The sequence below is a fragment of the Pseudomonas sp. NPDC087336 genome (assembly GCF_044744285.1).
Lineage (GTDB): Bacteria > Pseudomonadota > Gammaproteobacteria > Pseudomonadales > Pseudomonadaceae > Aquipseudomonas.
Map to the genome: position 1 here is coordinate 55,832 of NZ_JBIUYA010000021.1, position 55,614 is coordinate 111,445.

Genomic DNA, 55,614 nt, shown 5'->3' on the forward strand with positions numbered 1-55,614 from the left:
TGACCTTTTGCATGCGCAAACCGAAGGCGACGTTCTGCTCGACGGTCATGTTGGGAAACAGCGCATAACTCTGGAATACCATGCCGATTCCGCGTTTCTGCGGGCTCAACGGCACGATATCGACGCCATCGAGCAGGATCTTGCCGCCATCCACCGAAGTCAGGCCGGCAATGCAGCGCAGCAGGGTGGATTTACCGCAACCGGACGGGCCGAGCAGGGTGACGAACTCACCTTTCTGGATTTCGCAGTTGATGTCGCTGAAGACTGTGGTGCCAGAGTAATTCTTTTGCAGATGTTGGACGCTGACATAGCTCATTCGCTTTTGTCCTTGTTCAAGATATTGGCCGCCCAGGTCAGAACCAGCACGAAGAAGAAGTAGGAAATCACCAGCGCACTGGTGAAGTGGCCGCTGCTGTTGCGCATGTTGTTGAGGTAGACCTGCAGGGTTTCGTAACGGGTGCCGACCAGGATGTTGGCGAACACGAACTCGCCGAACAGGAACGAGAACGACAGCAGCAACGCCACCATCAAGCCCTTGCGCAGGTTCGGCAGCACCACCAGGATCGCCGCCTGGAAAGTGCTGGCGCCGAGCAGTTGGGCCGCGTCCATCAGGTCACGCAGGTTGATCGCCTGCAGGTTGTTGGTGATCGCCCGGTACATGAACGGCAGGGCCACGGTGAAGTAGCAACCGATCAGGATCCACGGCGTGCCGACCATGGCGAACGGCCCGGAACCGTAGAGCTGCAGCAGCCCCACCGAGGACACCACCGGCGGCACGGCGAAGGGCAGCAGGATCAGGATGTTCATCAGCGCATCGAGTTTCGGGAAGTGGTAATGCACCACGAACAGCAGCGGCAGGATCAGCACCACCGAGAGAATCAGCGCGCCGACGCAGACCAGCAGCGACTGGCCGAAAGCACTCAGGAAGCGCGGGTCGCTCCACAGCTGCACGTACCATTTGATGCTGAAACCGCTGGGCAGGATGGTGGCCGACCAACTGCTGGAAATCGAATAGATGAAGGTGCCGAGCAGCGGCAGCAACAGGATGGCGAACAGCAGGTAGACCACAATCCGATGGTAGATACCGACAGGGCCCAATTCAGCGCGAGACATGGTAGCTCCTCTTCAACAGCAGCTGATGCACGATGGTCACCAGGGTCATCAACGCCACCAGCACCACAGCCAGGGCACTGGCCAGGTTCGGATCGAGGGAAATATCGCCCGAGACCATCGCCGCGATGCGGATTGGCATCACGTTGAAGTTGCCGGTGGTCAGGGCGTACACCGTGGCGTAGGCACCGAGGGCGTTGGCCAGCAGGATCACGAAGGTGCCAAGCAGCGCCGGGGTCAGCACCGGCAGGCCGATATGGCGCCAGAACTGCCAGCCGTTGGCGCCGAGCAGCGCGGCAGACTCGCGCCAGTCTTCGCGCAAGGCGTCGAAGGCCGGGTAGAGCAGCAACACGCCAAGGGGGATCTGGAAGTAGGTGTAGAGAATGATCACCCCGGTTTTCGAATACAGGTTGAAGTCCTGAATGATGCCGGCCTGCTTGAGCAGGATGGTGAAGCTGCCGTTGAAACCCAGCAGGATGATGAACGCAAAAGCCAGGGGTACGCCGGAGAAGTTGCTGGTCATGTTGGCGAAGGCGTTGACGAAGTTGCGCAGCTTCGAGTCGACCCGGCGCAGGGAATAGGCGCCCAGCACGGCGATGATGATGCCGAACACGCTGGACCAGAAACTGATCTCCAGGCTGTACTGGATCGCCTGCAGATAAAACTTGGAATTGAAGATCCTGGTGAAGTTGGCCAGGCCCCAGCCGAATTCTTCCGATTCCAGGCTATTGATCATCACCCACACCAGCGGGGCGATTTCGAACACGATAAAGAACAGCGTGAAAGGCACCAGGCACAGGGCTGCCAGCCATTTGCCGCGAGTCATGGAGGTCACTTGAGCAGCTCCCTGCACACGGGTTTGTCGTGGGGCACGCCCAGCAGTTCACAGATGGTGCCGCAAATTTCGGTCTGTTTCGGCGCGGCATCGGCATTGAAACTGAAGGCATCGCCGAACACGAACAGCGGCACTTCGCGTTCTTCGGGCAGCAGCCCGTTATGGGAGCGGTCGTTGTTCATGCCGTGGTCGGCGGTCACCAGCACCTGGTAGCCAGCGTCGAGCCAGCCTTGCAGGTAGTCGGCGATGATGATGTCCACCGAGCGCGCGCTGTTGCGGTACTGCGGGGTGTCGAGGCCGTGCTTGTGCCCGGCGTCGTCGATGTTCATCGGGTGCACCAGCAGAAAGTTCGGCCCATGGCGCAGGCGCAGGTTTTCGGCGTCGGCAAATAGATGGGAATCGGGGTAATGGTCGTTCCAGTAGAAATGCCCGTGCTGGATCGGCAGTTTGGGGGCGTCGGTATGGCGATCGCGGGCCGCCACGAACGGCGAACGGTTGTACAGCTCGCTGACCCAGTGATAGGCCGCCGCCGCGGTTTTCAGGCCGGCAGCGGTGGCGTAGTGATAAATGCTGCGCTGGTTGGACAGGCGCGAGACGTTGTTGTGAACGATGCCGCTGTCGATCGGCGTGACACCGGTCAGGATGCATTCGTAAAGTGGTCGGGACAGGGCCGGCAGCTCGCACTCCAGTTTGTAGAGCGCTGCGCGTCCTGCGCCGACGTAGGCCTGCAGGTGCCCCATGGCGTGGCGGGCGACCTCATGGTTGAGGCCGTCGAGCACGACAAGGATGACGTTGTGCTTCATAGGGGCAAAAACTCCGTGGGTGTTCTCAAAACCTGTAGGAGCGAAGCTTGCTCGCGAAGGCGGACTGTCAGTCAACATCAATGTTGAATGTAATTCCCTCTTCGCGGGCAAGCCTCGCTCCTACGGATTCAGCATTACTTCATTTCAACGATGACTTCTTCGTTCCACTTCTGCGGCAAGGCCTTGGAGGTTTTCTCCCACGCATCCGCGTCCTTGATCGGCGTGACCTTCTTGTACTGTTCGTTCGGCAGCAGCTTGGACTTCACGTCTGCCGGCAGGGTGATGTGCTCGGCGCGGATCGGACGGGCGTTACCCTTGGCCAGGTTGATCTGGCCGGCATCGCTGAAGATGTACTCACGGGTCAGCTTGGCGGCGTTCGGGTTCTTGGCGTATTTGTTGATGATGGTGGTGTAGCCGGAAATCACCGAGCCATCGGACGGGATCAGCACCACGTAGTCATCCGGATTGGCCATCTTGGCCTTGTAGCTCAGGCCGTTGAAGTCCCAGACCACGCCGACTTCGATCTCGCCTTTTTCCATGGTGGCGATGGTCGGGTTGGCCATCGACAGGCGACCCTGCTTGGCGATGTCGGCAAACATCAGCAGTGCAGGCTGCAGGTTCTTCTCGTCGCCACCGTTGGCCAGTGCCGCGGCCAGAACGCCGTTGGCAGCCTGGGCGGCGGTGCTTACGTCACCGATGGAAACCTTGTATTTGCCGCCTTTGAGGTCAGCCCATTTGGTCGGTACTTCGGAACCGTGCAGCAGCTTCTTGTTGACGATGAAGGCGATGGTGCCGGTATAGGCCAGTGCCCAGTGACCGTCCTTGTCCTTAGCCCAGGTCGGGACCTGGTCCCAGGTGGATGGCTTGTAGGGCTGGGTAACGTTCTGTTTCACCGCAATCGGGCCGAAGGCTGCGCCCACATCACCGATGTCGGCACTGGCGTTGTCTTTCTCGGCGGCAAACTTGGCGATTTCCTGGGCCGAGCTCATGTCGGTGTCGATGTGCTTGAGGCCGTAGTTCTTCGCCAGGTCTTCCCAGGTGCCTTTCCAGTTGGCCCAGTCATCGGGCATGCCGACACTGTTGACGGCGCCTTCCGCTTTCGCAGCGGCTTCAAGGGTTTTCAAATCATCAGCCGCCATGGCGGCGGTGCACATGGCAATGGTCGAGCCTAAAAGTGATGCCAGGAAAAGCTGTTTCATTCCGAAGCTCCTATGGGCGTTTTCAACGCTGCGATTGCGGTTGTGTTGGTCTAGGTCAGCAATACCTGAGCCAATCTAAGGCGGCTCGATGACACTTTGATGTCGCTCGTCGCCCCGGTGGACGTTTACTTGCCCGGTATTGGCGGGTGCCAAGTAAGCGTAGACCATGGGCGAAGCCCCATTGCGCAAGGGATCTGGCCGATGTTTTGCACAGTATTGGAGTGACCGTCGGGCGGCTTTGTCATCTCTCGGTCATCTGCATTGCCTACGCTTGCAGGATCTTCAAACAGCCGATTTTCTCGCAGGTATTGCCCTGAAAGAGTGCTGGTCTAGTCCAGATAGGTAACGTCGATGCGCGATGAGGCAACAAAAGCGGTGACGGCCATTGGCCAGGTACTTCAGGAACAGCTCGATCACGGGCTGCTGGCGCCGGGGAGCAAGTTGCCAGCCGAACGCAAGCTCAGTGAGTTGTTTGGTACCACGCGCATTACCGTGCGCGAGGCATTGCTGCAGCTCGAAGCTCAAGGCCAGATCTATCGCGAAGAGCGTCGTGGCTGGTTCGTGTCGCCGCCGCGCCTGGCCTATAACCTGATGCAGCGCAGCCACTTTCACGCCATGGTCAGCGCCCAGGGGCGGGTGCCGTCCACCGAAGTCCTTTCGGCGCGATTGCAGCCGGCATCGGCGGCGGTCTGTGCCTGGTTACAGTTGCCGGCGTTGTCGAGTGTGATTCAGGTCTGTCGTTCGCGGCGTATCGACGGGCGACTGGTGTTGTACGTGGAGCACTACCTGAATCCGCAGTATTTTCCGGGCATTCTCGATTTCGATCTGAATCAGTCGATCACCGAGTTGTATGCACGGCACTACGACCTGCACTACGGGCGGGTGCGCTTCGAGATCGTGCCGACGGCGTTGTCGGCAGACGCGGCGGCTGCCTTGCGGGTGTCGGTGGGCAGTCCTGGGCTACGCATCGCCCGGGTCAATTACGATCAGCATGGGCGGCTGATCGATTGTGACCTGGAGTTCTGGCGCCACGATGCGATCCATGTGGGGGTCGATGTAGCCTGAACCTGGGCGCCGCAGGCTTGTGGCCCTTATCCGAAACGGTAGATGTCCATGCCCAGCGCGCCCAGGGTGAAGCCTTGGTGGGCAATGCTGAACCGGCCCCCGGCACTGCGGGCAAAGTACAACGGCAACAGATGTTCATCGCTGGGATGGTTACGCACCGCGTTCGGTGCTTGCCGGCGATAGTCGTGCAAGGCGACTTCATCATTGGCCGCAAGCTTGTCGATCATCCAGTCGCGAAATACCTGGGCCCAGGGTTGCACGCTCTCGGGGCCGGCATGCCAGTCCAGCTCTCGCAGGTTGTGGGTGATACTGCCGGAGCCGATCAACAGCACGCCCTGTTCGCGCAAGCTGCTTAGCGCCTGGCCAACGCGGGCCTGCAACGCCGGGCCGCCACGGGTGGGCAGTGAAACCTGCACGATCGGGATATCGGCCTGCGGATACATCAACGACAGCGGCACCCAGACGCCATGGTCGAAGGGGCGTTTGCCGTCGATGCGGGCGGGCAGGGCGTTGGCTTGCAACAGATTGACCACTTGTTCGGCCAACCCGGGGTTACCGGGGGCAGGGTATTGCACCTCGAACAGTGCCCGTGGAAAACCGCCGAAGTCATGCCAGGTGTCCGGCTGCGGGTTGCCGCCGACCAGCAGTTCATCGCTTTCCCAGTGCGCGGAGACAATCACGATGGCGTCCGGCCTGGGCATCTCTGTCGCCAGGCGAGCGAGAGCCGGCCCACTGGCACCAGGTTCCAGGGCCAGCATTGGCGAACCATGGGATATGTACAGGCTGGGGAACATGGATGAGCTCCTGAGAGTTAAGATAGCCCCATCTTCTGTCAGATCATTGATCTAAATCTAATATAAGTTTTAGGGTGTTTTGATCGAATTTTCGGGGTTATTTATGCAGCCGGAGTTTTGGCACAAAAAATGGAAATCGAACCAGATCGGTTTTCACTTGCCGCAAGTGAACCCTTATCTGCAGCGATTCTGGCCGGCGCTGGGCCTGGAAGAGGGCGCTCGCGTGCTGGTACCGTTGTGCGGCAAGAGCCTGGATCTGCTGTGGCTGGCACAGCGGGGTCATGAGGTGCTGGGGATCGAACTGTCGGAAAAGGCTGTCGAGGATTTCTTCAGTGAGCACCATTTTGACCCAGCGGTCGACGAACAGGGGCCTTTCAAGGTTTATCGGGCAGGTTCCATCGAGCTGTGGTGTGGCGACTTCTTCGATCTGACGCCTGGCGATGTCGCCGACTGCTCGGCCCTCTATGATCGAGCCGCATTGATTGCCCTGCCGACGCCCATGCGTCAGCGCTATGCCGCTCATTTGACGCGGATCCTGCCCAAGGATTCCAACGGGTTGCTGATTACCCTGGACTACGACCAGGCGCAAATGGAGGGGCCGCCGTTTGCCGTGCTCGATGAAGAAGTGCAGCGGTTGTTTGGTGCTTCGTGGACGCTGAAGATCCTGGAAGACCAGGATGTGCTGAGCGAGAGCGGGAAGTTTCTGGAGGCGGGTGTCACGCGGCTTGAAGAGCGGGTGTATCGGGTTTCCAGCCGGTAAACGCTTCTGCAGACAAAAAAGGCCCGCATCGCTGCGGGCCTTCTTGTTTATTGCGGTCTCTCTCAGCCGCGACGACGCGCCAGTGCGTCGATGCGTTCTTCCAGCGGCGGGTGGCTCATGAACATGCGGGCGAAGCCCTGTTTGATGCCACCGTTGATGCCGAAGGCGTTCAGGGTGTCAGGCATATGCACCGGCAGGCCCTGTTCCGCGCGCAGGCGTTGCAGCGCGCCAATCATCGCGGCGGTGCCGGCCAGGTTTGCACCGGCTTCGTCGGCACGGAATTCGCGCTTGCGCGAGAACCACATGACGATGGCGCTGGCCAGGATACCCAGGACCAGTTCGGCGAAGATGGTCGCCACGTAGTAGGCAATGCCCTGGCCTTCTTCGTTCTTGAAGATCACCTTGTCGACAAAGTTGCCGATGATCCGTGCGAAGAACATAACGAAGGTGTTCACCACGCCCTGGATCAAGGCCAGGGTAACCATGTCGCCATTGGCCACGTGGCCGATTTCGTGGGCCAGGACGGCTTTCACTTCATCCGGCGAGAAACGCTCCAGCAGGCCCTGGCTGACCGCGACCAGTGCGTCGTTCTTGTTCCAGCCGGTGGCGAAGGCGTTCGCCTCATAGGCCGGGAAGATCCCGACTTCGGGCATCTTGATCCCGGCTTCGCGGGACAGTTGCTCGACCGTTTGCAGCAGCCATTGCTCGTGACGCGTGCGCGGCTGGCTGATGATTTGGGTGCTGGTACTCATCTTCGCCATCCACTTGGAGATGAACAGCGAGAACAGGGAACCGGCGAAACCGAAGACCGCACAGAAAATCAGCAGCTGATTGAGGTTGAGATCAACCCCATTGGCCGCCATGAACCCGTTGAAGCCGAAAAGGCTCAGGGTGATGCTGGCAATCAGCACGACCGCCAGGTTAGTGGCCAAGAACAGCAGGATGCGCATCATGGTTGTAGAAATCTCCTCATGCTAAAGATGTAGCGTACTGCGGGGTATATAAGGTGCTACAACGGGGTATTCAACTGAGTGACTATTTCAAACTGTGTCCTACAGCATTAGCGTAGCTGTTTGCAGGGCATTTCCGACACGGGATGGCAAAGTGATTTGTCAGCCAGTTGGCAACCGAGTGCCCGTCGTTACTCGACATGACCCGGCAATGGGTCATTGCTCATGCATCAAGAGTGAGGTCACGGGTAGGGCGCAAGCATGTGTTGCAGAATGAATCACCGTGCGATGTTTCTGCCATCGCACGGTGACAGGCCGCTTATTGGCGATAGGACTTGAGGAAATTGCCAATGCGTCCGATGGCCATGTCCAGGTCATCGACGCGCGGCAGGGTCACGACGCGGAAGTGGTCGGGCCATGGCCAGTTGAAGGCTGTGCCTTGCACCACCAGTAATTTCTCCGAAAGCAGCAGGTCGAGGACGAACTTTTCGTCGTTGTGGATCGGGCAGACCTTCGGGTCGATCCGCGGGAACGCATACAGCGCGCCCATCGGCTTGACGCAGCTCACGCCAGGAATGTCGTTGAGCAGTTCCCAGGTGCGGTTACGCTGTTCCAGCAGGCGCCCTTGCGGCAGCACCAGGTCGTTGATGCTTTGATAGCCACCCAACGCGGTCTGGATCGCGTGCTGGCTCGGCACGTTGGCGCACAGGCGCATGTTGGCCAGCATGTCGATGCCTTCGATGTAGCTGTGGGCGTGGTGTTTCGGGCCGGAAATGGCGATCCAGCCGGAACGGAAACCGGCCACGCGATAGGACTTGGACAGACCGTTGAAGGTCAGGCACAGCAGGTCCGGCGCCAGGGACGCGGTGCAGATGTGCACGGCATCGTCGTACAGGATCTTGTCGTAGATCTCGTCGGAAAACACCACCAGGTTGTGCTGGCGGGCCAGTTCCAGCATGCCCAGCAGGACTTCTTTGGAATACACCGCACCGGTCGGGTTGTTCGGGTTGATGATCACCAATGCCTTGGTATTCGGGGTGATCTTGGCCTTGATGTCGGCCAGGTCCGGCCACCAGTTAGCCTGCTCGTCGCACAGGTAATGCACCGGGTTACCACCCGACAGGCTCACCGCGGCGGTCCACAACGGGTAGTCGGGAGCCGGTACCAGCACTTCGTCACCGTTGTTGAGCAGGGCCTGCATCGACATCACGATCAGTTCGGAAACGCCGTTGCCCAGGTAGATGTCTTCAATACCGACACCTTCCACCTGCTTTTGCTGGTAGTACTGCATCACGGCCTTGCGCGCGCTGAACAGGCCCTTGGAGTCGCTGTAACCCTGTGCTGTCGGCAGGTTGCGGATCACGTCCTGGAGGATTTCGTCCGGCGCTTCGAAACCAAAGGGCGCCGGGTTGCCGATGTTCAGCTTGAGGATGCGATGGCCTTCCTCTTCCAGGCGTTTGGCGTGCTTGAGCACTGGGCCGCGAATGTCGTAGCAGACGTTGGCGAGCTTGTTCGATTTGCTGACCTGCATGGCGATGTGTTCCCGAAAATGAACGATCCAGGCGGTGTGTGTACAACCGTGCTGGGAATCCTGCGTAATCACACAGGCCTGACGCCTTGAGAGGCAGCACCCATAAATCCGTTTGAATGCGCGTGGTCTGGCTGCCAGACTGGCGTTTGACGAGGCGCAATCATACGTGCCGCCCGATCCGTGGAAAAGGTACAGATCGGGCTTTTTCAGCTGCTGAGGTGTGATGATGGAAAAGTTGGAAAAAACCCTGGAAGAATGGAAGGCCATGCTCGATCCCGAGCAGTACAACGTTTGCCGCCTCAAGGGCACCGAACGGCCGTTTTCCGGCAAGTACAACGGCACCAAGACCGACGGTATCTACCACTGCATCTGCTGCAACGAGCCGCTGTTCGACTCCAAAACCAAATTTGATTCCGGCTGCGGCTGGCCAAGCTTTTATGCGCCGATCGGCGACAGCGCCATGACCGAGATTCGTGATGTCAGCCACGGCATGATCCGCACCGAAGTGGTCTGCGCCAAATGTGACGCGCACCTGGGCCACGTATTCCCGGATGGCCCACCGCCCACCGGCCTGCGTTACTGCATCAACTCGGTGTGCCTGGACCTGAAGCCACGCTCGTAATGCGAGCCCTGTAGGAGCTGGCTTGCCAGCGAAGGCGCCCGAAAGAACAACGCAATGTTCAAGGACGCCTTCGCTGGCAAGCCAGCTCCTACAAGGTGTATGCCGGCCGCAAGATGTATGTCGCCCAGGTTTTCGGCGAATATATTGCACACAATTCAATTGCTCGCTATGTTTGTCGCATCACCCCTTCTCGAGTGTCCCGGTCATGAGCGACAACCTGCTAAGCATCCCCTGCACCACCATCAAGGGCGAACAAAAGACCCTGGCCGATTTCGCCGGCAAGGCCGTGTTGGTGGTCAACACCGCCAGCAAATGCGGCTTCACCCCGCAATACAAAGGCCTTGAGGAGCTGTGGCAAACCTACAAGGATCAAGGCCTGGTGGTGCTCGGCTTCCCCTGCAATCAATTCGGCAAGCAGGAACCGGGCAACGAAGGGGCGATCAGCGAGTTCTGCGAGCTGAACTACGGAGTCAGTTTCCCGCTGTTCAAAAAAATCGAAGTCAATGGCGACGGCGCCCATCCCTTGTTCGTGCAGTTGAAAAAACGTGCACCGGGTGTGCTCGGTTCCCAGGGCATCAAGTGGAATTTCACCAAATTCCTGATCGGCAAGGACGGCCAGCTGGTCAAGCGCTTTGCCCCTGCAACCAAGCCGCAGGACTTGAGCGCTGAGATCGAAGCACTGCTCAAATGACCAGCTTGTCCGTCGACTCGCTGAGCCTCGACAGCCAGCTCTGCTTCAAACTGTATGCCGCGTCCCGCGCGGTGATTCGCGCCTACAAGCCTATGCTCGACCAATTGGGCCTGACGTACCCGCAGTACCTGGCGATGCTGGTGTTGTGGGAATGGCAGGCGACCGCCCCGGAGCAACCGACGGTCAAGGCACTGGGTGAGCGCCTGGCGTTGGACTCCGGCACGCTGACGCCCTTGCTCAAGCGTCTTGAACAATTGCAACTGGTTCAGCGTCAGCGCTCGGCGCGCGATGAGAGGGAGGTGCACCTGAGCCTGTCGCCCAAGGGCTGCGCGCTGCGTGATCAGGTCGGGCCGCTCAAGGCCCGCCTGTTGTGTGACAGCGGTGTGGATCTGGATCGCCTGAATGACCTGCGCGACGGCCTCGACCACTTGCTGGGGCAGATCAAGGCACTGTCGTAACGGGTATCCACACGTCCAGCAGGGAGGCCAGCTCTTCCCGCCGCAATGGTTTGGCCAGATAGTCGCTCATGCCCGCTGCACGGCAGCGTTCGCGCTCTTCGGACATGGCGTTGGCGGTCAGGGCGACGATTGGCAACTGCGGCCAGCGACCACTGCGACGGATCTGCCGACTGGCTTCATAACCGTCCATGACCGGCATGTTGCAATCCATCAGCACCAGATCGAAGTCGCGGCTCTCCAATTGATCCAGCGCCTCGGCGCCGTGCGCGGCGACCACCACGTCGCAACCGAGTTTACCCAACATGCCCTTGGCCACCAGTTGGTTGACCGGGTTGTCCTCGACCAGCAGCACCCGCGCACGTCGCTGCGGGACGTGGGCGTCGACCTTCGTATCGTTGGGCGTGTCGGTTTGCGCCAGCAGGATTCGCCGCAAAGCCTGATACAGCGCATTGCGGGCCAGGGGCCGTGCCTGTTGCTGCAGGGGGGCGAGGGCGCTGGCTTGTTCGCTGGGCATGAAGCTGCCGTAAGCGGTCACCAGCAGGATCGGCGCGCTGAGGGTGGGACGCAGGTTGAACAGGCATTCGGGGCAATCGGTGATCAGGACATCGGGGTTCAGGCCGAGCAACGGGTCATCGATCGAGCGCTGCTGATAATCAAGCCCCCAACTGGGCAACACACTGCTCAACAGTTCCGCCAGACCGCTGCTGGCGGCGGTAATCGCAATGACCTTGCCCTGCAGGGGCGCCGGGGCCAGTGCCCAGGTGTGGCTGGGCAGTGGCAGTTGCGCGCAGAACTGGCTGCCGAAACCGGGTTCAGAACTGATGGTGAGCCGGCCTTGCATGGCTTCGCACAGGTTGTGGGTCAGGGCCAGGCCCAGTCCGGTACCGCCGAACTGACGAGTGATCCCGGCACCGGCCTGGGTGAAAGGCTGGAAAATCTTGACCTGGGCATCCCGGGGGATACCGATGCCGGTGTCGCAGACTTCGATGCTGACGCCATCGTGGCTGGTCGACAGACGCACATCGACCCGGCCGAAACGGGTGAACTTGAGCGCATTGGACAGCAGGTTGCTGACGATCTGCCGGACCCGTGTCGGATCGCCGAGCACCAGCGCAGGAAAGTCCGGATCGATCAGGCAGGTCAGTTCGACACTCGGCGCGGCGTTCTGCGACAGCAGGTTGGCGGTGTCTTCGATCAGCGAGCCGAGGTCAAACGGGATGTGCTCGAGTTCGAGCTGGCCGGCATCGAATTTCGACAGGTCGAGAATATCGTTGAGCAACTCCACCAGCACTTTGCCCGAATCATGGGCGATGGCCAGCTGTTGCTGTTGCTCGGCGCTCAGCGGGCCGTCCAGCGACAGCGCGATCATGCCCAGCAGGCCATTGAGGGGCGTGCGGATTTCGTGGCTCATGTTGGCCAGGAACACTGAGCGCGCTTCGGCCATGTCCAGGGCGGTACTGCGGGCGACTTCCAGTTCCTGGTTGGATTGGCTGAGCCGGGCGTTGATGGCCTTGAGTTCGGTCGTGCGCGCCGAAACGATGTTTTCCAGCTGGCCAAGATAGTCGGTCAGGCGGTTTTCGGCGTTGCGTCGCTGCTGGATTTCGGTGGCGATGTTTTCGAATTGCTGGTTGGCGACTTTCACCAGCACGCCGATTTCATCATGGGCATGTCCGGCCGGGCATTCCAGCGAGGTCGGCTGCGCGCTACGCGGATCGCGGCCACTGAGTTCGCGGATGACCCGCACCAGCGGCTTGGTCAGCATCACGTAGAACAGCGCCAGGAGGATGCCGCTCAGCAGCAGGCTGCGGGCGAAACCATTGATCAGGGTTACCTCGGCCCGCCGCAGGAACCGGTAGCCGAAGGAGTAGGTGTCGACGTCCAGTCGTAGGGTGCCCAGCGATTCGCTTGGCAAATGATTCAGGTACAAGCGGTCTTCGAACTGCCGATGGGCCCCGAACAGTAGGTCACTCAATACTCGATAGCCGCTTTGCAGGCCGGGACGCTTGACGTTGGCCAGGACATTACCGTTGTTGTCGGTCAGTTTCGCCCCGATGACCGCAGGCGAGCGCAGCAGGCCGAGGGTCAGTTCCTGGGCGAGTTCGGCGTCGATGTTGTAGGCGATGCGCGAGGCGGGGTTGTGACTGATTTCGAGCAAAGACAGGATTTCACGGTTGATGGAAGCGTCTTCACTGGCATAATCGATGCCTATTTGCAGCACGCTGAGCAGCATACCCAGAATGAAACCGACCAGCACGGTGAGCCGTGCCTGTTTGTAAGACAGCCGGTTGGTGAACTTGATGTCCATGGGGTGTTGAACCACTTCCGTTTTCCTTCGCTGCTCAAGCATAGTCGATCATGCAGGGTGATCCCGCGAGCCCTGATACAGGGCGGTTGACCGTTCATCGAACGCTGTATTTCGTCGCTGTATCGCCATCATTACTGTGAACGTGCCCGAGGAGAAGACGTGGATTCCCGATTGAATGCTTTTCTTGAACGTGCCGATGCCGTTCTGGCCCGTATCGAACCGCTGCTGCCCACCCCTCGGCAAGCCATCGACTGGAACCACTGCCTGGCCGCGCGCTGGCAACGCGAGGGGCGCAGCGGTTTTCTGCTGCCGCTGCAGGTCAGCCTGGACATGCGCCTGAGCGACCTGATCGGCGTCGACCGCCAAGTGGAGCAACTGGGGCGAAATACCCGCCAGTTCCTCGATGGCATGCCGGCTAACCACGCCCTGCTCTGGGGCTCGCGTGGCACCGGCAAATCGTCGCTGGTGCGCGCCTTGCTGGCCGAGCACGCCGAGGCCGGGCTGCGCCTGATCGAAATCGAGCGCGATCACCTGGCGGACCTGCCGCGGGTAGTCGAGCAGATTGCCAAGCTACCGCAGCGTTTCGTGCTGTTCTGCGATGACCTGTCGTTCGAGTCGGGCGAGGGCGATTATCGCGTGCTCAAAAGCGTTCTCGACGGTTCGCTCGAACAGGCACCGGACAACGTGTTGCTTTACGCCACCTCCAACCGTCGCCACCTGGTGCCGGAAAAGGAAAGCGATAACGAAAACTGGAAACGGGTCGATGGCGAATTGCACCCCAGCGAGGCAGTGGAAGACAAGATCGCCCTGTCGGATCGCTTCGGTTTGTGGCTGTCGTTCTATCCGTTCACCCAGGAACACTTCCTCGACGTGGTTGAACACTGGATCGGTCAATTGGCCGACAAGGCTGGCCTGCCGTGGCAACGCACGGAAGAGCTGGACATCCTGGCGGTGCGTTGGGCCACGGGACGTGGCAATCGCAACGGACGTTGCGCGTATCAATTTGCCCGCTATTGGGTGGGGCTGAAACTGTTGGAGCACAAGGCATGATCGATTTACAAAAGAGCGGCCAAGGCCTAGAGGGCTACGGCATGCTGCACGCGCAGCTGGAATCCTTGCTGGCGCACGAGCGCGATTTCATTGCCAACGCCGCTCAGTTTTCAGCGTTCCTGTTCAACCAGCTCGACGGCTTGAACTGGGCCGGATTCTACCTCAATCGCAATGAAGAGCTGGTGCTGGGTCCGTTTCAAGGGCAAATCGCCTGCGTGCGGATTCCATTCGGTCGCGGCGTGTGCGGGACGGCAGCGGCGACCTTGCAGACCCAACGGGTCGAAGACGTGCACGCGTTTGCCGGGCATATCGCCTGCGACAGTGCGTCGAACAGCGAGCTGGTCGTGCCCCTGGTCAAGGACGGTCGCCTGATCGGCGTGCTCGATCTCGACAGCCCGCAACTGGCGCGTTTCACTGCGCAGGATCAAGCGGGTATCGAGCAACTGGCCGCCATTTTCCTGCGCCTGACCGACTGCTGATCACACTTTCAAGCCTGCCTTGACCAGCAGGCTTGACGTGTCCACCGCATCGACCTGCTGTGGATCGAGGAAACGCCGGGCGTACTGCAGGTAAATCTGTGCGTTGATGAACAGTTCGAACAGCTGCGGGTCGATGTGGGCGTCCCGGCACATGGCGGCCATGATGTCCAGCGCTTCACTCAGGGTCTTGGCCTTCTTGTAGGGGCGGTCGGCGGCGGTCAGCGCTTCGAAGATATCGGCAATTGCCATCATCCGCGCCGGCAGGCTCATCTGCTCACGCTTCAAGCGTTTCGGATAACCGGTGCCGTCCATTTTTTCGTGGTGGCCGCCGGCAATTTCCGCGACGTTGCCCAGGTGCTCGGGGAAGGGCAGGTGGCTGAGCATCATGATCGTCTGCACCATGTGGTGGTTGATGATGTAGCGCTCCTCAGCGGTCAGGGTGCCCCGGGCAATGCTCAAGTTGTAGAGCTCGCCTCGGTTGTACTTGTAACGCGGGACATCGAGCTTGAACCCCCAGGGATTGTCCTCGGCAATCAATTCGGCTTCGGCGCGCTCGAGCAGATGCTCGGGCCGGTCCGCCAGCAACGCTTCGCAAACGGGCAGTGGCGGTGCCGGCGTGCGTGCCTGGCGCTGGTTTTCTTCCCAGGAAACACCCAACCGGTCATCCAGTGTCCGCGTCCAGGTGCGTTGACCGATATTGCGCAGGCGTTGCAGGTCGGCTTCGGCCATGGCCTCGCCACCGAGGTTGCAGCGGGCGATGAAGGCGAAATCATCATCGAGTTCCGCCAGGCTGGCATCGCGCTGTTGCGCCAGATGTTGCTCGTCGCCATCTTGGGCAACGGCTTGCCAATAGTTGACCCAGGCATCACGCTTGAGCACTTCGAAGCGGGTGCGTATTTCGTGGATGCGGTCGTACAGGGTTTCGAGTTTGGTGGCTTTGTCGACCACGTATTCCGGGGTCGTCACCTTGCCGCAATCATGCAGCCAGGCGGCGATGTGCAGCGCCTCCCACTCATCGTCCGTGGGCTGATAGTCGCGCAAGGCCGGGTCCTGGCTGGCCGCCGCGGCCTGGGCGAGCATCAGCGTCAGGGCCGGTACTCGTTGGCAATGGCCACCGGTGTAGGGGCTCTTGGCATCTATCGCACCTGCCAGCAGTTTGATGAAGGCGTCCAGCAGCTGTTTTTGCCGGTCTTGCAAGCGCTGGCTTTCGATACTCACAGCGGCCGCACCGGACACCGCCTGTAAGAACGCGATGCGGTCGGGACGCAGTTTATCCAGGTCGCTCTCGTGACCGCTGTCGGCCAACAGAAACACCAGCAGGCCGACGGTTTCGTTGTGACGATTGTGCAAGCGAATGCCGATCAGGTGAACCCGGGGACAGGCCATCGCCAGCAGGACTTTTTGTAGATCCCCCGCCTGTTCGAAGCCGAGGTGGGTGACGACGTTGTCGGCCGTCGACAGCTGCTGCAGCCAGGCGGGGCTGTGCGCGTCCTTAAACGCGTGTGCGCAAAGGTCGAATGAAGACAGGGCTTGTGCCGTGTCGTTGATCACCAGGCCCTGGGGTTCCATAAGATCGCCATCCCCTTCGCGCAGGTAGATCAGGCCGGCCTGGGCCTGACCAATCCTGACCGTTTCAAACAGCACCCGCTCCAGCAATGGGGCAAACCGGGTCTCGGCACTGAGGCTGTCAGTGATCTGGAAGAAGCTTGCCAGGGTGTCTTTCATGCGCCCCATGGACAGGCTTAGCTGGTCGACCTCAAGCACCGGAGAGCGGCGTGTAACTGGAAAGTTGAAGTCGAAACTGCGAATGGCATCCGCTTCCTGCACCAGGGCGCGCAGAGGCTTGACCAGGATCCTCGACGTTAACCATCCCAGAGGTACGCACAACAGCAGGGTCGCCAGGGTAATCAGCGCGCCTTGCCAGCGCATGCGGTAGGCGTCGACGAGCAATTCATCTTCGGGTACCAACATCGCCAGTTGCAGCCCCTGGGGCCCGCCTTCCTGAATGCTGCTGCGGGCAACGATCCATTGGCGACCCATGGCAGTCAGGCGATTGCCCGGTACAGGTTTGTCGAGCAGCGCGCCCAGGGCGGGATTCAGGTCGGCGGCCTTGCTCAGGTGGGCGGTTTGATCGTCAACGATCAGGCGGCGGCTGTCGGGATAAGCGATGGCATTGCCTTGGGCATTGAGCAGCACGATCTCGGTGGCGGGCGTCACCACGTGTTTGGCCAGGGTGGCCGAGAGCTCGGCCAGGGTCAGGTCGGCAGCGAGCACGGCATGCTCGCCGCTGCGCCGCGCCAGGGTGGTACCGACGTTGCGGGTCGAGAAAAAAACGTAGGGCTCGGTGGTGATCTGGTCAAGGTCCTGGCTGGCGCTGGTAAACCAGGCGCGGTCACGCGGATCATACAAGTCATCGAGGTTGTCCTGACGGCTGACGAGCGTCAGGTCCTGATCGAAAAACAGGAATTGCGAGTGCGCCTGGCCACTGCTGTTTCGCTCGATGCTCCAGACCTGATAGACCGCGGTATCCGGGGCCTTGAACAGCGCTTTCAGATCGGGTGTGCGCAGCGGGCGAACCATGAAAAAGTCACCGGTGTCGTATCCCAGGTACAGCGAAGCAAGGTCCGGGTTGTCCTTGAGCGACTGACTGAAGGGCTTGAGCAGCGCCAGGCGCTGTTGCAGGTCAGGGGCCAGGGTTGCAGGGTTGTGCATCAACAGGCTCAGCAGGTGGCGAATCGGCTGATAGGTGGCGTGCAGGTCCAGGCGCACGTCCTGTTCAATCCGGCTGAACAGCTTTTCACTGCTCGACAGAATGATCTGGGTGGTTTGCCGGTAGTGGAAAATGCCCAGCACGATCCCGGTCAGCAACAGCAGGCAAGTGAACATCACGCTGATATGAACGTGCAGGGGAAACCGCCGCTGATCCGGGCGCAGTGGGCTGGGCATGCAGGTCACTCCGTGATGGTTAACGCACTGCTCCGCGTCCAAGCATAGTTAAGGCTCGCTCACTGTACAGCTGTCGTTTTGCTCGATTTGTTGCAGTAATGCCTGCTCCAGTTCGAGCAGTGCGCGCTCCACGGCGCTGCAGCATTCGCTGACTTTTTCGGGGGGGAAGCGGGCATGGCAGGTGGCCTCGAGCGCCTCGCAGCTGTCGATCAAGCGAGTGGCCTGGACGATTCGGGCAGCGCCCTTGATTCTATGGGCAATGTCGAGAAATGCCTGTGGGTCCGGTGTGCCTGACAGCGCCTGCAGGCTCTGTCGATCCAGGCGGTTGCTGTTCAACAGTTCGGTCAGCAGACGCAGGTTCATCGTCGGGTTGCCGCCGGTCAACACATGCAAACCTTGCAGGCTGAAGGCCGGGGTGACGACCGTGGGCTGGATACCCTTGACCCATTGACTCAAGGCGGCCAGGGACAGTGGCTTGAACAGGCAGTCGTCCATCCCGGCCTGTTTGCAACGCTCAATTTCCTCCGCCTGGGCGTTGGCGGTAAAGCCCAGGAGGGTGCAGCGCGGCTGTTGCGTGTGCTGTTCATGTCGACGAATGGCTTGGGCCAGTTCGTATCCGTTCATGACCGGCATGTTGCAATCGGCGATCACCAGGTCAAATGCGTCGGATTTCCACGCGTCCAATCCAGCCTGGCCATCTGCCGCGACGCTGAACCGATGGCCCAGGAATTCCAGCTGCTGGCACATCAGCAAGCGATTGGCCGCGTGGTCGTCGACCACCAGCACATTCAAAGGGACCGTAGCGCAGTGGATGGGGGGCTCAGCTGTTTGCTCCCTCGATTCGCGAGGCAGTGTGGGTAACAGCAACGAAATCCTCACCCGGGTACCGACGCCCGGCTGGCTGCTCAACTGCAGGCTGCCGTTCATCATTTCGCACAGGCTGCGGCTGATCACCAGGCCAAGCCCGGCACCGCCCCTGGCCGACTGCCCGGCATTACCGGCCTGGGCGAAAGGTTCGAACAGGTGTTGCTGATCCTCATGGCTGATTCCCGGGCCACTGTCTTCGACCAGCAGCAGCATTTGTACCTGGTTGGTTTCGCCGGTCAGGTGCAGGGCCACAATAATCCTGACCTGGCCATGTTCGGTAAACTTGATGGCATTGCTGACCAGGTTCGACAGCACCTGCTTGAAGCGCAAGGGATCGAGCAACACGTCGATCGTAGGGTTGGCCGGATTGAGTTCCAGTTGCAGTTCGAGCCCCTTCTGCCGGGCCAGCCCATCGAAGATGCGCGCCACCGACGCCACGATTTCCTCTGGATTGACCCGCTCCGGGTTCAGGCTCAGGTGCCCGGACTCGATGCGGGCAATATCGAGGATGTCCCCGATTAGTTCCAGCAGGTCCTTCGCCGAGTGGTACGCCACATCAATGGCGGGACGATCCGGGTGGTGGTGTTCGATGCGCTTGAGCGTCAGTTCGAGCATGCCGATGACGGCATTCATCGGGGTGCGAATTTCATGGCTCATGGTTGCCAGGAACGTGGTCTTGGCCCGGTTGGCTTCGTCGGCACGCTCTTTGGCGCAACGCAGCTCATCGAACAATTGCCGCCGTTCGCTGATGTCGATCCAGCCACCAATGATCCCTTGCACCTCACCGCTCGAGTCGCGGTAGGGAAGAATCCAGTGATAGATCGTCAACCGGCGACTGCCAATGTGCAGCGCACGGTCAAGGATCATGGGCGTGCCCTCGGCCACGACACGCTGGTAATCGGTCTGGTATTCCCGAGCTTCGAAGGCGTTGCTCATGGTGCCCTGGGTCACGCTTTTGCCGATCACGTCTTCGCGTTTTGCGTTGAAGGCTTGCAGGTAGCTGTCGTTGCAACTTTGCAGCAGTCCTTGGCGATCACGCACGTAAATCGGGTGGGGCGTGCCGTTGACCAATGAACCCATGAACTCCAATTGATCATTCAACGCGCGCTCGGCCGCCCGGCGTTGATTGATCTGGCGCCGCATGTAAGCGTTCCAGGTCACGGAGACCAACAACAGCAATCCGGCACCGATGACGATCTGATAGAACACTCGTTGATAATTTCGCCAGGTGCTTTGCGAGGAGGCTGAATAGCTGCGCCAACGACTGTTGATGACGCCCAGCTCTTGCGGGGCGATGCTCAACAGTGCCTTGTTGAGGATGTCATTGAGTTCCTTGGCCTCGCGCCCGGTTGCCAGGGAGAACGCCGCCTGCTGGGTGCCGATGGTGGTGCTGATTTGCAGATCGGTTTCGAACAGTTGCGAGGCGATGAAGTAGTTGGCGATCACCAGCGAGTTCACCGCGCCTTCCACCCGGCCTTCGGCAAGCATTTCCACGGCGCTGAAGGTGTCCGCGGTCTTGATCAGCCGGATCTGCGGGAATTCGCTGCGCAGATAGTCGATCAAGGGGTTCCCACGGGCAATGGCCAGGCTCTTGCCCTGCAGCTGTGCAAGGTTTGTCGGACTGTCGTGCGCCTTGCGTGTCAACAGCACGAAGGAGTTCTGCAGGTACGGGCGGGTAAAGCTCAGCAAGCTATCCCGTCGCGCGCTGGGGAGCAGCGCGGCGATCAGGTCAGCCTGATCGGTTTTGATTCGCTCGATCATGTCTGCGTCGCTGCGACTGCGCTGAATGTCGAAGCGCAGGCCGGTACGCAACCTGATCAACTCAAGCAGGTCCGCGGCAATCCCGCGAAAGTTGCCGGCACTGTCGAAAAACGTCAGCGGCGCATAGGCCTCATTGACGACCACCCGGACCACCGGGTGTTGCGCCAGCCAGCGCTCCTCAGTGTGACTGAGCTGCAGTTTTTGATCGGTGAGCAGGATATCGCTCCCGGCGCTCCAGCGTTTGGCGATGTTTTCCCGTTCGCTGGCGGGGATGGCCGCGAGCGTCGTGTTGATGATGTCGAGCAGTTGTGGATTGGTCTTGTGCACGGCAAAGCTGAAACCATGGGCTTCGTGCTTGCCGAAACTGGCCATGCGAATGTTGTTCAGATAGCCCTTGTTGATCATGTAATGGGTTGAAAGGGTGTCACCGAGAAAAACATCGGCCTGGCCGAAAGCAACGGCATTGATCGCGTTCTGGTAGGAGGGGTAGGACGTGATGATTGCCTTCGGATACAGGGCCTTCACCTCTTCCAGGGGCAAGTAGTGGTACAGCATGCTGAGCCGCAACCCGGAAAGCCCATCATTGAGCGGCCGGGTTTCGCCTTCACGTGTCACCAGGACCGGTTGATCGACCGCATAGGGCCTGGAAAGCGCGATGTGGTCATTGCTCGCCTCGAATCCGTTGGCGCTGCCCAACAGGTCTACCTCACCATTTTCGAGCGCTTCGATCGCAGCTCCCCGGGAGCTGAAGCGCTGAACTTTGATGGGCAGGCCAAGGACCTCGCCAAGAATGCCCGCGTAATCGGCGGTAAAACCTTCGTAGTCATGACCGCTGCTGGTCAGGTCGAAGGGGGGATAGTCTGGCGCTGAAGTACCCAGGATCAGTTGCTCTTTTCCCCGGGCCCAATGTCGTTGTGATTGATCCAGCTCGACTTCCAGGTGCAGGGGCGCTGAACGACTGAGCAAAGTGAATTGTTCAGGGGGTTGCGCTGCGTGCAACGAGGTGCACAGGCACAAGCCTGTGGTCATGATCAGCAGGTAATCCTTCAAGCGGCTGGGCATCCTGTGTCTCACACTAATGCATTACGTTTTGCCATCTCAATGAGTTCAACCAGTGATTTGGCCTTGAGTTTTTGCATCAGTCGTTTTTTATAAGTGCTGACCGTTTTGTTGCTCAGGAACATGCCTTTGGCGATTTCCTTGTTATTGCGACCTTGTGCAAAAAGTTGCATGACCATGAGCTCCCTGTCATTGACTGACTTGAACAGTTCAAGTTCGGCGCAGCGCGCTTCATCACCACGAGCAGGGTTCAAGGCTTCACTGGGAAAATAGTTATAACCTGAGAGTACTGCCTTGATGGCGCTTACCAGTTCGCTTAGTTCTTCCTGTTTGCAAACATATCCCGAGGCGCCGGATTGCATGCAGCGTATACCGAACAGCGTCGGACATTGTGCAGTCAATACCAGAGTTCTTGGAGGCGTATGCATGGCGTTGAAACGGGTTAGCACTTCCAAGCCATCCAGCTTGGGAATACTGATATCGAGAATGACCAGGTCGGGCATGCATTCGCGCACCATCTGCATGGCATCGACACCATTATCGGTTTCACCGACGACCTTGAAGCCCTCGTGTTCAAGCAACATACGAACGGCAAGCCGGATGACTGGGTGATCGTCGACGATAAAAACGGAGTTCATAATCAAATCCCATGCGAGCTCAGATAAAGCGCGCACCTTAGCTCAGATAGTTGAGGCGACGTATGAACTGACGGGGCCGTCGTGGCAATATAGGAATGTTCCTACATGCGAAAAGGAATTGGCTTACGAGTCAAACGGTTTTTTGGCAGGTTTCCACAAATAGTGTTGCTGTTTAATTGTGTGGCGAAGGGTGCTGTTTTGTGGGGCACCCAATTTTTATCAGCGCCTGGTTGCAGGGTCAGGGAATCAATTTCAGTAATTGCCTCAGCTCGCACTGTTTCAAAGGTTTTATCAAGTAACCCAGTAATGGCAGTCCGTTGAGGATGGCCAGGTTTTCAAGTTCACCCAATTCATTGGATGTCAGGCTGCTTAAAAGTATTGCCTGCTTGATCATCCCCTGATGGCTGGCGATTTTTATCAGGTCAATGCCGGATACTTCGGGCAGGCATTGATCGCATAACAGGATATCGAACGGCTGCTCTGCCCTGAGCATGTGTTGCAACGCGCCTCTGGCACAGTCGCTGGTGGTCAAGTGAGTGAAGCCGTAACTCTCCAGCAGGCATTGAGTCGCCATGAGCTGAAACGGATGGTCTTCCACCAGCATGATGCGCAGATTGTCGTTGATCATGTTATTCACGCTTCTTCTATCGGAACCGATAGGCGTGATTGTTTCGCGTCCAAATCGCGCATTCGATCAGTGCACTCGACAGAGGCTGTAGGGGGATTCGGTGTTTGTTGAATGTTTTTGGATTTTCAGGACTGATCGGCCATGACCGGAGGGGGTAATGGCTGATCGGCCGTTTGTCGTCAGTGACTGGAACGCCCCGTCATTTCGAGGGCCATGTGGCTGGCATAGCTGTCGGTCATGCCGGCGATGAAGTCGATCATGCGCAGGAACGAGTTGTGCAGGGGGCCGTTCGGATCGGGCGCATTGTTGCCCAGCAGGTCGAGAACCCGCCGGCTCTTGAAGGACGGCGTTCGACCGTTGTGTTGCTCCAGTGCGGCACCGCAGAAAGCGTTGAGGAGAATTTCCAGGGTGGTGTAGGCACCAATCTCGTGCAGGGTCTTGCGTTTATCCTGGAAGATCTTCTGCCGAGCCATGTCCTTTGCATTGAGGACGCAACGTTTGGCCGGGCCGTGCATGTGCTCCACCAGGTCGCCAGTCAGGGTACCAGCCAACAGCGCGTCCTGTTGCTCGACAAAGGCGCGGGCCGCTGCGTTGGTCAGGTGTTCGATGGCCTTGCCCCGCAGGATCGCCAGTTTGCGCCGACGAGAATCCTCTGGGCCGAGCAGGCGATAGGTTTGCGGTAAATCGTCGCCCACCAGATCCAGTAGCAGGGATTCGACTTCGGCGTACTCCAGTAACTCCATTTCCAGGCCGTCTTCCAGGTCGATCAACGCATAGCAGATGTCATCGGCGGCTTCCATCAGGTACACCAGCGGATGGCGTGCCCAGCGCTGCTCCTCAAGCTGCGGCAGGCCAAGTTTTTGCGCGATCTGCTCCAGCAGCGGCAGTTCGCTCTGGTAGCAACCGAACTTGTGTTTCTTGTACCCCAGGGAGTCGGCGTGCCTGGCTGTCCATGGGTATTTCAGGTAAGTGCCCAGGGTGGCATAGGTCAGCCGGGTGCCGCCGTCGAACTGGTGATACTCAAGCTGGGTCAGTACCCGGAAGCCTTGGGCGTTGCCTTCGAAATTGAGAAAATCATTGCGCTGCTCTTCGTTCATCGCGTCCAGCCAGCCCCGTCCGGCGGCTTGCTGGAACCAGTGCCGAATCGCGTCTTCGCCGGAGTGGCCGAAGGGTGGATTACCGATGTCATGGGCTAGGCAGGCCGATTGCACAACCATCCCCAGATCGCTGGGTTCACACCAGTCGGGCAGGGCGCTGCGCAGGGTTTCGCCGACGCGCATACCCAGTGAACGGCCGACGCAACTGACTTCCAGCGAGTGGGTCAGGCGCGTGTGGATATGGTCGTTGCTGTGCACCGGATGAACTTGAGTCTTGCGCCCGAGACGGCGGAACGCTCCCGAGAAAATGATCCGGTCATGGTCTTTGTGAAAAGGGCTGCGGCCCACTTCTTCCGGGCTGTACAGGGGCTTTCCGAGGCGTTCGCGGGTAAGCAGGGTAGGCCAATCCAAGGCTGGTTCTCTCCGTCAGGTGACTGATTGACTAGCTTCCCGGTTCGCATCGGTACCTGCAAGTGTCACTACAGCCCTACTGCATCGATATCGATGAGCAACAGGCGTTCGCCGTTGTCGAAAAACTGCCCGGCGGTGAGGCAGTACTGATTGCTGGTGGCGTCGCGATAGGTATTGGAGAGGGTCAGATGACGCTCTTCCCAACCCTGGGCCAGCAGGTGATAGAAGTACGGACGCCACGACCAGTTATGGCCCAGGTAGCGATTGTCGGCGACCCAACCGTTATTGCGCCATTCCAGGTTGGGCGTCAGCTGCGTACCGTGACGGTCGCACTGGTAGAAACGCAGCAGCCAGGGAAAGGCATCCAGTTGTGGCAGGGCGCTCAGGGGCGAGCAAACCTGTGCCCAGTCCTGCAGGATCGCCATCAGTTCACTGAGTTGCTGGCGCATGATCTTCAGGCGAGCGCGCTCGGCCAGCTTTTGTTGCACGTAGCGTTGACGCAGGTACGCAAAGCGCTCGACGAAGGCGTCAGCGGCAAAGAAGTCCGCTTGTGCCCCGGCAAATAAAAAACCCTGGACGTAACGTGAGCCGCACTCCAGGGCAAAATTCAGCTGTGCTTCGGTTTCCACGCCTTCGGCGATGATCCAGCAACCGGTTTTTTCCGCCATTTGTGCCAGCGCCTTGACCACATCGCTGCTCGGCCCGCCCAGCGCCGCTGCCTGGAACAGGCGCATATCGAGTTTGAGGATGTCCGGTTGCAACGCCAGTACCCGATCGAGCTGAGAGTAGCCGGCGCCGAAATCATCGATGGCGATCCGCGCGCCGGCTTGCCGGTAACGCGTCACCACTTGTGCCAGACGCTGGATGTCGCCACCCAGTTCAGTGATTTCGAAAACGATGCGCTGCGGGTCGACACCGTGTTTTTGCAGTTGTGCGAGGCTCGGCAACGGTTGGTCCGGGCGCAGGCGGCTGATCCAGCGTGGGGAAATGTTCAGGCTGAGAAACCAGTCGCCGGGCGCTTCATGCAAGCGACTCAGCGCGTTGTCGCGTAGCTGGCGGTCCAGACGACGCAGGGCAACGGCGTTGGTTCGGGGATCAGCGAACAGCGGCCCCACCGACGCCAGTTGGCCGTTGGCCTGGCGCAGTCGACCCAAAGCCTCCACGCCGGCGATACGGCCCGTGGCGGTATCGATGAACGGCTGAAAACAGGCGAGCGGTTGCCCGTGGATCACAAGGCCTCCTTGATGGATCTTGTTTTTGGATAAAGCCTGGTCACCGGGTAGGCACGCAGGATTGACCCCCTCGATGAAGAGGTTCAATCCCGTGGGTACTGCAAGAATGTAGCCAGTTCTGACAGGGTCAGTGTTTGTGCGAAGAACCCTGCAAGACCAGCTTGATCAGAGGCGCCAGGGTAGTGCCCAAGCGGAGCAGTCGGGCCAGGCTGCCCAGGCCGGTGCCATTCTTGGCGCCCTTTCCGCTCAGAAAACCCAGCAGGGTGACAGCGGCGACGCCCCACAGCGGAGCATGCTTGATGCCGAACCCGTCCTGCAGGTTCTGGGTCATGCCACGCACTCGCTGCAAAGGTTGCAGCAGTTGCGCGGATTCGTGGCGGATCTCCTGGCGATGCATTTCCATGCGCAGGCGGATCAGTGCCTTGCGCATTTCCGTGCGCGAGCTATTTCGAGGCAGTTCAGGCAGGTTCATGGCAGCAGGCGCTCCCGATCATTGGCCAGCTCTTCCAACGTGCCATGGAAGGGCGAGGATTCATCGAAGATCGCGGCTCGTAGGCGCATTGCGCAGAAGACGCAGGCAAGGCTGTAGAACACGCAGAGCGAGATGATGGCGGCCAGGCGGTAAGTGTCCCAAAACAGGATCAGCACCAAGGTCGACAACCCCACCAGCAATAGCAAGGCAAACACCAGCGCCAGGCCTGCAAACAGCAACAGGCTCACGGTGCGGGCTTTTTGTTCCTGCAGTTCGATGCCGAACAATTCGACATGGCTGTGCAGCAGTCCAAGGAAAGCGGCACCCAGGCGCCGCGGTGATGAACTTGGGCCTGTTCCGGACGAGCCGGATTCATCGATCGCCATATCAGCGCCGAGTTGCCAGCAGGCCAATCAGGAAGCCCACGCCGGCCGCGATGCCAACCGATTGCCATGGGTTAGCCTGGACATAGTCCTCGGTGGCGGTCACGGCAGCCTTGCCGCGTTCGCGCAGGGAGTCTTCGGTCAGCTTCAGGGTTTCACGTGCACGCAGCAGACTGTCGTGGATCTGGTCGCGCAATTCATCGGCCTGGTCACCGGCCAGGGAGGCGGTGTGTTCCAGCAACCGTTCGGTATCGCTGACCAGTGCCTGAAAATCGCTCATCAGGATTTCTTGAGCAGTCTTTGCCTTGATGCTGGCCATTGGTGATCTCCATAAGTGGCGTCTGAAACGTTCGAGTATGAGCCTTGTGCGAAGGTTCAGTACAAATGACTGGTACAACTTTTGCTGTGTCCTGGTGCGTCTGCCCGCGCCGTTGCGCTGTTGCTGGGCGAGATGACAGTAAAACTTTAACTCAAACAATCGAAACCCGCGCAAATGTCCCGGTCGTGATTGGCCTTGATGAACCCCGTGCTCCAAAACGGTTCATCGGGAGAGATTTGGTCGAATCGACAAGTCTCAACTTGGTGCATGGATTGCCCGCGCGAACTGCTTTGGTGCTTTTTTCAGCCTTAAGGTCTGCCAAATCCATGGAAAATCTGCAAAGCGCTGTGGACACCCTGGTCCATAGCTCCAATACGTTGTTCATCCTGATCGGTGCGGTCATGGTGCTGGCCATGCACGCTGGCTTCGCCTTTCTCGAGGTCGGTACGGTCCGGCAAAAAAACCAGGTCAACGCCTTGTCGAAAATCCTCAGCGACTTCGCCGTTTCGACCCTGGCCTACTTCTTTATAGGCTATTGGATCTCCTATGGGGTTACCTTCATGCAGCCGGCGGCCGTGATCAGTGCCGATCACGGCTATGGCCTGGTGAAATTTTTCTTCCTGCTGACCTTTGCCGCGGCGATCCCGGCGATTATTTCCGGGGGCATCGCCGAGCGTGCCCGGTTCGTCCCGCAATTGTGCGCGACAGCGCTGATCGTGGCGTTCATCTATCCCTTCTTCGAGGGCATGATATGGAACGGCAACCTGGGTTTGCAGGCCTGGCTGCAAGAGCGCTTCGGTGCCAGCTTCCATGATTTCGCCGGTTCCGTGGTGGTGCACGCCATGGGCGGTTGGCTGGCGCTTGCCGCGGTGCTGTTGTTGGGACCGCGCAATGGGCGTTATCGCGAAGGGAAGCTGGTGGCGTTCGCGCCGTCGAGCATCCCGTTTCTGGCATTGGGCTCGTGGATTCTCATCGTCGGCTGGTTCGGCTTCAACGTGATGAGCGCGCAAACCCTGCAAGGGGTCAGCGGGCTGGTCGCGGTGAACTCGCTGATGGCCATGGTCGGCGGTACGGTGGCGGCGCTGATCGTCGGGCGCAATGACCCGGGCTTTCTGCACAACGGCCCACTGGCTGGCCTGGTGGCAATCTGTGCCGGCTCCGACCTGATGCACCCGGTAGGCGCGCTGGTTACCGGTGCCATCGCCGGGGCGCTGTTTGTCTGGTGCTTTACTGCCGCGCAAGGCAAATGGCACATCGATGACGTGTTGGGCGTGTGGCCGCTGCACGGTCTGTGCGGCGCGTGGGGCGGGATCGCCTGCGGAATTTTCGGCAAGACGACCTTGGGTGGGCTGGGGGGTGTGAGCCTGGTCAGCCAGTTGATCGGTACTGCACTGGGTGTGGTGGTGGCGCTGGCCGGTGGTTTTGCGGTGTATGGCGTGATCAAGGCGTTCCATGGTTTGCGCCTGAGCCAGGAAGAAGAGTATTACGGCGCGGACTTGTCGGTGCACAAGATCGGCGCCGTCAGTCAGGATTAGCCGTGGGTTCATTGGCTCGACGGCATTTCGGGGCAGGCCTAGAATAGGCTCTTAATTTCCTGGTAGAGCGCTCATGCTTCCTGAATGTCAGCTGTTCGGCACGCTCGGGTGCCATCTCTGTGAAGTGGCCGAAGCCATGTTGATGGAATTTGTCGAGCGTGGCTTGCTGGTGGAGCTGGTGGACATCGCTGAGGACGAAACATGGTTCCAGGCCTATAGCCTGCGGATTCCGGTGCTGCGTCGGGTCGATAACGGCGCGGAACTGGGTTGGCCCTTCAGTGCCGACGAGGTCGTTGCCTTTCTGCGTTAAACGATTGAGGGCGTGTTCCGCCCGTCGAACAAACCCCTTGGCTAAACTGATGCGATTCGGATACTGTATGCGCATACAGTTATTCGGGTTGTTGCCTTGCCGCCGCTGATTTCGGCGTTCAGCGAGGCTAATCCGGGCGTGAGAGGGTCAGTCGTGGTTAATGTCGAACAATTAAAGAACAGCGTTAACCGCATGTCGGTGGATGTGATACGTGAAGCCGTCGCCGAATTGCGCCTGGACGGTTTAGTGACGGAAGGCAAAACGCCCTTCAACAAGCTGCATTTCAATACCTGTTTTGCTGAAATCGAAGCCTTGTTTCAGCGCGCAGGCTATCACCGGCAGTTGGATGTCGTGGGTTATCAAGGTTTGCTGTACGCATTGTATGACCCGGGTCGCTGGGAGGCGGTCGACGTGCTGCGCTGGCTCAAGGAGTACACCGAGGCCGCGGGGCGTGCGCAGATCCCGGCTTGAGGATTCTGCACTAGGTTCGTTTGCGCCGCTGTTGGATAATGCCGCCTTGCATTCAAGGTAAGAGCTTTTGTATGTCCACTTCATCATTTTCTGCTGCACACAGCCAGGCCAGCACGCTGTACTTGCCGCCCGGCCCGTGGCAGACCGTTTTCGATTGCCTGTGCGAGCACTTCAGCGCCATCGGTCGTGAACAGTGGCTGGACAGAATTGCTCGCGGCCGCGTGCTCGATGGGCAGGGCGCACCGATTGCCTTGGACCTGCCTTACAAGGAAGGCCTGCGGATTCACTATTTTCGCGAAGTGCCGGACGAAAAACCGATCCCGGTGGTCGAGTCGATCCTCTACGCGGACGAGCATCTGGTCGTGGCGGACAAACCACATTTCCTACCCGTGACCCCGGCGGGTGAATACGTCGAACAGACCTTGTTGCGCCGCCTTATCCGTCGCCTGGATAACCCGCATCTGGTGCCCTTGCATCGCATCGACCGGCATACGGCGGGGCTTGTGCTGTTTTCCGCCGACCCGCAAAGCCGCTCGGCGTATCAGTCGTTGTTTCCAACGCGGCAAATCGAAAAGCGCTACGAGGCCATTGCCCGGGCGTTGCCTGAGCTGACCTTCCCGCTGGTGCACAAGAGCCGGCTCATCAATGGCGAGCCTTTCTTCCGCATGCAGGAAGGTCCGGGCGCGAGCAATACCGAGACGGCTGTCGAAGTCAGGGAAAAAAACGGTGATCTGTGGCGTTATGGGCTTTATCCGGTAACGGGCAAGAAGCATCAGTTGCGGGTGCATATGACAGCCCTGGGCGCCAGTATCTGCAACGACCCGTTTTATCCTCGGGTGCTCAAGGACGTGGAAGATGACTACGCCAACCCGCTGAAACTGCTGGCCCAGGGGCTGAAGTTTGTAGACCCGGTCACCGGCCAGAACAGGGAATTCGAGAGCGCAATCACGCTGCAATGGTGAACAAGGAATTCAATAAAATCGAATTTATGCGCAGGTCTGGAGTCTTTTGATCAGGCGCCACGCCTGTGGCGTTCTATGAACTCGGTACAGCCGCAACGTTTTCCGGCGTCCCGTGACCTCCCATGCAAGGAGATTTTCATGAAACGCACCGTTTTCGTTGGAATGTTGATTTGCACCGCCCTGTTGGCCTCTCCCGTTTTTGCCGCGGACAACGACCTGTGCACCATCAAGCTGCAGGAACTCAAGGACAAAGTCACCAGCCTGCCTGCCACGTCCGAAAACACCACCATGGAAATCAAGCGGATGCAGGCCAGCGCAGAGGCGGCCCGGGCCGCCAAGGATGACAAGAAATGCATCACCGAAGCCACCCAGGCACTGGCCCGGGTGGATAAACTGAACAATGAGCCGAACCCATGACACCGGGTTTTTCAGATGCAAACAAAAATGCCCCGACAAGTCGGGGCATTTTCATGTATCCGGTAGTCGCCGCGAAGATTACAACTCTTTGACGGTACGAACCTGATCCTTGTTGATGCGGGTCTGCTTGCCATCCAGCTGTTCGAATTCGTAGAAGCCCGATTCGTTGTCGTAGTTTGGCGTGTCGACGGCCTGGATTTCGCGACCGTCATTCAAGGTGATCACGGTAGGCGATGCGCAACCGGCGAGGGTAGCGAGGCCCAATGCGAGCATGAAAGTGGCCAGGGTCCGTTGAGTCATGGAAGTGTCTCCGAAAATGAATTCTTTTGGTTACTGGGCTTGAGACGTAAACAGCGCGTGCAAGTTCCTTGGTACTCAGTCTGACACAGTGTCCGACGTGCTTAACAGTTCGGGCGTATTGAGGTTCGCCAGGCGCGGATCATTGTCGGGGCACTGCAATGCAGTAGCGCCCAGCTTGCGCATGAGTCGACCAGGGCTGCGTTCACCTTCCTTCCAGGCGGTTTCGAAATCAGCGCGCAGTGCCACTGGAATAATGCACAGCAACGGCTCCCAGTGGCCGTCATGGCGCAGCATCAAGGGTTTGTCGGGATGCTGGCTGGCGGCTTCGCGCATGCTGCTCAGCAGTGCCTGGTCGATGCGCGGGACATCACAAGGCAAGACTAGCAGATGATTGTGACGGGCCGCGTTGAGACCGGCACGAATGCCCGCCAATGGTCCGGGAAAGTCGCCTTCGTCGTCATGCACCAACTGATCGGCGTATGGCGCGTACTTTTCCAGGTTCCTGTTGCATGAAACGATCAAGTCATCGCTCAGCGCGCGCGTCTTGCGGTGCAGATGCGCAATCAGCGGCTCGCCGTGCCATTCCAGCAATCCTTTGTCCCGGCCGCCCATGCGTTGGCCACGGCCGCCTGCCAGGAGCAAAATGGAGCAGGGTGGCAACGCTGGGTTCGAAGTCATGACAGGTCTCCATGGGGGCGGCGAAAAATGGGGGCGCTGTGATATAACACCGGGCTGTTTCTCCTACAACTGGACGAGCCTATGAAAGCCAAGGCTGATGTACCTTTCGCGCCGCTCAACATCGCGGTGCTGACGGTCAGCGATACCCGTACCCTGGAAACCGATACCTCAGGCCAGCTCTTCGTTGACCGCCTGACGGCTGCCGGACACAACCTGGCCTGCCGGGTCTTGCTCAAAGATGACCTCTACAAGATTCGCGCGCAAGTTGCCAACTGGATCGCCGACGAAGTCGTACAGGTGGTCCTGATCACCGGCGGCACTGGCTTCACCGGTCGCGACAGCACGCCGGAAGCGGTGAGCTGCCTGCTCGATAAGCAAGTCGATGGTTTTGGTGAATTGTTCCGCCAGATATCGGTGGCGGACATCGGCACCTCGACCGTCCAGTCCCGCGCCTTGGCCGGCCTGGCCAATGGCACGCTGGTGTGCTGCCTGCCGGGGTCGACCAATGCAGTACGCACCGGTTGGGATGGCATTCTTGGCGAGCAGCTGGATTCGCGGCATCGCCCGTGCAATTTCGTGACTCACCTGAAACAGGCGGCACCCTGTGAATCCCGCGGGTAAGCCGGGCAAGACCGGTACCCTGATGCCGGTCGAAGTGGCCCTGGCACGTTTGCTGGAAATGGCCGACGCCTCACGGATTGTCGAGCGCGAGCGTTTGCCATTGGCGCAGGTCCAGGGTCGGGTGCTGGCCGATGATCTGCTGTCGACCCTCGATCTGCCGCCGTGGCCCAATAGCGCGATGGATGGTTATGCCTTGCGCGTGGCCGACTGGAGCGCAGAGCCGCTGGTCGTCAGTCAGAAAGTCTTTGCTGGCCAGGCCCCTGTTGCGTTGACGCCGGGCACCTGTGCACGAATCTTCACCGGGGCACCTGTGCCACCGGGCGCAGATTGCGTCGAGATGCAGGAGAATGCCGAAGTCCTGGCGGATGGACGTGTACGTTTCACCGAAGCCCTGGTTCTTGGGCAGAACATTCGTCCGCAAGGCCAGGAAACCACCGTTGGCGAACAGGTCCTGCCGGCGGGCACGCGGTTGGGCCCGATCGAACAAGGCCTGGCAGCCTCCCTGGGGTGTGCCGAGCTGGAAGTGATTCGCAAGGTGCGCGTGGCGGTGCTGTCCACTGGGGATGAACTGATCGAGCCGGGGCAGGTGCTGGGGCCAGGGCAGATCTACAACAGCAACCGTGTTTTGCTCTGCAGCTGGTTGCAGCGCCTGGGTTGCGAGGTGATAGACGCCGGGATCCTGCCGGATGACCTGGCCACCACGCGCGCGCGCTTGGGCGAGTTGGGGGATGTCGACCTGATTCTCTCGACCGGTGGTGTATCGGTGGGGGAGGCCGACTTTCTGGGCATCGCCCTGAGAGAAGAAGGCGAGCTGGCGCTATGGAAGCTCGCCATCAAACCCGGAAAACCCCTGACTTTCGGGCATTTTCGAGGCGTGCCGGTGATCGGCTTGCCGGGCAATCCAGCCTCGACCCTGGTGACCTTTGCCTTGCTGGCAAGGCCTTATCTGCTGCGACGCATGGGTGTCCTCGAGGTGGAGCCACTCAAGGTACAAGTGCAGGCTGGGTTCGACTGGCCCAAGGCCGGCAACCGACGCGAGTACCTGCGTGGTCGCCTGGAGAACGGCCGGGCCATCATTTACCGTAATCAGAGTTCCGGTGTGCTGCGCAGCGCGGCCTGGGCCGATGGACTGGTCGAGGTCATGGAGGAGCGAACGCTGGTGACGGGCGATTACGTGTACTTCATCCCGCTGAGCGAGGTGTTGGGCTGAGTCTGGCCGCCGCCAGGTTGGCAAGCCCGGTCGATCGGCCGGGTTTGCAGGCAAGGCGGCTCAGGGAGCCAGCAGTGATACGACCTGATCAAAACGGCTGTTGGCGATCCAGCCCATCAGCCCCAGGACAACGGCCGTTCCGCCCGACGAATAGGCAAGCCTGTACCTGACGGACTTGATGTCACTGCGAATCTTTTCCAGATCGCTGCGCAGGGTGTCGAGGTGTGTCTCAAGCTCGTTGACGCGAGGTGGCATATCAACTTCTCCGCTGGATTGTGCATGGCTGACGAGTTCGGCTTGATGATCGGCCCGTTTCATTGCGAGCGGCACCACCGAAATCGCCGGTGACCTGATGTCATGTTGTTGCATTGCACGTCCTTGTGTCTGTCCTGCTGATGACTGAAAACCGCTGACACAAAAGTGTACCAATCGCCATTTCTGGTCAATTGAGCCGATTCCTCACGTTTTGTAAGAAAAATCAGTTTTTTCGACTTTTTCGCAGGGTGGCAAGGTCACATGTCCCATACGCCTTCAATGATGGGAGTGACGACAATGAGCGAACGCAAGGCGCTGTTGATCTTGCATGGCAAGCAGGCACTCAACGAAGCGGTTCGGGCCGCCGTCGACAGCAAGCGTGAACAAGGCTGGGAGCTGGCCGTTCGGTTGACCTGGGAGGCCGGCGATGCGCAGCGGCTGGTCGGCGAAGCGCTGGAGGCAGGGTACCGGCAGATCATCGCCGGTGGCGGCGATGGCACGCTGCGCGATATTGCCGAAGCCATGGCCGGGCAGTCGCAGCAGGCCAGCCTGGTGCTGATGCCGCTGGGTACCGCCAACGATTTTGCCCGTGCCGCCGGTGTCCCGCTGGAGCCGGATCAGGCACTGGCGCTGCTGGACGTTGCCCCCAGTGCCATCGACCTGGGTGAAGTCGGGGGGCAGGTGTTCCTGAACATGGCCACCGGTGGCTTTGGCAGTCAGGTCACGGCCAATACCTCCGAGGAACTGAAAAAGGTTTTGGGCGGTGCGGCGTATCTGTTCACCGGCTTATCGCGTTTCAGTGAATTGCATGCGGCGTATGGTGAGCTGCAGGGACCGGATTTCCACTGGAGCGGCGAGTTGCTGGCCCTGGGGATCGGCAATGGTCGGCAGGCGGGCGGTGGGCATGTGCTCTGCCCGCAGGCGTTGGTAGATGACGGGATGCTGGACATCAGCATACTGCCGGCACCCCAGGAGCTGTTGAGCACTTTGAAAGACCTGCTGGCCGATGGTTTCGGAATCGATAGCATGTTCGTTCGCGCCCGTCTGCCATGGGTTGAGATCAAAGCCTCGGAGGGGCTGTGCATCAACCTCGATGGGGAGCCGCTGGAGGGTGACAGCCTGCGGTTCTCGGCCCGGCCGGCAGCGTTGCGGGTGCATTTGCCCGAGCAGTCCCCCTTGTTGAGGGGGGCAAGCGCGGTTAGTCGTCCAGACTGATGATCTGCTCTCGCACGGCGAACAATACCAGGCCGGCCACGTCAAAGATTTGCAAGCGCTTCATGACTTGCGAGCGATGGGTTTCGACCGTCTTGACGCTCAGACCCAGGCCGTTGGCGATTTCCCGGGTGGATTTCCCACGCACGATCAGCCGCAGGATTTCCAGCTGGCGAGCTGTCAGGTTGTGTGAGTCTGCGGGGCCCACCTGGTTTTTCTGGGTCCGGTTCAATGCCTGGGTAATCACGGTATGGGCGATGGCCGGGCTCAGGTAGCGCTCATTGTTACGCAAGGCGTGCAGCGCGTGTTCCAGTTCGGTGGCCGTGGTGTCCTTGAGCAGATACCCATGGGCACCCGATTCCAGGGCCTGCATGATCAGTGCCGGGTCGGTGTGCATCGACAGGATCAGCACCTTGCTCTGCGGACGGACCCGCTTGAGCCGTTGCAAGGCTTCGAGGCCGCCTGTCTGCTTCATTGAAATATCCAGCAGCACGATATCCGGGGACAGTTGCTGGACCATCTCGAGCAACTGCGAGCCATCGTCGGCCTCGCCGATCACCGCATAGCCAGGAAGGTCCAGCACCAGGGCGCGCACGCCAGCCCTGATCAGCGAGTGGTCATCCACCAGGAGTAAGTTACAAGTCAATGTATAACCTTATTCGTACTGGCCCGTTCGAACGCACGCGGCGCCCATGGGAAGAGGGCTTCGATTTGAGTGCCTTTGCCTGGCTCGCTGGTCACGGTAAGCGTGCCGCCCAGTTGCTTGATCCGTTCCGACATCCCGGCCATTCCACGCTGTCCTTCACGCCCCGGGTCGGTGGCGGGCGCGAAACCCAGGCCATCGTCACTGATCATCAATGCCAGGCCCTGGGGCAAACGCCGCAGGCAGACCAACAGGTTTTGCGCCTGGGCATGGCGCAGCATGTTGGTGACGGCCTCCTGGGTGATACGAAAGGCCGCCACCGCCATTTCTTCCGGGATCCCGGTCAGCCGTTGATGGCACTCCAGGCTCCAGTGCACCGGGGTGTTGCCCAGGGTCTTGAGCAAATGCGCCCGCAGGCTGGCTTCCAACCCAAGGCTGGTCAGTTGCCGGGGGTTGAGGATGGCCGAGACATCGCGAACTTTGGCGAGGGTTTCCTCCAGCGTGTCGCACAGCACCGAGCATTGCCCCTGGAGTTCTTCGGGCATCCTGCGCTTGAGCCAGTCACTCTGGAGTTTGGCTGCGGTCAGCAACTGGCCGATGTCGTCGTGCAATTCCCGACTGAGGCGGTGACGTTCGTTTTCCTGGACTTGCAGCAACCGCTCGGCCAACTCCTGGGGCTGGAACTTGATCGACTTGCGTGACAGGCGGTACTGCACCCAGACGCAGCCCAGAGCAGCAATATTGAGCACCAGCAGGCTCAGCGGCAGACGCGCAGACAGGCTAAAGACCAGAAGGCTGCCGAGCGTCGAGCCGACGCACAGTAACAGCGTGAACCTGCGTGCGTTTTCTCGGGAGGGTGGCCATTTGGCGAGTGACTTGAGGCTGGCGTACATAGCGGATGGAGCCAATGGATGTTCGTTGCGGGCCGATCGGTCATGTGCGCTGACAGATCGATGATTTTATTGTCAGCCTTCGACTCCAGCGGAATTTTGTATAAGAAAAACAGGGTTTTGTATAAGAAATTAGCCCTGGAACTTATTGGCTTCCATCGTCGCCGTTAATTGACGTCAACTATTGGGCGGCATAATACCACTTCGGATACCGTTGGTCGCGCCCGTGATAAATGACCGAGAGGTAGGGAAATAAACACGCGGGAATGTGGATAGCGTCGCGCTGGTTTCGATTATTGCGGGTCGATACATACCCGAAAATCGAATCAGGCAGGCGAACTCTTGTACAAGCAATAGTTACTTGTTGCGAGATGTCGCTGGCAGATATGAAGTATTCAATTGCGACATGAATCTTGTGATGCAGTCATCTCGCAACTGGACGTAATGGGGGGAAGTTAAGCTTGGCGTTCTGAATAAGAAAGGAGTGTGAACGGCCTGGAGTTAACCGGGGGGCGAAACTGGCTCTGGCCTACCTGGAGCGCAAAGGCTTCGATCAGGGTGGCCTGTTCCGTTTCATCGAGGCTGAGCTGACCGGTGTTCTGGTCGATCAGTTCAAGTTGCCAGGCGATCAGCGTCAGGCAGTCCTTGAGTGCATCCAGGGCCTCGTCGTGCAGCTCCATGTGGCTCTGGGCATGATTGAGCAAGCCATGGATATGTAATGAAAATTCCGACACGGCGGCGAGAGCCAGGGCATCGGCCTTGGTGGCCAGTTTGAGCAGTGTGCTGAGCATGCAGTCAATGGCGTCCGGGTCATTGCTGATCAATTGCAGATGACTCAGGCATTCCTCGGTTCTGGCCAAGAGCGTTTCAGCCTCGACGATAAACTCCGGAATACGCTTTGCCCACTCTTTACGATTGTTCGGCATGCTTATCTCCACAACGTCATATCAAATGAGGAGGGTGTCGTGTATGTCGACGAGGGCAATGTAAACCTGATATCTCGAGTTCCCGCTCTGGACGGCTCAAGGGCGCGATGAACGCTTGAGAGGGTGGCTGGCCACCGGTTTTCAATCGCGCACAAATGCCCTACTCCATTTCATGCAATGAGAATGGCGTCACATTAATGGCTATTGGATATTGCGAACATCAGGTTGCACCTGATTGTTGCTAGGGGAATCCCTTACATAGGGGAACCAATTGCACGGATCGGGGTCGTGGCGAAAAAATGCGATAGATGAAATAACAACGCCAGTAAAGCATGATGTTAATGTGACATCAATGTCCGAGCGCGGCATTTGCCAAGGGGTCAAGGTCCGGCAACAACAGCCGATACCCCTCTATCCAGTGAATTCATCCGAACAAGCCCAGGAGTCATCGATGGCCGGCATTCTCGATACGGTAGATCAGCGTACGCAACTTGTGGGTGAGAATCGCCTGGAAATTCTCATGTTCCGGCTTGCCGGGCGGCAACTGTTCGCGATCAACGTGTTTAAAGTACAGGAAGTCCTCCAACTGCCGAAACTGACACTGATGCCCCAGCGTCACCCGTTCGTTTGCGGCGTGGTCAACCTGCGCGGCCAGACCCTGCCGGTCATCGACCTGTCCCAGGCCATCGGTATGCGTCCTTTGGTGCCAGGCCCTGGGAGCACGATCATCGTCACGGAGTACAACCGTTCGGTGCAAGCCTTCCTGGTCGGTGGGGTGGACCGCATCGTCAACATGAACTGGGAAGCGATTCTGCCGCCACCCGGCAGCGCCGGTCGCCAGCATTACCTGACCGCCATCAGCAAGGTCGATGACCAGTTGGTGGAGATCATCGACGTCGAGAAAGTCCTCGCAGAAATCGTGCCTTACAGCGCCAAGGTTTCCCGGGAAAAGCTCGAAGATCCGCTGTTGGCACGCGCCCGTGGCCGCGAGGTGCTACTGGTGGATGACTCGAATGTGGCCCTGGCGCAATTGCGCGATACCCTGGGGCAGTTGGGCGTGAAGATGCACATCGCCAGCGATGGCTTGAAGGCATTGAATATGCTCAAGGCCTGGGCGGATACCGGCGTCAACATGACCGACAAACTGCTGATGGTGTTCACCGATGCGGAAATGCCGGAAATGGATGGCTATCGCCTGACCACCGAAATTCGCAACGATCCACGGTTGCGCGGCCTCTATGTGGTGCTGCATACGTCGCTGTCCGGCAGTTTCAACGAATCGATGGTCAAGAAGGTTGGCTGCGACAATTTCCTCTCCAAGTTCCAGCCGGACAAGCTTGTCGACGTGGTGCGTGAGCGCCTGATGCTGGATGCGGTGCCGGCCTGACAGCCAGCCAGGATTTTTCGGCTGCACCCGATACCTTGATTGGGGCTTTGATTCGGTGATCAAGCTCGTATAGGGTGGCGTTTTTGTCCATCAGGGAGCTGGCCATGTTGCGTCTGAGCGCGCTGTATCGTTATCCGTTGAAATCCGGCAAAGGGGAGATCCTGCAACAGGTCGGCCTCGACAAGCTGGGACTGGACGGCGATCGACGCTGGATGTTGGTGGATGAAGCCAGCGGACGCTTTTTGACCCAGCGAGCGGTGGCGCAGATGAGCCAGCTGTCGGCGTTGTGGAATGCCGAGGGTGGTTTGACCCTCGGCGCTCCCGGCCATGCGCCGATCAATGTCGCCTTGCCCGCCAGTGATGCTCAACTGCGTGGCGTGACCATCTGGCGTGACAGCTTGCGCGTGCCCGATGCCGGCGATGCGGCGGCCGCCTGGGTCAGCCGGTTCATCGGCAAGCCGACGCGCCTGGTGCAGGTGCCACTGGACCGCGCACGCACCACCGAATCGGGCTATGGCAAGGACGACGATCAGGTTGCCTTCGCCGATGGCTTCCCGCTTTTGCTGATTGGCCAGGCGTCGCTTGTCGATTTGTCGCAACGCGTCGGGCGTCCGCTGGAGATGCTGCGCTTTCGGCCAAACCTGGTGATCGAGGGCAGCGAGGCGTATGCCGAGGATGGCTGGAAGCGCCTGCGCATCGGCGATGTCGAGTTCCGCGTCGTCAAGTCCTGTTCACGCTGCATCCTGACCACCATCGACCCGCAAACCGGCGAGCGTAGCGCTGACCGCGAACCCTTGGCCACCTTGCAGAAGTACCGTGCACAGGCCGAGGGTGCGATGTTTGGGCAGAATCTGGTCAACGACGGTAATGGCCGGCTCGAAGTCGGCATGCCGGTCACCGTGCTCGAATAAATGCCCTTCAATGAAAAATGCCCGTGTCGATGGACACGGGCATTTTTTTGGTGAGCCCGGGGTTTTAGCCGCGGTATTCGCACAGGTAGGCGGTGTCGACGGCCACTTTGAGCTGGAACTTGCTGTTGGCTGGCACGTTGAACTGGCTGCCGGCGGCGAAGGTTTCCCAGTCGCTGCTGTCCGGGAGCTTGACGGTCAGGGCGCCGGACACCACGTGCATGATTTCACGCTGGCTGGTGCCAAACTCGTATTCGCCCGGAGCCATGACGCCGATGGTCGCTGGACCTTCAGCAGTGCCAAAGGCGATCGACTTGACGGTGCCGTCGAAGTACTCGTTGACTTTAAACATGGGCGATTCCTCGAAAAGGACTAAAAAGGGCTGGCCAGTATGCACAAGGCCCAAGACCTAGTCACCTCTCTAAAGCGCAAGGACAAGGGGCAACAGGCGTGCGGTATTGCGCGCGTCTTCCAGCGCCCGGTGTTGCTGGCCGCTGAACTGCAGTCCCGCCAGTTGCAGGGCGCCGTTGAGCCCCAACGGTCGTTCCAGGCGCCGGGCCTTGGCAAAGCGCTGCTTGAGGTTCATGTGCGGCACCTGGCTCAAAGCGCTATCGACTGCCAGGCGCTGCCAATCCTGGAGCAACTGTTTGCGATCGTAGTCGCCCCAGCTGACCCAACCTTCAAGCCGCGAGTGATGTTGGCCCAACCAGCGCTCGAACGCCGCCCAGACTTCGCCCAAGGGCTGTGCGGCATCGATGTTGGCCTGGGTGATGTGCGTCAACTCCCGGCAAAACGGCGTCAACAAGGGGCGCCGCAAAGGACGCACGAAACGCTGGAAAAAATCCAGCTCTCGGCCTTTGTGATCCACCAGGGTGGCACCGATTTCGATGATTTCCATTTCCGTAATGGGCCAACCACCCTCATCGGTGGTGGCTTCCAGATCAATGACCAACCAGTGAGGCATCGCAGGGTTCCCGGTATCCGCATGCTGATAGGGCTTGAGCGTAGCCAAAGCCGACGGTTACGCCTAGCGGCTTATTCGACCTCCAGCAGGATCTGACGATTTTTCACCTGGTCGCCGACCTGCACCTGCAAGCGTTTGAGCACGCCGTCGATGCCGGACTTGAGCGGGTGCTCCATTTTCATGGCTTCCAGCACCACCAGCAATTGGCCTTTGCTGACCTTGCTGCCTTCACTGACCAGCACATCGATGACCGCGCCGTCCATCGGTGCCTTGAGGGTGCCACAGCTGACACTGGCCTGGCTGCAGACTGGCGCTTGAGTGCGATCGACCAGGCGCAGGCTGCCTGAGTCTGCGTACAACCAGAGGTGCCCGGCCTCCAGGCGGTAGGCATGGCACTGGCGGATGCCGTCGATTTGCACGGTGGCCCAGCGGCCGTCGCTCTGGATGATCTTCAGTTCGAGGTGGCGACTGGCGACTTCAATCCGCAGCGGTTCACCGGGTACCGCGTGCAACGCCACCGGCCAGTCCTGATCGTCCAGTGCGAGGCGATAGTGCAGCGGCACGCTGGCGTTGTTGCGCCAACCGGCCAGCGCCACCGGATGCGCTTGCGCGCAGGCCTGATGGAACAGCGCCGCGGCAATCGCCAGGTGTTCGGCACTCGGCACCTGGCGCTGCAAACAGGGATGCTCGGCGAAATGTTGCTCGATGAACCCGGTGCTGAATTCGCCGTCGATGAATTGTGGATGTTGCAGCAGGCTGGCGAGCAGGCGCTGGTTGCTCTGTACCCCCAGCAACACGCAGTCCTGCACGGCGCGCAGTAACTTGCGCCGGGCCTCTTCACGGGTCTGGCCGTGGGCAATGATTTTGCCCAGCATCGGGTCGTAGAACGGGCTGATGTCCTGGCCTTCGACCAGTCCATGGTCGACCCGCACGCCGTCCTGCAAGCACGGTTCCCATGCCGCGATTCGTCCGGTTTGTGGCAGGAAACCTTGGGCAGGGTCCTCCGCGTACAAGCGCACCTCCATGGCATGTCCCTTGAGTTGCACGTCCTCCTGACATAGCGGCAGCGCTTGCCCCTGGGCGATGTTCAACTGCCAGGCCACCAGGTCCAGTCCGGTGATGAGTTCGGTCACCGGATGTTCCACTTGCAGCCGCGTGTTCATTTCCAGGAAGTAAAACTGTCCGCGCGCATCCAGCAGGAATTCCACCGTGCCCGCGCCGACATAGTTGATCGCGCGCCCGGCCTTGAGCGCCGCTTCGCCCATGGCCTGGCGCAACTGAATCGTCATCACGGGGCAGGGGGCCTCTTCGATGACTTTCTGGTGGCGACGCTGGATCGAGCAGTCGCGCTCGCCCAGGTAGATCAGGTTGCCGTGCGAGTCGCCGAACAGTTGCACCTCGACGTGGCGTGGTTCGATCAACGCCTGCTCGAGGATCAGCTCGTCACTGCCAAAGCCGTGCAGGGCTTCGGAGCGAGCGCTGCGCAGCTGTTGCGCCAGGTCGCGGGCCCCATGCACCAGGCGCATGCCACGCCCACCGCCGCCGGCACTGGCCTTGATCATCAGCGGGTAGCCGATGCGCCCGGCTTCGTGGATCAGGGTGGCATCGTCCTGTTCGGCCCCCTGATAACCCTCGATGCAGGGCACGCCGGCATCGAGCATGGCGATTTTCGATCGGCGTTTGCTGCCCATCAGTTCAATGGCTTCGGGGCTGGGCCCGATGAAGGTGATGCCGGCGTCCTGGCAGGCGCGGGCGAAAGCGGCATTTTCCGAAAGGAAACCGTAGCCCGGATGAATGGCGTCAGCCCCGGTACGTCGGGCGGCGTCGATGATCGCCTGGGTGTTCAGGTAGGACTGTTGCACCGGGGCCGGGCCGATGTTTACCGCTTCGTCGGCCATTTGCACATGCAGGGCATCGGCGTCGGCATCGCTGAACACGGCGACCGTGCGGTAGCCCAGGGCCTGGGCGGTGCGCTGGATGCGGCAGGCGATTTCACCGCGGTTGGCGATCAGGATTTTGTTGAATCCGGGCATGGTGCGTTCCCTTGGAGGTGCGGTGAATGTTCGGGCCTCTTCGCTGGCAAGCCAGCTCCTACAGGTTTTGTGTGCGACGCAGACCCTTGTAGGAGCTGGCTTGCCAGCGAAGCTTTTAAGAGGCCCACCCCGGCTTACGTTTTTGCACAAAAGCCAGGGTCCCCTCGACCCCTTCAGCCCCGGTCACCGCTTCGCTGAACCATTCGGCTGCCTGATCCAGCAGGGCGTCGGACGGTTGCCCGGCACTCGCCAGCAACAGTTTCTTGGTCGCCGCATTCGCCCCGGGCGCACAACACAGCACATGGGCCAGCACTTCATCGAGGCGCTCGGCCAGCGCCTGGGCATCGTGCTCGACAAAATGCACCAGCCCCATCCGCCGTGCCTGGGAGCCGTCGAAACGTGCCGCGGTCAGGGCCAGGCGGCGGGCCTGGGTCAGGCCGATGCGCTGCACCACGAACGGCGCGATCTGCGCTGGCAACAGGCCGAGGCTGGTTTCCGGCAGGCCGAACTGCGCCTGGTGATCGGCCAGGGCAATATCGCTGACACAGGCCAGGCCGAAGCCACCACCAAGCACCGCCCCTTGCAGGACGGTGATCACCACTTGCGGCGCGTGCTGCACCTCTTGCAGCAACGCACCGAACAACCGATTCAAGTCGCGGTGTGCGCCCGGTCCTTGAGCGCGTGCGTTGGCCATGTCCTTGATGTCGCCGCCGGCACAGAAATGCCCGCCGGCACCGCCGATCACCAAGGCCCTGATCCCCCGGTCATCGTGCACCGCCGCCAGCACCGCACGCAGTTCGCTGACCATCTGCAGGCTCATGGCGTTACGACAGTCCGGTCGGTTGAGGGTGATGTGCAGCACACCGTTGTGCAGTTCGAGCAGCAGGGTCTGGCAAATCGGCAGGGTACTCATTTGTTTTTCCCCGGCAGGATGCCCATGAGCTTGCAGATGATCCCCAGCATGATTTCGTCGGCACCGCCGCCGATCGACACCAGGCGCACATCGCGGTAGGCGCGGGCCACCGGGTTGTCCCACATGAAGCCCATGCCGCCCCAGTACTGCAGGCAGCTGTCGCTGACCTCGCGGCCCAGGCGACCGGCCTTGAGCTTGGCCATGGACGCCAGGCGCGTGACGTCCTGGCCCTTGATGTATTGCTCGGTGGCTTGATAGACCAGTGCTCGCAGGCATTCGATCTCGGTTTGCAGTTCGGCCAGGCGAAAGTGAATGACCTGGTTGTCGATCAGCGCACTGCCAAAGGTTTTGCGCTCCTTGCAATACTCGATGGTGCTGTCGACGCAATACTCCAGGCCCTTGATCATGTTGGCCGCACCGAACAAGCGTTCCTCCTGGAACTGCAGCATCTGCATCATGAACCCCGCGCCTTCGTGACCGATGCGATTGCGCTGCGGCACCCGCACGTTATCGAAAAACACCTGGGCGGTTTCCGAGCTGCGCATGCCCAGTTTGTCCAGGTGCGAGCTGAGGCTGATGCCCGGCGTGTTCATCGGTACCATGATCAGCGACTTGTTGATGTGCGGTTTGTCGTCCGAGGTGTTGGCCAGCAGGCAGATGAAATCGGCGCTCGGCGAGTTGGTGATCCACATCTTGCTGCCGTTGATCACGTAATCGTCGCCGTCCTTGCGCGCGGTGGTTTTCAAGCCGGCCACGTCGGAGCCGGCGCCGACTTCGGAGACGCCGATGCAGCCGACCTGAGCGCCGCTGATGGCCGGGCGCAAGAACTCATCGCGCAACTCATCGGAACCGAAACGCGCCAGGGCCGGGGTGCACATGTCGGTCTGTACGCCGATCGACATGGGAATCCCGCCGCAATGAATGGTGCCGAACTCTTCGGCAGCGACGATCGAGTAGCTGTAGTCCAGGCCCATGCCGCCGAATTTTTCCGGTTTGGAAATGCCCAGCAGGCCGAGGTCGCCAGCCTTGCGAAAGATCTCGTGGATGGGAAAGCGCCCGGCCTTTTCCCATTCCTCGACGTGTGGATTGATCTCATGATCGACGAACTGGCGGACGGTGCGACGCAGTGCTTCGTGTTCCTGGGTGAAGATCATTTTTTATTGTTCTCCTTTGACCCATGATCGTTCCCACGCTCTGCGTGGTAACGCCTCTATGGACGCTCTGCGTCCGCTCTTGGGACGCGGAGCGTCCCGGCTGCATTCCCACGCAGAGCGTGGGAACGATCAAACTAAAACCGGGCGACACCAAAACTGTTGGCTTGCAACGGCCGCACCTCGGCCTCGTGACAGATATCCAGCAAGTAACCGAGCAGGGTACGGGTGTCACGTGGATCGATCAGGCCGTCGTCCCACAGATTGGCGCTGCCATAAAGCGCCGTGGACTGGCTGTCGAGTTTCTGTGCGGTGACCTGTTCGAGCATGTCGAGCATTTTCGGGTCGGGCACCAGGCCGTCCTTGGCCTGCTTGGCCTCGGTGACGATGCGCAGCACCTTACCGGCCTGGGCGCCGCCCATGACGGCGGTGCGGCTGTTGGGCCAGGCGAAGATGAAACGCGGGTCCAGGCCACGGCCGCACATCGCGTAGTTGCCGGCGCCATAGGAGCCGCCCACCACAATGGTCAGTTTCGGCACCCGGGCATTGGCCACCGCCTGGATCATCTTGGCGCCATGTTTGATCACCCCTTGCTGCTCCGATTCGGTGCCGACCATGAAGCCGGTGGTGTTGTGGAAAAACAGCAGCGGTGTCTGGCTCTGGTCGCACAGCTGAATGAATTGCGCGGCCTTGCTCGCGCCCTTGGGTGTGATGGGGCCGTTGTTGCCGATGAATCCGCAGGCGCGGCCCTGGATTTTCAGTTGGCCGCAAACGGTCTGCTGATCGAACTCGGCCTTGAATTCGAGGAAGTTCGAGCCATCGGCGATGCGGGCGACGATTTCACGCACGTCGTAGGGTTTTTTCGGGTCATCGGGAATCAGGCCGAGCAATTCGTCGATGGGGTAGAGCGGTTCCTGCCATTGACTGGCAGGCAACACCGGCAAGCGCGCATTCCAGGGCAGCAGGCTGACGATCTCGCGCACCTGGCGCACACCGTCGGCGTCATTCTCGGCCATGTATTCGGCGGTGCCGGCGATTTGTGCGTGCATCTCGGCGCCGCCCAGTGCCTCGTCGCTGGCGACTTCTCCGGTGGCCGCTTTCAGAAGAGGCGGACCGGCCAGGAACAGCTTGGTCTTGCCTCGTACCACCACCATATAGTCCGACAACCCCGGCTGATAGGCACCGCCGGCCGTCGCCGAACCGTGGACCACGGTAATCTGCGGCAGGCCCATGGCCGACATCCGTGCCTGGTTGGCAAAGCTGCGCGCGCCTTCGACGAAAATCTCCGCCGCATAATTGAGGTTGGCGCCGCCACTCTCGGCGAGGGTGATCACCGGCAGTTTGTTTTCCATGGCGATCTGTTGCAGGCGCAGGGACTTTTTCAGGCCCGAGGGGGAAATAGTGCCGCCCTTGATCGCACTGTTGTTGGCCACCACCAGCACCCGCACACCCGAGACGTAGCCGATTCCGGCGATCAAGCCGCCGCCGGCCGAACTGCCGTCCTTGTCGTCGTGCAACTTGTAGCCGGCCAGGCTGGCCAGTTCGAGAAACGGCGCACCCGGGTCGAGCAACAGGTTGAGGCGTTCGCGGGGCAGCAACTGGCCGCGTTTTTCGAACCTGGGCCTGGCCTCGGCGGCCTTGTCCAACAGGTTCTGTTCAAGTCTGCGGACCTGCTCGACGGCGTCCAGCATGGCCGCGCGATGGCGGGCGAACTGTTCGTTGTGGGGGTCCAGTTGCGACTCAATCACCGGCATGGGTTATTCCTTGTCCTTGAGGACATCAGGCAAGTACGCGCGGTGGAAGCCGTTGTACGACTCGCTGTGGGTCGCCTTGTGAATCGGCCATGCCCGGCCGCCGAGGCTGGCCGCACCGTCGATGCGCAGGGTGCTGCCGCTGATGAACGCCGCGGCCGGGCTGAGCAGGAAAACGATCGCCGCGCTGACTTCCGATTCGGTGCCGATGCGCTTGAGCGGCACGTGTTCACGCAAGGTCGGAATCACCGCCTTGAACGCCCCTTCGTAGGTGTCCATGCCGCTGGACGCGATCCAGCCCGGCGCCACGGCGTTGACCCGGACCCCGGCGTGCCCCCATTCGAAGGCGGCGGTCTTGGTCAGGTTGTCCATCCCTGAGCGCGCCGCGCCCGAGTGACCCATGCCGGGCATGCCGCCCCACATGTCGGCGAGCATGTTGACGATGGCGCCGCCGTGCTTGCTCATGGACTGGTTGAACACTTCCCGGGCCATCAGGAATCCGCCCAGCAGATTGGTGCGCATCACGGTTTCGAAACCCTTCAGATTGATCGAGGCCAGTGGCGACGGGTACTGGCCGCCAGCGTTGTTGACCAGGCCGTGAATCGGGCCGTGCTTGCGGATAAATTCGCTGACAAGGTGCGTGACCGCTTCTTCCTCACGGATATCGCAGGTGGCCCAGTCGGCCTTGCCGCCGTCTTCGGCGATTTCGGCCGCGACGGTTTTCAACTTATCGGCCTTGCGCCCGACCAGCAGCACATGCGCACCGAGGGCCGCCAGCTCGTGGGCGGTGCAGCGGCCAATGCCACTGCCGCCACCGGTGACGATGATGGTCTGGCCGGCAAACAGATCGGCTTTGAAAATCGAATCGTAGGCCATGGCGGCAATCCTCTAGTTGACCTGGTCGGCGATGCGCTGTGGCACCGGAATCTGGATCTCCAGCAGTTGCTGGGCGAAGGCCTTGCCCTGCGGATCGATCCGCAGGCTGGCCACGCCGCCGCCACCCAAAGCGTTTTCCAGGAGGAAATTCAGGCTGTGGGTGGCGGGCAAGTACCAACGCTCGACGCGCCCGTGGATCGGGTCGAGGACATGGCTCATCCAGTCGACGATCACTGCCGGGGTCAAGGCTTCGGCGATCCACGGCAGGTACTGCGGGTCGCGGGCCATGACGCCGATGTTGCTGTGGTTGCCCTTGTCACCGGAGCGGGCGACCGCTAGCTTGACCAGGGCGACGCTGGCGTCAGCCGGTCCCGTGGGTCGGGGTGGCTCAAATGGCGCGGGCAAGTCGGCGCTGTCGAGCACATCGAGGGCGGGCAGGGCGCACGGGTGGCGCTGGCCCATGAGATCAATTTCCAGCGTGCAGGCGGTTTTGTCGATCAGGAACGAAAACAAGCGGATCAGCGGATACACCGTCGGCCGGCCGCCGACGATGCCGGTCAGCCCTGGCGCCATGCCGGTGGCGGCCTGGGCGATTTCCCGGGAGAACAGGATCAATGCGTGTTTGTGCGGATGGCGCACCGCGAGCTTGATCACCACTTCGCGGCTGTCCTGGCGCTGGCCGTGGGGGCCGTACGTGGCTTCACTGCCGAGTAGTTCAATGTTCACCTCGCTGTAAGGCGTCCAGCCGCGTTGGCTGAACATCTGCGAGGTCTTGTCGATGATCGCTGCGCTGACCCGGCGGGCCTTGTCGACCGCATCGATCCCGGCGATCAGGCAACTGGCGGTACAGCGGAAACCGTCCGGGTACGTGGCGCTGACCTTGTACAGAGCGGTGGGCGGCAAGCCTTTTGCGCCATGGACCCGGACCGCATTCCTGCCTTGCTGCACGAGTTTGACCTGGGTGAAATCGCAGACCACGTCGGGCAGCAGATAGGCCCGCGGGTCACCGATCTCGTAGAGCATCTGTTCGCCCACGGTCAAGGGGGTGACCAGGCCGCCCGTGCCTTCGGGTTTGCTGACGATGAACTGGCTGTCGGCGCTGACTTCGACGATGGGGAAACCGATGTGCTCGTAATCGGGTACATCGCGCCAGTCGGTGAAGTTGCCGCCGGTGCATTGCGCGCCACATTCGATGATGTGCCCGGCCAGCGCCGCCTGGGCCAGTTTGTCGTAGTCGTGCCACGACCAGCCGAACTCATGCACCAGCGCGCCGCTGACCACGGCGCTGTCGACCACGCGCCCGGTGATCACGATGTCCGCGCCCAGGCGCAGGGCTTCGACGATGCCCGGCGCGCCCAGGTAGGCGTTGGTCGAGACACACATCGGCGGCAGGGGAGCGGCGCTGAACATTTCATGAATGCCAAGGTGGGCCAGCTGTTTGAATTGCGGTTGCAGGTCATCGCCCAGCAGCACGGCGATCTTCAGCGCGACGCCGGCCTTGTCGCAGGCTGCCTGCAGGGCAGCGGCACAGGCTTGCGGATTGACTCCGCCGGCATTGCTGATGACGCGGATCTTTTGTTCGGCCAGTTGAGAGAGCAGAGGCGCGAGGACTTCGATGAAGTCGCTGGCGTAGCCGGCCTGGGGATCTTTCATCCGTGCGCCAGCCATGATCGACAGGGTGATTTCGGCCAGGTAATCGAAGACCAGGTAGTCCAGGCGCCCGCCTTCCACCAGTTGCGCGGCGGCGGTCGAGGTGTCGCCCCAGAAGGCACTGGCGCAACCGATGCGAATTGTTCTTGGCGCAGTCAACTCCATAACCACCTCCGGCAACAATACAGGGAGACTACCAAGCAAGCGCTTGGTTTGTAAACGGCTGAACTATCTTCTGCCCGAGCGCTTGCTTGGTCGTCGTCAGTTGCTTAAATTGCCAGCGCAGCCCCAATGTTTTCGCGGGGAGCGTGGCATTGGACTGATCGACTGTAGGAGAGAACGGGTGGATGAGCAAAAAGCCTTGAGCGTCATGCGCGAGTTGGTCGACAGCGGGCAATTGACCGACCCGGACTGCGCCCGGGGCAAGTTGCTGCAAGTGGCGGCCCACCTGTTTCGCAACAAAGGTTATGAGCGTACTACCGTGCGCGACCTGGCCGGCGCCGTGGGCATCCAGTCGGGGAGTATTTTTCATCACTTCAAAAGCAAGGACGAGATCCTGCGGGCGGTGATGGAGGAGACCATTCTCTACAACACCGCGTTGATGCGTGCGGCCATCGCCGAGGCCGAAAACGTGCGCGAGCGGGTCCTGGCGCTGATCCGCTGCGAATTGCAGTCCATCATGGGCGGCAGTGGCGAGGCGATGGCGGTGCTGGTCTACGAATGGCGTTCACTGTCCGATGAGGGGCAGGCCAGGGTCCTGGCGTTGCGCGATATCTATGAAGACATCTGGCTGCAGGTGCTGGGTGAGGCCAAGAACGCCGGTTTTATCCGCGGCGATGTGTTTATCACCCGGCGCTTCCTGACCGGGGCGCTGTCCTGGACCACCACCTGGTTCCGTGCCGATGGCAGCATGAGCCTGGATCAACTGGCCGAGGAGGCCTTGATTCTGGTGCTGGCGGGCAAATAAGGCGTGTGTGCGGGTCGTAAGGAAACTGGCTAACTGGGCGAAACCGCCTAGCTTCAATGCATTGATGCAGTATTTCGGGGAGTGGGTTGTTTTGATGTCTTCGCCAATACGGACGGCTTCGCGACTTTTACTGGCAGTACTCGCGACGTTATCAGTCATGCCGACCCAGGCCGCGCAACTGGTGCGCATCGGTGCCGCACACTTTCCGCCCTATACGGTGCGCCCGGAGTCCGGTGCCGACACCGGCCTGTTGCCGCAATTGGTCGAGGCCCTCAACACCCTGCAAAGCGAGTACCGGTTCGTGTTGGTACCCACCTCCATTCCCCGCCGCTTCGGCGACTTCAAGCAAGGCCGGGTGGACATGGCGATTTTCGAAAACCCCGACTGGGGCTGGAGAGACATACCCCACACCAGCGTCGATATGGGCCTGGAAGATGCCGAAATCTTCGTCGCGCAACGCCTGCCCCAGCGTCAGCAAGGCTACTTCAGTGAGCTCTCCGGCAAGCGCCTGGCATTGTTCAGCGGGTACCACTACGAATTCGCCCATTTCAATGCCGATCCCAAGTTCCTCGCCACTCACCACAACGCTACCTTGACCTATTCCCATGACAGCAACCTGCTGATGGTGCTGCGTGGCCGCGCCGATGTCGCCCTGGTCACACGGTCCTACCTGAGCGACTACTTTCTGCGCAACGAGAAAGTCGCCAATGAGTTGCTGGTGTCCGAGCGGGTTGACCAGATCTATCACCATTACGCCATTCTGCGCCCGACCGCGCCGATCAGCGGTGAGGCCTTCGGCAAGTTGCTGCAAGGGTTGCGCGATAATGGCCAGATGCTGAGGATTTTCGACCCCTATAAAATCGCGGTATTGCCGGTGCCGGGTAACTGAGCGGACACCGCAGGTCGCGTATCGGCTCATGTCGCTTAAATTTCCAGGTTCGGCTCACGTCAACCGTTGACCTGTCGACGAATATCGTGAGCCCGACCCATGTCTAATTCGAATGTGCTGACTGCGTTGCCTTTACCCACCGGCAGCAGTCTTGTAGCCGATGAAACCGCAACCGGGCTGAGCCTCAGTCTTGAGGGCCAGCCGCTGATCCAGCTGCAGCTGACGCGCGAGCCCGAGTTGCTGCTGCAGTTGCACGAGGGCGCAGCAAGCCTCGACAATCGAGCCGTCTGGGCCGCGTGTTATTGGTTGTTCGCCCGTGACTCTGCTTGCCAGCGACTGCTCTGGCAACTGGATGAAGTTCCGCCTGCCGCCTTGCTCAGCGCATTGCTGGTGCCTACCGATACGGTTGGCCAATACCGTAGCGAACGTTCGCTGTTCTGGCAGTTGCCACAGCCATGGTTGGGCCACTCGCTGACGGGCTGTTACCCACAGCAGATGGTCATCAGCGGCGGCAAGCGTCACCCACTGCGCCCGCCGAAACCGTGTGGCGAGGTGTATCGGCGTTTCGATGTCCGGCTGGGGGCCTGGATTTCCCTGCGCACGGTGGATATCAACGAGGATCTTGCGCGCTTCAATCGCTGGCAGAACAGCCCTCGGGTGGCGAATTTCTGGCAGGAGCAAGGCAGTCTGCAACAGCATCGAGAGTACTTGGGCAAACTCCAGGACGATCCCCATACCCTGACATTGATCGGTTGTTTTGACGATCAACCCTTTGCCTATTTCGAAGCCTACTGGGCCAAGGAAGATCGCATCGCACCCTTCTATGATGCGGATGATTACGACCGTGGCATCCATATGCTGGTGGGGGAAGAACATCACCGGGGTCCGCACAAGGTAGCGAGCTGGCTGTCGGCGCTGGTGCACTACCTGTTTCTCGATGATCCACGCACCCGGCGGGTGGTCGCCGAGCCCCGTGCCGACAACGCGAAGATGATCGGGCATATGCAGGGCCGGGGGTTTCATTGCGAGAAGGAATTCGACTTTCCACACAAGCGCGCAGCATTGATGGCGCTGGGGCGCGAGCGGTTTTTTGATCGCTGCTCGTTGACCTGAACCGCAGGAAAATCGTCCGAATGCCATGCAAGGCTTCGGACGATTTTTCAGCTAGCGGTCCTGCGCTTCCTTGGCGTCCATTTCCGCATTGCGTTCGGCGACGCGTTTGCGCTGTTCATCGGTCAGCTCAACCTTGTGGGCGGTGTCGCGCAGCAACATCAGACCGCCAACGATAGAGCCAATGGCAACCACCAGAATCAACCAGGCATACCAGGGCATGGGACCTCCTTGAAAGCCGGTCGGCGGGCGAGGGTTTCGCCTGTCGAACGTGCATACCACTTTGAGCGATTGGATGTCGCAGTGGTTCCATTCTATGCCTGTTCGACGTTGTTCACCTGCAGGAGTGAGCCTGCTCGCGATAAGGCCCGCCAGAGCAACGCTGTAACAACACCATAAACCCACTCTTTACGCTTTCTTAATGCCCCGCCACACCCCTCGGTCTCGTTCCTTTACAGCCTCCCTGCCGACAATACCTCCACACGCGGCAATACGCCGTAACACGGAGAACTTCCATGAGCGTTCAGGACGGAGTGTCACTGCTGTTGGCAGTGGGGCTGTTCATTTATCTGTTGGTTGCGCTGTTGCGCGCGGACCGGAACTAGGAGCGGATATGCACAGTTATGACTTTTGGCAGATCCTGGCGTTTTTCGCACTGGTACTGGTCCCGGCGCCGTTTCTCGGGCGTTTCTACTACAAGGTCATGGAAGGCCAGCGCACCTGGCTGACGCCGATCCTGGGGCCCGTCGAACGCGGTTGTTATCGTCTGGCCGGCGTTGATCCGCAGGCCGAACAGAGTTGGCAGAAGTACACCCTGGCCTTGCTCGCCTTCAACCTGGCGGGTTTTGTGCTGTTGTTTGCGATCCTGTTGTTCCAGGACCACTTGCCGCTGAACCCGCAAAACCTGCCGGGCCAGGAATGGACGCAAGCGTTCAATACCGCCGTCAGCTTCATGACCAACACCAACTGGCAGTCCTACAGCGGCGAAGCGACCCTGAGCTACTTGAGCCAGATGATCGGCCTCACCGTGCAGAATTTCGTCAGCGCCGCCACCGGTCTTGCCGTTCTGGTTGCGCTGTGCCGAGGTATCGGTCGCAAATCCACGGCATCGCTCGGCAGCTTCTGGGTCGACATGACCCGTGCCACCCTCTACTGCTTGTTGCCGCTGTGCCTGCTGTTGGCGCTTTACCTGGTCTGGCAGGGCGTACCGCAAACCTTCGCGCAATACGTGAATGCCGTGACCGTGCAGGGCGTCGATCAAGTGATCCCGCTGGGCCCGGCCGCCAGCCAGATTGCGATCAAGCAACTGGGCACCAATGGCGGTGGTTTCTTCGGCGTCAACTCGGCGCATCCGTTCGAGAACCCGACGGCCTGGAGCAACCTGTTCGAAGTCGCCTCGATAATCCTGATCCCGGTGGCGCTGGTGTTCACCTTCGGCCATTACGTGAAAGACCTGCGCCAGAGCCGCGCGATCATCGCCTGCATGCTGGCGCTGTTTTTGATCGGCGGTGCGACGTCGCTGTGGGCTGAATACCAACCCAATCCGACCCTGGCCAACGTCGCCGTCGAACAGACCGCACCGCTGGAAGGCAAGGAGGCGCGCTTCGGTACCACCGCCACGGTGCTGTGGTCGGTGACCACCACGGCGGCGTCGAACGGTTCGGTCAATGGCATGCATGACAGCCTCAACCCGCTCAGCGGCATGGTCGCGCTGGTGAACATGATGGTCGGCGAAGTGATCTTCGGCGGCGTCGGCGCGGGGCTCTATGGCATGTTGCTCAACGTGCTGATCGCGGTGTTCCTCGCCGGCCTGATGATCGGCCGGACGCCGGAATACCTGGGCAAGAAACTGCAGGCCCGGGAGGTGCAACTGTTGGTGGTGACCTTGCTGGTCATGCCGGTCGGCGTGCTGGTCCTCGGTGCGATCGCCGCCAGCCTGCCAGGGCCTGTGGCCTCGGTGAGCAACCCCGGTGCCCATGGTTTCAGCCAGTTGCTCTACGCCTACACCTCGGCCAGTGCCAACAACGGTTCCGCGTTCGGTGGCTTCGGCGCCAACACATCGTTCCACAACCTGATGCTGGGCCTGGGCATGTTGATCGGTCGCTTCGGCTACATCCTCCCAGTATTGGCCTTGGCTGGCAGCCTGGCGGCGAAGAAAACCGCACCGATCGGGCAGAACAGCTTCCCGACCCATGGTCCGCTGTTCGTGACCCTGCTGACCGTGACCATTTTGCTGGTGGGTGGTTTGACCTTTCTGCCGACGCTGGCGTTGGGCCCTGTCGCTGAACATTTGAGCATGGGCTTCTGAGGGACTATTTGATGAATATGCCTGTCGTTAAACCGGTTGCCGCGAAGGCACCGGAACAACCGAAAACCGCTATCTCGGCCCTGTGGCGCCCGGCGCTGGTGCAAGCCTTCGTCAAGCTCGACCCACGGCAGTTGCAGCGTGCACCCGTCATGCTGGTGGTCGAGCTGACCGCAATCCTCACCACCGTGCTCTGCTTCGTGCCGGACACGGCGGTACCCACCTTCGTCGCCGCGCAAATCGCGCTATGGCTGTGGTTCACCGTGCTGTTCGCCAACTTCGCCGAGGCCTTGGCCGAAGGTCGCGGCAAGGCCCGCGCCGACAGCCTCAAGGCCGGCAGCGAGGGCTTGAGCGCCCGGCGCAAAACCAGCAGCGGCAGGTTTGAAGTGGTGCCGGCCGCCAACCTGCGCAAAGGCGATGTGGTGCGCGTCGAAGCGGGGGAGATGATCCCCGGGGACGGCGAAGTGATCGAAGGCATCGCGGCGGTCAACGAAGCGGCGATCACCGGTGAATCGGCGCCGGTGATCCGTGAATCCGGCGGCGACCGCTCGGCGGTCACCGGCAACACCCGGCTGGTGTCGGACTGGCTGTTGGTGAAGATCACCGCCAACCCCGGCGAGTCGACCCTGGACCGCATGATCGCCCTGGTCGAAGGTGCCAAACGCCAGAAAACCCCGAACGAAGTGGCGCTCGACATCCTGTTGATCGGCCTTACCCTGATCTTCCTGCTGGTGGTGGTCACACTGCAGCCGTTCGCCCACTTCGCCAATGGCAGCCTGCCGCTGGTGTTCCTGGTGGCGTTATTGGTCACGCTCATCCCGACCACCATTGGCGGCTTGCTGTCGGCCATCGGTATCGCCGGCATGGACCGCCTGGTGCGCCTGAACGTGATCGCCAAGTCCGGTCGTGCGGTGGAAGCGGCGGGGGACGTGCACGTCCTGTTGCTGGACAAGACCGGCACCATCACCTTCGGCAACCGTCGTTGCTCGGCGGTTCATGCGGCGCCTGGCGTCACCGCCAGGGAACTGGCCGAAGGCGCTTTGCTGGCTTCGCTGGCCGACGACACCGCCGAAGGCAAGTCGATCGTCGAATACCTGCGCGGCACTCACCCGCAACCGGAACCGGCTGCCGAGGTGCTGACAGCCGTGCCCTTCAGCGCCGAGACCCGTTTGTCCGGTGTTGACTATCAGGGGCGCGTGTACCGCAAGGGCGCAGTGGATTCGTTGCTGGCGTTCGTTGGCAAACAGCGTGCTGATCTCCCTGCGGCCCTGTTACGGGAAGTCGACAGGATCGCGCAAAGCGGCGGTACACCGTTGCTGGTCTGCGCCGACGGCAAACTGCTCGGTGCTATCCACCTCAAGGACGTGGTCAAGCCCGGCATCCGCGAGCGTTTCGCCGAGCTGCGCAAGCTCGGGATCCGCACCGTCATGGTGACCGGCGACAACCCGCTGACTGCCGCGGCGATTGCGGCTGAAGCGGGCGTGGACGACGTGCTGGCCGAAGCCACGCCGGAGAAAAAACTGGCACGGATCCGCCACGAGCAGAACGACGGTCGTCTGGTGGCCATGTGCGGCGACGGCGCCAACGACGCCCCGGCTCTGGCTCAGGCGGACGTGGGCATGGCGATGAACGACGGGACCCAGGCGGCACGCGAAGCAGCGAACATGGTCGACCTCGACAGCGACCCGACCAAGCTGCTGGACGTGGTGCAGATCGGCAAGGAACTGCTGGTGACCCGCGGCGCGCTGACGACCTTCTCCATCGCCAACGACGTGGCCAAGTATTTCGCCATCCTGCCGGCCCTGTTTGCCGCGA

56 protein-coding genes (2 of these 56 only partly in view) are annotated in these 55,614 nt (G+C 60.3%); 23 read left to right on the forward strand and 33 right to left on the reverse strand.

Features of this window, described 5'->3' with window-relative positions; all coding sequences use genetic code 11:
* From ACIO0C_RS20700 to ACIO0C_RS20720, 5 genes are all read right to left on the reverse strand, one after another.
* Positions 1–316, reverse strand: the start of a protein-coding gene (locus ACIO0C_RS20700; RefSeq protein ID WP_401314879.1) for an ABC transporter ATP-binding protein. 674 nt of this gene lie to the left of the window's left edge; 316 of the gene's 990 nt are visible here — the first part of the coding sequence; it begins with the start codon at positions 314–316; the stop codon falls past the left edge of the window.
* Positions 313–1,113, reverse strand: a complete 801-nt coding sequence (locus tag ACIO0C_RS20705; protein WP_401314881.1) for an ABC transporter permease — start codon at positions 1,111–1,113, stop codon at positions 313–315. The genes ACIO0C_RS20700 and ACIO0C_RS20705 overlap by 4 nt, the downstream gene beginning before the upstream one ends.
* Complete coding sequence (locus ACIO0C_RS20710; protein WP_401314960.1) at positions 1,100–1,936, reverse strand: ABC transporter permease; 837 nt, start codon at positions 1,934–1,936, stop codon at positions 1,100–1,102. The genes ACIO0C_RS20705 and ACIO0C_RS20710 overlap by 14 nt, the downstream gene beginning before the upstream one ends.
* Positions 1,937–1,941: 5 nt before the next feature.
* Positions 1,942–2,748 carry an alkaline phosphatase family protein gene (locus tag ACIO0C_RS20715; RefSeq protein WP_401314883.1) on the reverse strand — a complete coding sequence of 269 codons (807 nt, stop codon included), beginning with the start codon at positions 2,746–2,748 and terminating at the stop codon, positions 1,942–1,944.
* A 134-nt stretch (positions 2,749–2,882) separates the two neighbouring features.
* Positions 2,883–3,947, reverse strand: coding sequence for an ABC transporter substrate-binding protein (locus ACIO0C_RS20720; protein ID WP_401314885.1), 1,065 nt, complete (start codon positions 3,945–3,947; stop codon positions 2,883–2,885).
* Between the two features lie 351 nt (positions 3,948–4,298).
* Between ACIO0C_RS20720 and phnR the strand changes: the two genes are divergently transcribed.
* The gene (gene phnR / locus ACIO0C_RS20725; RefSeq protein WP_401314886.1) at positions 4,299–5,012 is read left to right on the forward strand and encodes a phosphonate utilization transcriptional regulator PhnR; all 714 of its coding nucleotides are present in this window, start codon (positions 4,299–4,301) and stop codon (positions 5,010–5,012) included.
* A 26-nt stretch (positions 5,013–5,038) separates the two neighbouring features.
* On the opposite strand, the gene ACIO0C_RS20730 is transcribed toward phnR, so the two are convergent.
* Positions 5,039–5,806: a DODA-type extradiol aromatic ring-opening family dioxygenase gene (locus ACIO0C_RS20730; protein WP_401314888.1), complete on the reverse strand. Its 768-nt coding sequence runs from the start codon at positions 5,804–5,806 to the stop codon at positions 5,039–5,041.
* Positions 5,807–5,909: 103 nt separating this feature from the next.
* On the opposite strand from ACIO0C_RS20730, the gene ACIO0C_RS20735 reads away from it, so the two are divergent.
* On the forward strand, positions 5,910–6,566 hold the full coding sequence (locus tag ACIO0C_RS20735; RefSeq protein WP_401314890.1) for a thiopurine S-methyltransferase: 657 nt from the start codon (positions 5,910–5,912) through the stop codon (positions 6,564–6,566).
* Between the two features lie 62 nt (positions 6,567–6,628).
* On the opposite strand, the gene htpX is transcribed toward ACIO0C_RS20735, so the two are convergent.
* Entirely contained in the window at positions 6,629–7,519 is an 891-nt protein-coding gene (htpX, locus tag ACIO0C_RS20740) for a protease HtpX (protein ID WP_008059113.1), read from the reverse strand.
* A gap of 316 nt (positions 7,520–7,835) precedes the next feature.
* Positions 7,836–9,047, reverse strand: a complete 1,212-nt coding sequence (locus tag ACIO0C_RS20745) for a pyridoxal phosphate-dependent aminotransferase (RefSeq protein ID WP_401314891.1) — start codon at positions 9,045–9,047, stop codon at positions 7,836–7,838.
* A gap of 226 nt (positions 9,048–9,273) precedes the next feature.
* Here ACIO0C_RS20745 and msrB point away from each other — a divergent pair, with 226 nt between their 5' ends.
* From msrB to ACIO0C_RS20760, 3 genes are all read left to right on the forward strand, one after another.
* Positions 9,274–9,669: a peptide-methionine (R)-S-oxide reductase MsrB gene (gene msrB / locus ACIO0C_RS20750; RefSeq protein WP_008059115.1), complete on the forward strand. Its 396-nt coding sequence runs from the start codon at positions 9,274–9,276 to the stop codon at positions 9,667–9,669.
* A gap of 205 nt (positions 9,670–9,874) precedes the next feature.
* The gene (locus tag ACIO0C_RS20755; protein WP_401314894.1) at positions 9,875–10,360 is read left to right on the forward strand and encodes a glutathione peroxidase; all 486 of its coding nucleotides are present in this window, start codon (positions 9,875–9,877) and stop codon (positions 10,358–10,360) included.
* Positions 10,357–10,818: a MarR family winged helix-turn-helix transcriptional regulator gene (locus ACIO0C_RS20760; protein WP_401314896.1), complete on the forward strand. Its 462-nt coding sequence runs from the start codon at positions 10,357–10,359 to the stop codon at positions 10,816–10,818. Before ACIO0C_RS20755 ends, ACIO0C_RS20760 begins: the two co-directional genes overlap by 4 nt.
* On the opposite strand, the gene ACIO0C_RS20765 is transcribed toward ACIO0C_RS20760, so the two are convergent.
* Positions 10,802–13,165, reverse strand: a complete 2,364-nt coding sequence (locus ACIO0C_RS20765) for an ATP-binding protein (protein WP_401314897.1) — start codon at positions 13,163–13,165, stop codon at positions 10,802–10,804. The genes ACIO0C_RS20760 and ACIO0C_RS20765 overlap by 17 nt on opposite strands.
* 117 nt (positions 13,166–13,282) lie before the next feature.
* On the opposite strand from ACIO0C_RS20765, the gene ACIO0C_RS20770 reads away from it, so the two are divergent.
* Both ACIO0C_RS20770 and ACIO0C_RS20775 read left to right on the forward strand, forming a co-directional pair.
* Positions 13,283–14,173: an ATP-binding protein gene (locus ACIO0C_RS20770; protein ID WP_272603205.1), complete on the forward strand. Its 891-nt coding sequence runs from the start codon at positions 13,283–13,285 to the stop codon at positions 14,171–14,173.
* Complete coding sequence (locus ACIO0C_RS20775) at positions 14,170–14,652, forward strand: GAF domain-containing protein (protein WP_401314899.1); 483 nt, start codon at positions 14,170–14,172, stop codon at positions 14,650–14,652. The genes ACIO0C_RS20770 and ACIO0C_RS20775 overlap by 4 nt, the downstream gene beginning before the upstream one ends.
* Here ACIO0C_RS20775 and ACIO0C_RS20780 read toward each other — a convergent pair whose 3' ends face one another.
* From ACIO0C_RS20780 to ACIO0C_RS20820, 9 genes are all read right to left on the reverse strand, one after another.
* Positions 14,653–17,598 carry an HD domain-containing phosphohydrolase gene (locus ACIO0C_RS20780; protein ID WP_401314901.1) on the reverse strand — a complete coding sequence of 982 codons (2,946 nt, stop codon included), beginning with the start codon at positions 17,596–17,598 and terminating at the stop codon, positions 14,653–14,655.
* A gap of 48 nt (positions 17,599–17,646) precedes the next feature.
* A complete protein-coding gene (locus ACIO0C_RS20785) occupies positions 17,647–21,288 on the reverse strand; it encodes a transporter substrate-binding domain-containing protein (RefSeq protein ID WP_401314903.1) in 3,642 nt (1,213 codons plus the stop codon).
* Positions 21,289–21,296: 8 nt separating this feature from the next.
* Entirely contained in the window at positions 21,297–21,923 is a 627-nt protein-coding gene (locus tag ACIO0C_RS20790; RefSeq protein ID WP_272603202.1) for a response regulator transcription factor, read from the reverse strand.
* A gap of 238 nt (positions 21,924–22,161) precedes the next feature.
* Positions 22,162–22,551: a response regulator gene (locus tag ACIO0C_RS20795; RefSeq protein WP_401314904.1), complete on the reverse strand. Its 390-nt coding sequence runs from the start codon at positions 22,549–22,551 to the stop codon at positions 22,162–22,164.
* Positions 22,552–22,730: 179 nt separating this feature from the next.
* Entirely contained in the window at positions 22,731–24,059 is a 1,329-nt protein-coding gene (locus tag ACIO0C_RS20800; protein WP_401314906.1) for a deoxyguanosinetriphosphate triphosphohydrolase, read from the reverse strand.
* A gap of 68 nt (positions 24,060–24,127) precedes the next feature.
* On the reverse strand, positions 24,128–25,291 hold the full coding sequence (locus ACIO0C_RS20805; RefSeq protein WP_401314907.1) for an EAL domain-containing protein: 1,164 nt from the start codon (positions 25,289–25,291) through the stop codon (positions 24,128–24,130).
* 127 nt (positions 25,292–25,418) lie between these two features.
* Complete coding sequence (locus ACIO0C_RS20810; RefSeq protein WP_401314909.1) at positions 25,419–25,763, reverse strand: hypothetical protein; 345 nt, start codon at positions 25,761–25,763, stop codon at positions 25,419–25,421.
* Positions 25,760–26,149, reverse strand: a complete 390-nt coding sequence (locus ACIO0C_RS20815) for a phage holin family protein (RefSeq protein WP_008055104.1) — start codon at positions 26,147–26,149, stop codon at positions 25,760–25,762. Before ACIO0C_RS20815 ends, ACIO0C_RS20810 begins: the two co-directional genes overlap by 4 nt.
* A 1-nt stretch (position 26,150) precedes the next feature.
* Complete coding sequence (locus tag ACIO0C_RS20820; protein ID WP_401314911.1) at positions 26,151–26,465, reverse strand: YqjD family protein; 315 nt, start codon at positions 26,463–26,465, stop codon at positions 26,151–26,153.
* A gap of 326 nt (positions 26,466–26,791) precedes the next feature.
* Here ACIO0C_RS20820 and ACIO0C_RS20825 point away from each other — a divergent pair, with 326 nt between their 5' ends.
* The 5 genes from ACIO0C_RS20825 to ACIO0C_RS20845 all read left to right on the forward strand — a co-directional run bounded on the left by ACIO0C_RS20825 (position 26,792) and on the right by ACIO0C_RS20845 (position 30,160).
* The gene (locus ACIO0C_RS20825) at positions 26,792–28,000 is read left to right on the forward strand and encodes an ammonium transporter (protein ID WP_008055106.1); all 1,209 of its coding nucleotides are present in this window, start codon (positions 26,792–26,794) and stop codon (positions 27,998–28,000) included.
* A gap of 73 nt (positions 28,001–28,073) precedes the next feature.
* Positions 28,074–28,310, forward strand: coding sequence for a glutaredoxin family protein (locus ACIO0C_RS20830; protein WP_401314913.1), 237 nt, complete (start codon positions 28,074–28,076; stop codon positions 28,308–28,310).
* Positions 28,311–28,463: 153 nt separating this feature from the next.
* A complete protein-coding gene (locus tag ACIO0C_RS20835; protein ID WP_401314961.1) occupies positions 28,464–28,781 on the forward strand; it encodes a transcriptional regulator in 318 nt (105 codons plus the stop codon).
* A 71-nt stretch (positions 28,782–28,852) separates the two neighbouring features.
* The gene (locus ACIO0C_RS20840; protein ID WP_401314914.1) at positions 28,853–29,743 is read left to right on the forward strand and encodes a pseudouridine synthase; all 891 of its coding nucleotides are present in this window, start codon (positions 28,853–28,855) and stop codon (positions 29,741–29,743) included.
* A gap of 138 nt (positions 29,744–29,881) precedes the next feature.
* Positions 29,882–30,160 (forward strand): hypothetical protein, encoded by a 279-nt coding sequence (locus ACIO0C_RS20845; RefSeq protein ID WP_401314915.1) that lies wholly within the window; start codon positions 29,882–29,884, stop codon positions 30,158–30,160.
* Positions 30,161–30,238: 78 nt separating this feature from the next.
* Here the strand turns inward: ACIO0C_RS20845 and ACIO0C_RS20850 are convergent, their stop codons facing one another.
* Positions 30,239–30,460: a YgdI/YgdR family lipoprotein gene (locus tag ACIO0C_RS20850; protein ID WP_401314916.1), complete on the reverse strand. Its 222-nt coding sequence runs from the start codon at positions 30,458–30,460 to the stop codon at positions 30,239–30,241.
* 75 nt (positions 30,461–30,535) lie between these two features.
* Complete coding sequence (mobA, locus tag ACIO0C_RS20855; RefSeq protein ID WP_401314918.1) at positions 30,536–31,138, reverse strand: molybdenum cofactor guanylyltransferase MobA; 603 nt, start codon at positions 31,136–31,138, stop codon at positions 30,536–30,538.
* Positions 31,139–31,219: 81 nt separating this feature from the next.
* Here mobA and moaB point away from each other — a divergent pair, with 81 nt between their 5' ends.
* Positions 31,220–31,759, forward strand: coding sequence for a molybdenum cofactor biosynthesis protein B (gene moaB, locus ACIO0C_RS20860; RefSeq protein ID WP_008055114.1), 540 nt, complete (start codon positions 31,220–31,222; stop codon positions 31,757–31,759).
* Positions 31,760–31,781: 22 nt separating this feature from the next.
* Positions 31,782–32,969, forward strand: a complete 1,188-nt coding sequence (glp, locus tag ACIO0C_RS20865) for a gephyrin-like molybdotransferase Glp (protein ID WP_401314963.1) — start codon at positions 31,782–31,784, stop codon at positions 32,967–32,969.
* A 60-nt stretch (positions 32,970–33,029) separates the two neighbouring features.
* On the opposite strand, the gene ACIO0C_RS20870 is transcribed toward glp, so the two are convergent.
* On the reverse strand, positions 33,030–33,338 hold the full coding sequence (locus ACIO0C_RS20870; RefSeq protein ID WP_401314919.1) for a hypothetical protein: 309 nt from the start codon (positions 33,336–33,338) through the stop codon (positions 33,030–33,032).
* Positions 33,339–33,521: 183 nt separating this feature from the next.
* Here ACIO0C_RS20870 and yegS point away from each other — a divergent pair, with 183 nt between their 5' ends.
* On the forward strand, positions 33,522–34,439 hold the full coding sequence (gene yegS / locus ACIO0C_RS20875) for a lipid kinase YegS (RefSeq protein ID WP_401314921.1): 918 nt from the start codon (positions 33,522–33,524) through the stop codon (positions 34,437–34,439).
* Here yegS and ACIO0C_RS20880 read toward each other — a convergent pair.
* The 3 genes from ACIO0C_RS20880 to ACIO0C_RS20890 form a co-directional block, all read right to left on the reverse strand.
* Positions 34,423–35,082 (reverse strand): response regulator, encoded by a 660-nt coding sequence (locus tag ACIO0C_RS20880; protein WP_401314923.1) that lies wholly within the window; start codon positions 35,080–35,082, stop codon positions 34,423–34,425. The genes yegS and ACIO0C_RS20880 overlap by 17 nt on opposite strands.
* Positions 35,079–35,972: a sensor histidine kinase gene (locus ACIO0C_RS20885; RefSeq protein WP_401314965.1), complete on the reverse strand. Its 894-nt coding sequence runs from the start codon at positions 35,970–35,972 to the stop codon at positions 35,079–35,081. Before ACIO0C_RS20885 ends, ACIO0C_RS20880 begins: the two co-directional genes overlap by 4 nt.
* Before the next feature lie 452 nt (positions 35,973–36,424).
* A complete protein-coding gene (locus ACIO0C_RS20890) occupies positions 36,425–36,895 on the reverse strand; it encodes a hypothetical protein (RefSeq protein ID WP_401314925.1) in 471 nt (156 codons plus the stop codon).
* A gap of 451 nt (positions 36,896–37,346) precedes the next feature.
* Here ACIO0C_RS20890 and ACIO0C_RS20895 point away from each other — a divergent pair, with 451 nt between their 5' ends.
* Positions 37,347–38,282 carry a chemotaxis protein CheV gene (locus tag ACIO0C_RS20895; protein ID WP_401314927.1) on the forward strand — a complete coding sequence of 312 codons (936 nt, stop codon included), beginning with the start codon at positions 37,347–37,349 and terminating at the stop codon, positions 38,280–38,282.
* Between the two features lie 104 nt (positions 38,283–38,386).
* Complete coding sequence (locus tag ACIO0C_RS20900) at positions 38,387–39,193, forward strand: MOSC domain-containing protein (RefSeq protein WP_401314928.1); 807 nt, start codon at positions 38,387–38,389, stop codon at positions 39,191–39,193.
* A gap of 64 nt (positions 39,194–39,257) precedes the next feature.
* On the opposite strand, the gene ACIO0C_RS20905 is transcribed toward ACIO0C_RS20900, so the two are convergent.
* The 8 genes from ACIO0C_RS20905 to ACIO0C_RS20940 form a co-directional block, all read right to left on the reverse strand.
* The gene (locus ACIO0C_RS20905; RefSeq protein ID WP_007940055.1) at positions 39,258–39,542 is read right to left on the reverse strand and encodes a pyrimidine/purine nucleoside phosphorylase; all 285 of its coding nucleotides are present in this window, start codon (positions 39,540–39,542) and stop codon (positions 39,258–39,260) included.
* A gap of 69 nt (positions 39,543–39,611) precedes the next feature.
* Entirely contained in the window at positions 39,612–40,154 is a 543-nt protein-coding gene (locus tag ACIO0C_RS20910; protein ID WP_401314930.1) for an exonuclease domain-containing protein, read from the reverse strand.
* 71 nt (positions 40,155–40,225) lie between these two features.
* Positions 40,226–42,187 (reverse strand): acetyl/propionyl/methylcrotonyl-CoA carboxylase subunit alpha, encoded by a 1,962-nt coding sequence (locus ACIO0C_RS20915; RefSeq protein WP_401314931.1) that lies wholly within the window; start codon positions 42,185–42,187, stop codon positions 40,226–40,228.
* A 115-nt stretch (positions 42,188–42,302) separates the two neighbouring features.
* On the reverse strand, positions 42,303–43,100 hold the full coding sequence (locus ACIO0C_RS20920; protein WP_401314932.1) for an enoyl-CoA hydratase/isomerase family protein: 798 nt from the start codon (positions 43,098–43,100) through the stop codon (positions 42,303–42,305).
* On the reverse strand, positions 43,097–44,254 hold the full coding sequence (gene atuD, locus ACIO0C_RS20925; RefSeq protein ID WP_401314934.1) for a citronellyl-CoA dehydrogenase: 1,158 nt from the start codon (positions 44,252–44,254) through the stop codon (positions 43,097–43,099). The genes ACIO0C_RS20920 and atuD overlap by 4 nt, the downstream gene beginning before the upstream one ends.
* Positions 44,255–44,388: 134 nt before the next feature.
* Positions 44,389–46,005, reverse strand: a complete 1,617-nt coding sequence (gene atuC, locus ACIO0C_RS20930) for a geranyl-CoA carboxylase subunit beta (RefSeq protein WP_401314936.1) — start codon at positions 46,003–46,005, stop codon at positions 44,389–44,391.
* Between the two features lie 3 nt (positions 46,006–46,008).
* Positions 46,009–46,878: an SDR family oxidoreductase gene (locus ACIO0C_RS20935; protein WP_401314937.1), complete on the reverse strand. Its 870-nt coding sequence runs from the start codon at positions 46,876–46,878 to the stop codon at positions 46,009–46,011.
* Positions 46,879–46,890: 12 nt separating this feature from the next.
* Positions 46,891–48,693, reverse strand: a complete 1,803-nt coding sequence (locus tag ACIO0C_RS20940) for an acyclic terpene utilization AtuA family protein (RefSeq protein WP_401314938.1) — start codon at positions 48,691–48,693, stop codon at positions 46,891–46,893.
* A 178-nt stretch (positions 48,694–48,871) separates the two neighbouring features.
* On the opposite strand from ACIO0C_RS20940, the gene ACIO0C_RS20945 reads away from it, so the two are divergent.
* The 3 genes from ACIO0C_RS20945 to ACIO0C_RS20955 all read left to right on the forward strand — a co-directional run bounded on the left by ACIO0C_RS20945 (position 48,872) and on the right by ACIO0C_RS20955 (position 51,497).
* A complete protein-coding gene (locus ACIO0C_RS20945) occupies positions 48,872–49,495 on the forward strand; it encodes a TetR/AcrR family transcriptional regulator (RefSeq protein ID WP_401314939.1) in 624 nt (207 codons plus the stop codon).
* A gap of 94 nt (positions 49,496–49,589) precedes the next feature.
* Complete coding sequence (locus ACIO0C_RS20950; protein WP_401314941.1) at positions 49,590–50,384, forward strand: substrate-binding periplasmic protein; 795 nt, start codon at positions 49,590–49,592, stop codon at positions 50,382–50,384.
* Positions 50,385–50,483: 99 nt separating this feature from the next.
* Positions 50,484–51,497 (forward strand): GNAT family N-acetyltransferase, encoded by a 1,014-nt coding sequence (locus ACIO0C_RS20955; protein WP_401314943.1) that lies wholly within the window; start codon positions 50,484–50,486, stop codon positions 51,495–51,497.
* A gap of 51 nt (positions 51,498–51,548) precedes the next feature.
* Here ACIO0C_RS20955 and ACIO0C_RS20960 read toward each other — a convergent pair whose 3' ends face one another.
* Positions 51,549–51,716 (reverse strand): DUF2897 family protein, encoded by a 168-nt coding sequence (locus ACIO0C_RS20960; protein WP_272603176.1) that lies wholly within the window; start codon positions 51,714–51,716, stop codon positions 51,549–51,551.
* A 293-nt stretch (positions 51,717–52,009) separates the two neighbouring features.
* Between ACIO0C_RS20960 and kdpF the strand changes: the two genes are divergently transcribed.
* The 3 genes in view from kdpF to kdpB are tightly spaced (at most 11 nt apart) and all read left to right on the forward strand, a layout consistent with a single transcriptional unit that may run on beyond the window.
* Positions 52,010–52,099, forward strand: a complete 90-nt coding sequence (kdpF, locus tag ACIO0C_RS20965) for a K(+)-transporting ATPase subunit F (RefSeq protein ID WP_401314945.1) — start codon at positions 52,010–52,012, stop codon at positions 52,097–52,099.
* A gap of 8 nt (positions 52,100–52,107) precedes the next feature.
* Positions 52,108–53,802 carry a potassium-transporting ATPase subunit KdpA gene (gene kdpA, locus ACIO0C_RS20970; RefSeq protein ID WP_401314946.1) on the forward strand — a complete coding sequence of 565 codons (1,695 nt, stop codon included), beginning with the start codon at positions 52,108–52,110 and terminating at the stop codon, positions 53,800–53,802.
* Positions 53,803–53,813: 11 nt separating this feature from the next.
* On the forward strand, positions 53,814–55,614 hold the 5' portion of the coding sequence (gene kdpB / locus ACIO0C_RS20975; protein WP_401314947.1) for a potassium-transporting ATPase subunit KdpB. Its footprint extends 257 nt past the window's final position; 1,801 of the gene's 2,058 nt are visible here — the first part of the coding sequence; it begins with the start codon at positions 53,814–53,816; the stop codon falls past the right edge of the window.

Bases quoted from the DNA above. Each gene is read 5' to 3' on its own strand.
- ACIO0C_RS20705 (WP_401314881.1), bottom strand. From the start codon at position 1,113: ATGTCTCGCGCTGAATTGGGCCCTGTCGGTATCTACCATCGGATTGTG.
- ACIO0C_RS20710 (WP_401314960.1), bottom strand. From the start codon at position 1,936: ATGACTCGCGGCAAATGGCTGGCAGCCCTGTGCCTGGTGCCTTTCACG.
- ACIO0C_RS20715 (WP_401314883.1), bottom strand. From the start codon at position 2,748: ATGAAGCACAACGTCATCCTTGTCGTGCTCGACGGCCTCAACCATGAG.
- ACIO0C_RS20720 (WP_401314885.1), bottom strand. From the start codon at position 3,947: ATGAAACAGCTTTTCCTGGCATCACTTTTAGGCTCGACCATTGCCATG.
- phnR (WP_401314886.1), top strand. From the start codon at position 4,299: ATGCGCGATGAGGCAACAAAAGCGGTGACGGCCATTGGCCAGGTACTT.
- ACIO0C_RS20730 (WP_401314888.1), bottom strand. From the start codon at position 5,806: ATGTTCCCCAGCCTGTACATATCCCATGGTTCGCCAATGCTGGCCCTG.
- ACIO0C_RS20735 (WP_401314890.1), top strand. From the start codon at position 5,910: ATGCAGCCGGAGTTTTGGCACAAAAAATGGAAATCGAACCAGATCGGT.
- htpX (WP_008059113.1), bottom strand. From the start codon at position 7,519: ATGATGCGCATCCTGCTGTTCTTGGCCACTAACCTGGCGGTCGTGCTG.
- ACIO0C_RS20745 (WP_401314891.1), bottom strand. From the start codon at position 9,047: ATGCAGGTCAGCAAATCGAACAAGCTCGCCAACGTCTGCTACGACATT.
- msrB (WP_008059115.1), top strand. From the start codon at position 9,274: ATGGAAAAGTTGGAAAAAACCCTGGAAGAATGGAAGGCCATGCTCGAT.
- ACIO0C_RS20755 (WP_401314894.1), top strand. From the start codon at position 9,875: ATGAGCGACAACCTGCTAAGCATCCCCTGCACCACCATCAAGGGCGAA.
- ACIO0C_RS20760 (WP_401314896.1), top strand. From the start codon at position 10,357: ATGACCAGCTTGTCCGTCGACTCGCTGAGCCTCGACAGCCAGCTCTGC.
- ACIO0C_RS20765 (WP_401314897.1), bottom strand. From the start codon at position 13,165: ATGCTTGAGCAGCGAAGGAAAACGGAAGTGGTTCAACACCCCATGGAC.
- ACIO0C_RS20775 (WP_401314899.1), top strand. From the start codon at position 14,170: ATGATCGATTTACAAAAGAGCGGCCAAGGCCTAGAGGGCTACGGCATG.
- ACIO0C_RS20780 (WP_401314901.1), bottom strand. From the start codon at position 17,598: ATGCCCAGCCCACTGCGCCCGGATCAGCGGCGGTTTCCCCTGCACGTT.
- ACIO0C_RS20785 (WP_401314903.1), bottom strand. From the start codon at position 21,288: ATGCCCAGCCGCTTGAAGGATTACCTGCTGATCATGACCACAGGCTTG.
- ACIO0C_RS20790 (WP_272603202.1), bottom strand. From the start codon at position 21,923: ATGAACTCCGTTTTTATCGTCGACGATCACCCAGTCATCCGGCTTGCC.
- ACIO0C_RS20795 (WP_401314904.1), bottom strand. From the start codon at position 22,551: ATGATCAACGACAATCTGCGCATCATGCTGGTGGAAGACCATCCGTTT.
- ACIO0C_RS20810 (WP_401314909.1), bottom strand. From the start codon at position 25,763: ATGAACCTGCCTGAACTGCCTCGAAATAGCTCGCGCACGGAAATGCGC.
- ACIO0C_RS20815 (WP_008055104.1), bottom strand. From the start codon at position 26,149: ATGGCGATCGATGAATCCGGCTCGTCCGGAACAGGCCCAAGTTCATCA.
- ACIO0C_RS20820 (WP_401314911.1), bottom strand. From the start codon at position 26,465: ATGGCCAGCATCAAGGCAAAGACTGCTCAAGAAATCCTGATGAGCGAT.
- ACIO0C_RS20825 (WP_008055106.1), top strand. From the start codon at position 26,792: ATGGAAAATCTGCAAAGCGCTGTGGACACCCTGGTCCATAGCTCCAAT.
- ACIO0C_RS20830 (WP_401314913.1), top strand. From the start codon at position 28,074: ATGCTTCCTGAATGTCAGCTGTTCGGCACGCTCGGGTGCCATCTCTGT.
- ACIO0C_RS20840 (WP_401314914.1), top strand. From the start codon at position 28,853: ATGTCCACTTCATCATTTTCTGCTGCACACAGCCAGGCCAGCACGCTG.
- ACIO0C_RS20845 (WP_401314915.1), top strand. From the start codon at position 29,882: ATGAAACGCACCGTTTTCGTTGGAATGTTGATTTGCACCGCCCTGTTG.
- ACIO0C_RS20850 (WP_401314916.1), bottom strand. From the start codon at position 30,460: ATGACTCAACGGACCCTGGCCACTTTCATGCTCGCATTGGGCCTCGCT.
- mobA (WP_401314918.1), bottom strand. From the start codon at position 31,138: ATGACTTCGAACCCAGCGTTGCCACCCTGCTCCATTTTGCTCCTGGCA.
- moaB (WP_008055114.1), top strand. From the start codon at position 31,220: ATGAAAGCCAAGGCTGATGTACCTTTCGCGCCGCTCAACATCGCGGTG.
- glp (WP_401314963.1), top strand. From the start codon at position 31,782: ATGCCGGTCGAAGTGGCCCTGGCACGTTTGCTGGAAATGGCCGACGCC.
- ACIO0C_RS20870 (WP_401314919.1), bottom strand. From the start codon at position 33,338: ATGCAACAACATGACATCAGGTCACCGGCGATTTCGGTGGTGCCGCTC.
- yegS (WP_401314921.1), top strand. From the start codon at position 33,522: ATGAGCGAACGCAAGGCGCTGTTGATCTTGCATGGCAAGCAGGCACTC.
- ACIO0C_RS20885 (WP_401314965.1), bottom strand. From the start codon at position 35,972: ATGTACGCCAGCCTCAAGTCACTCGCCAAATGGCCACCCTCCCGAGAA.
- ACIO0C_RS20890 (WP_401314925.1), bottom strand. From the start codon at position 36,895: ATGCCGAACAATCGTAAAGAGTGGGCAAAGCGTATTCCGGAGTTTATC.
- ACIO0C_RS20895 (WP_401314927.1), top strand. From the start codon at position 37,347: ATGGCCGGCATTCTCGATACGGTAGATCAGCGTACGCAACTTGTGGGT.
- ACIO0C_RS20900 (WP_401314928.1), top strand. From the start codon at position 38,387: ATGTTGCGTCTGAGCGCGCTGTATCGTTATCCGTTGAAATCCGGCAAA.
- ACIO0C_RS20905 (WP_007940055.1), bottom strand. From the start codon at position 39,542: ATGTTTAAAGTCAACGAGTACTTCGACGGCACCGTCAAGTCGATCGCC.
- ACIO0C_RS20910 (WP_401314930.1), bottom strand. From the start codon at position 40,154: ATGCCTCACTGGTTGGTCATTGATCTGGAAGCCACCACCGATGAGGGT.
- ACIO0C_RS20915 (WP_401314931.1), bottom strand. From the start codon at position 42,187: ATGCCCGGATTCAACAAAATCCTGATCGCCAACCGCGGTGAAATCGCC.
- ACIO0C_RS20920 (WP_401314932.1), bottom strand. From the start codon at position 43,100: ATGAGTACCCTGCCGATTTGCCAGACCCTGCTGCTCGAACTGCACAAC.
- atuD (WP_401314934.1), bottom strand. From the start codon at position 44,254: ATGATCTTCACCCAGGAACACGAAGCACTGCGTCGCACCGTCCGCCAG.
- atuC (WP_401314936.1), bottom strand. From the start codon at position 46,005: ATGCCGGTGATTGAGTCGCAACTGGACCCCCACAACGAACAGTTCGCC.
- ACIO0C_RS20935 (WP_401314937.1), bottom strand. From the start codon at position 46,878: ATGGCCTACGATTCGATTTTCAAAGCCGATCTGTTTGCCGGCCAGACC.
- ACIO0C_RS20940 (WP_401314938.1), bottom strand. From the start codon at position 48,693: ATGGAGTTGACTGCGCCAAGAACAATTCGCATCGGTTGCGCCAGTGCC.
- ACIO0C_RS20950 (WP_401314941.1), top strand. From the start codon at position 49,590: ATGTCTTCGCCAATACGGACGGCTTCGCGACTTTTACTGGCAGTACTC.
- ACIO0C_RS20955 (WP_401314943.1), top strand. From the start codon at position 50,484: ATGTCTAATTCGAATGTGCTGACTGCGTTGCCTTTACCCACCGGCAGC.
- ACIO0C_RS20960 (WP_272603176.1), bottom strand. From the start codon at position 51,716: ATGCCCTGGTATGCCTGGTTGATTCTGGTGGTTGCCATTGGCTCTATC.
- kdpF (WP_401314945.1), top strand. From the start codon at position 52,010: ATGAGCGTTCAGGACGGAGTGTCACTGCTGTTGGCAGTGGGGCTGTTC.
- kdpA (WP_401314946.1), top strand. From the start codon at position 52,108: ATGCACAGTTATGACTTTTGGCAGATCCTGGCGTTTTTCGCACTGGTA.